Source organism: Flavobacterium sp. WV_118_3, assembly GCF_039778605.1.
Classification (GTDB): domain Bacteria; phylum Bacteroidota; class Bacteroidia; order Flavobacteriales; family Flavobacteriaceae; genus Flavobacterium.
Genome location: NZ_CP156060.1, coordinates 3709043 through 3766713, shown reverse-complemented (window position 1 = coordinate 3766713; position 57671 = coordinate 3709043). Strand labels below are relative to the sequence as shown.

The window sequence follows — 57671 nt, the reverse complement described above, 5'->3', positions numbered from 1 at the left end:
ACCCAGAAAATCCCATTGATAATCATATTCTACTCCATTCGTATTTGAAACGTTAAACGTCACAACTGTTCGCGTAGAATCGCCTTCCGGATAATCAAACTTAACAGCATTGATTGTTACCGCAGGTACTGGTAAAAGTTTAACCTTACAATTGGTTGCTTTTCCGTTTACTGTAAAACTGATTTCCTGATTCTGCAACGCCGTTTCAACCTGGCTGGGATCGAAAATATATTGTCCGTTGATCTTTCTAACACCTCCAAGAAGGCCATTGCTGGCAACAGCTTTTACTTCGCCATTTGATGGCGTTACGGTAAAGACCATCGGTTTTCCATTTTTACAAACCGTCGCAGATGGAAGGCTTAATGAAATCGGTGTTTTTGGTGTACAACAGATATAAGGCAAGACAAAATCGGCAATAACCTGTGGTTCTTCTTCCGATTTATAGACCAACACAAAAGTACTGCCGCTAAAAGCGCCGCCTCTATGTTCCAATCCTGGATTTTTGCCAACATAATCAACAAAATCAGCCTTATAAAAATCTTTATTATCCTGTAGCTGCGCGAGTGACACACTCATGACTTCAAAGCCCAGCTGCTTCGTGTTTTTTATGGTCTGAATCACGTCGACTACTTCGCGGTAATCACCACCCTGATGTCCTTCAATAAGATAGTAAGGCATCTTGTCACTATTGTAATCAAGCGGCATTTGCACGTTAAGCGCAGTCGAAAGATTCGTTTTATCATAATGTAAATTCGTATCGAAAGCTCTGTTTGTAGTTTTATCAAAATTCCAAAGGCGCAAAAGCTCATCCGAAATGTTGTAATAAAACGGGATGGCACGATCACCTAACGAACTTTTGTTCTGTGATGGTGTAATGGTAATTTCAGTACCATTATTGGTCGGATTTCGAAACGATAATGTCAATACATTAAAACGTTCGATTAACACCCTAACCCGTAGTGTCTTTTTTTCACTGTCTAAAACAGGCGAATTATAAAACTGATGTCTGGTATAATCGTATCCGTCTGTTGGAATGAATTTCCCAAGGATCACGTGATTTGGGAAAGAGCCTACATCGGGCAACGCTTTTGTAAACGAACTTGGCAATAGTTTGACAATTTCAGCATAGGTTTCCGCTAAGTCTTTAAGGACATCGTAGGCATACTGAAAATTATTATTCTGATTAGCAAGCTGATTTAGCGTATTCACAAAGTTGGATCGATCGACCAACGGGATGTTCATTTTCTCCGAAATAAAATCAATGTTTGTAAACATCCAGCTGTAATCGCTTTCCGTTGTACTATTTTTGTAGGCCTGTTTTAACAGTTCCGGGGTTTTTAATTCCGGCGTTAAAATAACGCGTTTTAATTTTTTAGCTGTTGTTACGTCCCCCGAAATCACACGTTCCGGGAAAACCTTATCCTTAGCCAGAATCCGGTCTATACTATCCTTAGTCGTGACCAACACTTTTAGGTTTCGAATTTGTTGGATTCCGTGATTATCACAATCCACGCCACGACATGGTTTTACTTCTTTCTCATAACTTTCAAGATAAAGCAGCAAATATTTGTCGCCAAAATCGCCAAGCGTAGCCAGTGGTCTAAAATTCTTTGTCGCTTCTTCGGCTGTTGCCAATTCCCAAAGCTCTACCTCCAGATCTTCAGTTTCGTCATTATAAAATGGCGGATACACGGCTTTACTATTGTCATAAACCCTCCAATGTGTAAATTCCTTATGGGAGATGGTCATGTCTTTTAGTTCGCTCATATAGGTGTCGCCACTTAAATCCTGGGTTTTGCTTTTCTTGTTTAATGTAAGCAAATCCCCATCTGTAGTGATTGCAACACCTTGCGAAAGCATCATTTTGGTAAGCAGGCCATTTTCGTAAATCGGTAGTGGCTCTAAACCACACACAATTCCTACGCCTTCCATCATAACCCGGGACAAGCGGTCCTGATCTTCAAAAAAATCCAGGAACTCGTTGAATTGTAGATCCTCTACTCGTTGCCCTTTACTAAACTTTCGGTATTGGGTTGCGATCTTATTTAATTGATAATTGTAATTCATTTTTAATAATTTAAATGGTTTAGCAGCTTTCTCAGGAAGTTATACTGCGGTTATTTTGTATTCCATTACGGTAACATAAGTCCCGCAGTATCTGTCCTGATTGTATTCAAGCGTGACGCGTTTTATAAATCCTTTAAAGATGTTATTACTTACAACTTTTGCATCCACAACCCGTATCCGCATGAGCTGCCTTTTTCTCCAACGTTCCTAAATAGTCCTTGTATTTTGCTATAAAAGCATCGGCAGATTGCGTCATAATAATCCTATCTTCTACGGTATCAAAACAAAAAAGAACTTCTTCATTATTCATTACCATGATTTGTTTTATGTCGATAACGGCATCGCTTGTGGTTAGCAAACTGTTTACGTCAATGACGATTCCGTCTTTTTCATATTGTTCGATCAGTCTCATATTATTTCTTTATTTCTCCTGTACAAGGGTTAATAGTCAGGAAGTTATTTTTCGGACAACCGTTATAAATTACCGCTCCATCTAATTTCAATGTAGTCCACGCTACACCGCTGTGACAAGAACTGTCTGCACAAACCAATGAGAATGAAATGAATCCGTCGTTAGGTTGGTTTGCTGCAACAATAGCTTGTGCTTCTGCTGCTGAAATACTGTAAGTCCATTTACGAGATCTTCCAGAAGTTTCTCCATCACCATAAGACTGTCCAGGCTGAAGCGCTGCACTACCATTATTTAAGTTCACAATGTTACTTCCGTTCGCCGCATTACCAAGTTGGATCGAGTTCGCTAATAATTTGAAACGAGCCGAGTTACAAGCGTGTCCACCCGGACAAGGTCCTTTGGTGTCATGATATTGAATTGTAACTTCTAAACCGGATAAACATTTCACGGTGGTTTGTCCTGTAATTACAATCGGTTTAAGATCATATTTTTTAGAACAACTGTTAGGGTTCGAAATGGTAATCGTTGGTCTGAAAGTCTCTTCCTGACCGGCAACAAGTTTGTATGTATTCCTGATTTTACCGTCTGATGGAACAGCACCCGACGATTTTTTACCATCACCAAAATCCATCACATAGGTCAAATTGGTAAGTGTTCCGGTAACAGTAAAGGTCACCTCTGCGTCCGGATGATCCGGAACTTCTCCATGAATTGGTTCCGAAGCGGTTACTGTTACATTTGGCAATGCATGTACAATCATTTTTGCTTCCACTGGATCGTCGTTAACGGTAAAGCTGATTGTTTTACCTAAATCGGCTGCCGCCACAAGGCTTGGATCGAAGAAATTCTGCCCCGCGGTTTTGGTAACAACTTTCACTTCCCGACCGGCGATATTCGCTTTGATGTCGCCATCCAAAGGAATAATCGTAAATGGAACTTTTGCATCATTCTGACATAATTTAGCAGAAGGCAATGCCATAAATACCGGATCTTTTTTCGAACAACACAAATACGGTAAAGCGAAATCGGCCAAAACGGTATTATGCTCTTCTGATCTGTAAATCAAGTATAAAGTACCTCCAAACGGTACACCGCCACCATGCTCTAATCCTGATTTCAGATCCAGGAAATCACCTAAAAATTCGGTATCTACCTTTTCTTCTTTGGCCGTTTGTGTTACAATTGAAATCCCGGAATCGGCAACCGCTTTAAAATCGATTGTATTTAATAATTTCAACTGATTATCCAAACCGGAAATCGTTCGTAAGGTTTGCTGTGCATTGACCTGATTACTAATATCGCTGGAAATCGAAACCAATTGTGCTCTCAGATCCTTGATGGATATGGTTGTTAACTCTGGGCCAACTGGTAAAACAGGGGTATCAGGCACAGTCGATCCATCACTTGGTGATGCAGCCGAAGCAATACTTGATGCATCAGCCGAAGTAGCAGTAGCATTATCTAAGCCATTCATCCGAGCGGTTACTGCGCCAGTGGTTGCCGCAGTGGCAACAGTAGCTGTTGCGGCAGTAGCCGTTGTAACCGTTGCATTGAGCGATCTGCTAGTGCTTTTTTCCAATGATAATCCGGAAACTTTAAATGCCAATCCATATTTATCCCTAAGGGCATTAATATTTTGCATGGCAATGGTATAGGGCATCCCTACAAAACCTTCGACTCTGTAAAAATCGTTGTGATCCATATTGTACAGCAACGGATTACGAATAAAATCGTCGGTTGCCAGATTGGTTTTATGGTAGCTAAGGTTATAGGTTTCTTTATAATTTTTTGTTTTTTCAAAATTCCATTTTTTTAACAAATCCAGATTCACATTATAATAAAACGGAATGGCTTTTTCACTTAGCGCAAGCCCGGTGTTAGACGGCGTAATAACGATTGGGCCTTTAAACGATTGGAAATTTTTAAGTTTTTGCGTAAAACGGTTCGCCAACGAAATCAGTTTTTCTTTGTTCTCATCTTCATTGGTTGTGATTGGCGCATTATAAAAACTATGACGGTAAATCGTATGATCTCCAATATTTAACGGCGCTCCAACCAGTCCTAACATAAGGTGCTTTTGAAATGCGTTGATATCCGGACAACATTCGGATTTAAGATGCAATACCAATCCTTTGATTTCATTGTATGTATCCACTAAATCTTTTAGCAAATCATAACGGTACTGATAATCGTATGGAGTCGTATTTAATACCTGATCCAGTTTTCCTCTTAAGTCTAATCCACCAAAATCCATGGTGATATCAAACATCTCCGCAATATCATTAAAACTAGAATCCAGGTCGGAAATAAGCGTACCACTCTGAATGGCATTCTGAAATTTTGTACGTAAAGCCAATTCTGTTGTTACACTTCTATCCAGAATTACCCTTGGCACTTCAATATTTTTTAACTGGTTGTAAAGTAACTCGTAGTTATTATACTGTTGATAAATACTGTCATATGCATTACTGTTAAGGGAATAGAAATCCATGTCGCTTCTGTTTGCCAAAAGCACTTTAAGATCCGATACCTGTTCGGCTCCATTATTGTCGCAATCCACATCCTGACAAGGCGATTCCTCATTAGAATAGCTTTCCAGGTATAGAATTACAACTTTATTTCGCACTTCCTGTTGCAATCCCGATACAGGATGAAAGGCAGTAGCAGTAGCGCCATTTCCTACCAAAGTATTATAGTCTTCCTCGGTAAACAATTCCAATAACGGCATTTGTGTATTTCCACTATAGAAATGCTTATATTTATAGGTATCCAAATAGGGTCTGTAGTAGGCATATTTTTTTTCGGCCTCGTCTATTTTAACCTCTTTCGATCTTGATCCGGGAATATTTTGACGCAATGTAATCAGATCCCCATCAGTGGTAATACCCACACCTTGCGAAATCGTAATATATCGGAATGCCTGTTGTACCTGTTGTTGATGGTCCGGGTTTACCACTGAGATTCGTCCAGCAGTATCCGCCAATAAGCCCGTTTCAAAGCCGCAACCAATTCCAACACCACTTAGTCTGGTTCTTGATAAACGATCCTGATCTTCAAAATAATCAATAAACTCATTCAATTGCCCCTCGGTTAACGCCTGATTGACGTTGAACTTTCTATACTGGGTCGTGATACTATCTAATTTAGTGTTCATTCTTTTTCTGTTTTATATGTTTGATTGTCCTAGTATGATTTTTCCATCCAGACTGTCGTTATCGTCCACGGCACAGTCTAACAGCCTTCCCGGCTTATAGATATTATTTAAGCTGGTTAGCGCATTCAATAATGCTGTAGTACTGCCTCCCAAACTGCTAATATTATTTCGTGCTTTATCGAGAAGGAATTTTTTATAGGTCTTTTCGAAATTCGCCAGATCATTCATAGCTGTTTCGATCTCACCCTGTCTGTCGCCAACCCAACAAATTTTTGCTAAAACATGCGCCGGAAGTTCCTGTCGGATAACCGTTTCGGCATAGCGTCTAAAATCATAATCTGAAAAACGATACGCATATCCGGAAAGTATTATACTGACACGGTAGGAATACGGATCAAAAATATCGTCCTCACAACCGTCTTCACAGGTGGTCATAAAGGCATTCGGATCGGCAGCACCAGAGCCACCATCGCCATCATACATCACTACAAAAGTGTCTTCAATAGCCATACAACCAATACCACCCATCAAATCATAATTCTTAACCGTTGGTTTTAACGTCATGTGATCCACCAGGAAAATCCCTTCTTCGGTAAAGCGATGTTTGAAATAATCCACCAGATTACGGATTCCTGTTTTTAAGGTATCCTGCGACGTGTACGGGTTTGTTCTTTTATGACATGCGATCACTACCGGCTCCAGAGAATCGTCTACAACTTCCAGATAAAAATTATCCATTTCCGATTTGCGAACGAAGATGTTTCCAATACGTTCACCGCCATTAAAAGTCACATTCAGCTTGTTTTCAAGATCTTCCTGATCAATCTGAATGATTTGATAAACCGCTTCGTTTAACGTACTTGTAGCGCCATACTCAATCTTAAAGCTTTTTACACCACTTAGAATAATGGTATTATCAGTAGTATCCCTAACTCTCCATTTAAAGCCCGGAACACCGTTTTCTGTAACTTCCATAATTTGCACTGGCGAATGGGACACATTTCTGTGTTTATAGTCTTTCATCCCCAACAATCGCGCAATTCTTTTTTGTACTCCGGAAACGTTACTGGTATTCCATATATCCTCATCGGCGGTTAGGGTATAATTATGCCCCAATCCTCTATCGGCACTCAATGTACTGTACTCGCTCAGGAAAACTTCTTTGTTTCGCAATACAATTTCATCTGTAGACACTCCGTAAAGTGTTTTCATCAGGAAGGTATAATCGCTAAATGTTTCTGCAAATCGGGCAATCAGGTGATCCAGAAGTTCGTTTCTTCGTTCTACACTATTGTCCAGTTCTTCATATAAAGCATCGGTAAGTACATCATCATTGTTGGTTACATAATTCTTAACCAGACTTTCAAAACCATTGATTCCTTTAAGCGCCTGAGTAAAATAGGTTCTTTTCAGTTTACCATTTACACTCAATATTTCTTTTACTTTTTCAAGATGTTTGAAATAACTGGCCAGTACTTTATCAAAAAACAACAAATACCCTTGTAACTGCTTGGCAAGTGCTTCTCTTTCCACACTTGGATTTCCAATAATTCCGGAGGTTCCTACACCATAGGTATCCGGGAATTCGTTTAAAATAGACGCATAATTCCCCAGGTCATAGGCCGTTCCCTTAGGGATTTCCAATGTTTTGTTTAATCGTGCATCTTCGCGAAGTGCTTCCTGTTCCTGACGGAACTTTTCCAGGTATTCGTCTACTTTTTTACGGTTGATATTTAGTGGAAGCGATCCTTTGGAATAGCTAAAAGAACTTAGGTCACACAATACCGGTTTTCTTCCTTCTGCAATACAGATTACCCATTCGTCACTTTGTTGTAAAGTGCCGTCACATCCGGCGATAGAAATTTCTTTAATTTCCTGAACGCCTTCAACTTTCATAATCACATTGATGATATCGGACAGCCGTACTTCTTTTCTTAGCTGACTGTTTTTAAGTTCTTCTGTATCAATAAAACCATTATCCAAAAGCGGTCCGTCAAAAATCTGATCGGTCGTATAGCCTTTGTCAAGCATCTGTTTTAAGGAATAGAAGTGTACTTCCGGTGACAGGTAATTGTTGATGCTTCGCAATACTTTAGCGTGTACCAGTTCTTCATCGGCTTTGTTTGTAACGCCAATTCGGGCACAAACCGCAATACTTTGCGTTTCAATTTCCTTGATATCAACTAAATCCTCACAAAGGTTTCTATTGGCATGATAGCGCTCCAGAATTTTGATTCGGGTATTCGATCTGTCGCATATATCGGTTGTTTCTTCTCCATCAAGGTCTTCTCCATATTCCACATAAAGATCATAAAGCCCTTTTACCGGAAAGCTTTTTATTTTGGCTGCACCTACTAAATCGTCCGGATTTAACGCCAGTTTTGTTGAATCACAATCGGCATAAATCAATTCAGTCCGAGGACGCCACCAACAATTTTTTACAGCGCGGCTGCTTCCTGATTTTAAACCAACATCGATAAACAATTTTCTGTAATCCAGCTCATTTAAAGGTCTTGAAGGCAGAATTTCGGCCGCCTCAATAAATTGGCTATCAATACCTTGACCCGCTTCATTCGAAGACAAAATATCTTCCATATTAAGATTCATACGCATCCCTAAATCGGTAATGGCATAACTTAACACCTCCAAAGTAGTGATCCCGGGATCATGAGAATTATAATCGGTCCAAAGTTTACTTCCCAGTTCTTCTATGTATTGAATACCTGTCTTTCGTAGGAACTGAAAATCTAACTGGTCTTCCGTTTCAACTTTTTTAGGTATACTAATATGACTATTTTCTGACATAATTATCTATTTTTATCTATTTGTTTTGTTTAAATACATACCTGTTTAGCAATAGCCACTTCATGTTGTTTTGCGGATACTAATATGGATTTCGGATCTACTTCAATTAAATATTTTGTCTGTATTTCACCATTAACCGTTACCTGTATACTGTCGATATAGTCAACATAATAAAGTTGCTCCAAATAATTAATCAACTGATTTACATTAAGTTTCATATTAAACGAAACAACATCAGAATCTCCAAACGCCCAAGGCGATATAAATTTTTTAATATCTTCGTCCAATTGTTTGCTATAGAAAGCTTCATCAAATTCATTATGGAATCTTGCTTCAATTTTCACAGTGGCTTCCTGATAATTTGGATTGATAACATGCGTCTGCACATGCATTGAATTTAATCCGTTAACATAGTTTTGAATTTTATTCAAGCTGGCCCGACTTACTCGTGGCTGGTAGCTATCGAATGCATTTTTATTTTTTGTATTCGGAATCACAACCAGGGTCACATGACCAGGAGCCATAAATGATTTTTCGGAGGTATGGTTCAAACATTTCACCATAAAAACATCTGGAAATTCCTGCAAAACAAGTTGCTCATAATCCCATTGTGTAATCGCTCTGTTTTTGTGACGTAATCGTTCACTAACACGTCTGTAAAAAGCCGCGTCGCTTTCTTTATATTTTCCGTCGAAAGAATTATAAGGCTGACTCACCGATTTGATCTGCGGTACTCTTGTAATTAGTTTTGCAATCGTACCGGCTTCCAATCCGTGATCCAGGTGTGTCAAATCGTTATCCTGATTCTGAAAAGTAGCCAGAACCGCTTGTGTATAAATTCCCTGAATTTTACATACGGCGTCATAGCTTCGTTTTGTTTTCGCTCGGATCCATATTCCTTTTTTCTCAAATAAGGTTGTGTTTATATCAATATCCTTCGGAATCTTAAATTTCACAATTCCAGATTCCAGGAATCGTTTCGTCTCGTTAGTCAGGATATCATTTCTAAGGGTTCTCCATGTATTCTTAGAAAGAATATCCCATTGAATATTTTCATTCTCTTCGAAGGTATCGGCCAAGGTGTTTTCACTTCCTTCCAAAGCCTGGATTAACAGCGATACCGTTTCACTTGGTTTGGCATCTAAGCAAATGAATAATTCGCCTCCAACTTCGTGAACCGGCACAATACTAGGTGCAGCCATTTCTTTTTCGAACTGACCAAATGCATCTTCATAAAACAAGGTTACTTCTTTGTTTTTTGCCGATTTCACACTGTTTACCAGAATGTTTGGCTTTACAGCAACGCTATCCAGGTTTAATGATTTTACATTCTTTGCCAGAACACTTCGGTTCGTGGCAACGGTGTCGAGTATGTTTAATGCTTTTACATTCTTTACCAAAGTAGTTCGGCCCGTATAAGCGCTTTCTGAAGCCGAATAGTTCAACTCGACATTTTCGGTTACCGGGATATATGGTTCATTCGGGATCAGAATATTAGTCTCACCGCTGGTTAATGCCAGTGTATATAATTTTGGATACACATCCTGTAACGCCGATTGTTTTAAGGTTAATCGGATCGATTCAGAAGTACCCGCAACTGAACCTGAGTTTTGGATCGTAAAATTCGTTTGATACCCGGTTTCCGTTTTTTGGTACAAATGGATGTCTGTTCCTTTTATAGCCCATCCTTCTTTTTCTAGAAGAAATACATTCGCTTTAAAATGATCATCTTGAACCACAACGGAACTCTTCGTTTTAGCAGCGCTAAACGAATTTTTCGAAACCACAACATTGGGCTTAATCGTATAGCCCTGATAAAGATCTCTTATCGATTCCGGCGTATTTTTCCAATTGATTGTAATCGATGCTTTATCCCATTTTTTAGCAAACATCTCCGGATACTTAATGTAAAAATTAGATCCTGTTACCGGTTGTCCGGTAAATGGGAAATAATCTTTTTCCGGATTTAGCGCACTACTGTCGTTTTCAACCAAAATGGATTTCACTCCTTTTACATCAACGGCAATAACTACGTTTTCGATTTCTTTTTCAGCCAGTGCCTCATAAAGGTCATAATACCTGTTTCCTTCGATCATAAATCGCGCAATGGCAAAATCGGTCAGGAATGTTCCGCCCAGCACTTCTTTATTATAGCCCACCACGGCCGGAAAATTTTTCGTTAGCGTAAAGGTTAACACTAAACTTTTAGCGTCGTTTACAGTACATCTTATTGCACTACCGGATACCCATTCTTTTTCACCACTATAAAACAATTTGATATTGTTTTCAATTTCATCAAGTCGTAAAGCTGCTAATTTTGAGGTTCCGTTGTCTCGAAAGCTAATCGTAACGGTTACGGTACGTTCTCCTTCTTTTAAATTTAGCAATGAGGAAGCGATTGAAAAACCCAGTTTGGCATTTTCAAGTTCTTTAAAGTCCGATTTATCCGGTTTGGATTCGTTCGAATTGTATCCAAAAGGCCACCAATAATTACTGGTTTCCGGTAGTTTTTCGGCGATTCCGTCTAAAGTATTAACCGCACGGGCTATTTTTAGTTCTTTTTTTGTTTTATCGTTTAAAAAGCTTTTAAGTTCTACCACTTTTGCCTGACTGGCAATAAGTTCTTTTTCGGTCTTAAAAACACGTTTTTTACCTGTTGCATCTTTTTTAGCATCGAGCAAGGTCCCTTCCGGCACTCTTTCCTGGATTGCTTTTTTGGCTAATTCGAAAATCACATAAACTTTATCCGCTTTAGCATCTTGTTTTTCGATCTGAAGAATTTCATTGTAATAGAAATCCAAATGTCTTTTGGTAAGATTATTAAGTGCCTTTTTCGAAAAATCCATCAACTTAATAAAGCAGATAAATAACGTCATGTGAGGCGTAAGACTTCCATCTTTCTCAAATTGAGCGACAAGTTCTGTAACCTCTTTTTTCAGGCTTTTGTAAGCAACACTTTCCCTACGCGGAATGGAATAATCATCGGCACCTAAAAAAAAGCCTTCCCAGGTTCCGTTAGGTGTTGTTGCATCATTTTTATCAAAATAATTTACATGAGTGGCAAAATTGTTAGCAAAGAGTAGCCAATCAAACAAATCGAAATCGTGCAATTCAAGATTACTGGGATCAAGTTCTGTTAAAAAGCGTTGCATTTGTGATTTTCCGTCACGATAATGCGAAAATGTATCTATTTTTTTCATTTGTTTATATTTAATTTTCTATGGTCAGATGCACTACTTGATGTAAACTATTCTGGCAAAATCGAATGGGGTTACAGTCATTACAAGTCGTTTAGATTGCGGTAGCTTCTCCTTTATAGAAAGGAAAAACAACATTGCTTCTCGTATTGGTATTTCTCACTTCATAATCGATATGTATCAACACCTGTCCTTCCAGTTCTTCTGTAGTATCAATTTCAATACTGATAATATTGATTCGGGGTTCATGGTACAAAATGGCGCGTTCAATAATCCCTTTCATTTGTGTGATTAGTGTTAGTTCCAGGGGCTTAAAAAGCATTTCCTGTAAATCACAACCATAGTTTGGAAACATGACCCGTTCTCCTGGTCGCGTAGACAAAAGGATTAGTAAACTGTTATTGATATCTTCAACATCAGTAGTCATGGTCACGCCTCCTTCTGCTTTATTAAACTCAGGCGGAAAACTCCAACCTATTCCTAAAAAATCTGTATTTATTTTCATACTGTTCTTTATATATTTTTTTATTGTACTCGTTTATCGGTAATATGATGCCTTAGTTTACTTGGGTGTGGTTATAGCTATTTCAGTTTTTAGGCCAGGCCGAATATGGGTAGCCATTACTGCGTTTAAATATCATAATACAGCACTATCCACCAATTAATACGGTGGGCATACCGGCCGATATGACACCTCCATGTGCAGTGGTATCGCCTTGTCGTGCTGCCGGTTTCCCGCCTATTAAAACGGTCGATGATCCGGCCGCTATGGTATCGGGTGGACCACTACAGATTGCTTTGTCGCCTACTCTTGCTGCGGGCATTCCGCCAATTAATACTGTCGGTTCACCGGCCGGCAATATAGGTCCACCTACATGAGGTACATTTCCAGTGACCATCGGGCAGGTATGCATATCTGTGATTCGTGCTGCTGGTTTCATATATTGTTATTTATAATTTTTTCAGATCGTAAGGCCCCGCTTCCTTTGCATTCTTTTTTCGTCCTTGCGATCCTTATCGTTTTTTAGTTGATTTTTACCTGCGATCCTTTGATTACGGTTACCGCTCCTGAGGATACTTCCGAACCGGAACTTCCTTCGGCTTTAAACTGTGCACTGGCTTTCAGTTTTACATTGGTTCCTTCGATACTTACATCTCCGGAGGCTTTAATTTTAATATCTCCTGCACTTTCCATCGTAATACCATCACTTTTAAAAGTGAGTACGTTCGAATGTTCATCTTCAATTTTTATAATGTCGGCATCTTCATCTAAAATCACTTTCTTACCAGCCGGTGTCTCGAGTGTATAGGAAATTTTGTCATCATTGAAAATCATTTTCATTTCACTTCGGGTCACAAATCCTTTTTCATGATTGTCATCGGTTGCTGTTATCGGTGCTGGTTTGGCACTACTGTGCAACATTCCCAGAACTACGGCATCGTTTGGATCGTCGTTTATAAAACCGATAATAACCTCATCTTCAATTTCCGGTCTGAAAAAGGAACCTCTGTTTTCTCCGGCATCAAGTGTTGCTACACGACACCAGATTCCTTCTTCTTCATTGTTAATAATTGGTATTTGTACCAGAATTCGATCTTCTCCATCCGGATCCGATTCCAATTGTGTTACTACGCCAACATGCAAACCGCTAATGGCTGGCATAATTCCGGATCCCGGCATTTCGCTCACATCATAGGTTTCTGAAAACCATGTTGGAGTTAATCCAAATTGTGCTGTTGCCAACCAGTTTCCTTCTGTAACTTCATGGCGTACACCTGTGACATAAATGGTACCGTTGAATCGTTTTCCTAAACCTTCTAATTTTAATAAGACCCCTGGCTTTACTTTCGGAATCCCTTGAAATGTTACCGTTCCGCGTGATTTTGCCAATTGCTGAAAAGTCGCTTTGGCATCGCTCCAGTCTTGTAGTTCTTCCTGAGTGATCTTACCTCCGTGTCGCAATTGCAGGTCTTCGATTCCGAAAACATCAGCCAGATCACTTGGCGAAAGATCACCATTGAGTGTAATTCCAGGATCCTGCGCTTCTGCTTCTACGATCTCCTGATCGGTATAACTCCATGAGGAAGCGGTGATTGTACTAAACTGATCTCTGGCATCGATTTCGCCGTCAAATTCATGAACAGAAGAACCAAAGGCTACGGTTTCTACTGCTTCGCCACTCACTTTTGGTTTGGCTACTTTAATGGTACCGTCGTCCACAAAACAAAGCTTTCCATTAGCCTGTGCACGGGTTACCATAAAATCCCAGTCGGAAGCACGGTATTGTACCAATTCCTTATGCGTTTTTGCAGTCGTTTCGACATCTGCGGTTGCGCCACTATTTCCGATCAGTTCTTCAATAATATCGCTGTCTTTACTTTCGTAGAAATACTTGCTTTTTCGCCCCAAAGTCATCTTCACTGCTTTGTCTTTACACTCCACAATCAGGAACGTCGATCCGTTTTTAACTTTTAAGTTATGTTTGACCACAACCCCTTTAAAAATGGTCTCCTCTTTGGAATGGTATCCAACCGTAATTTCAATTTCCTTTCCCGGGATCAATAGATTTTCACCACTTAGTTTAAAGTCCTGATCCGGAGCACTTCCATCTAAAATAACAATGCGGGCATGTGGAATCCTGTTCACTTCTTTTTCTACCACAATACTTTTTACGCCGTATTGAACGGGCAGTTCTGTGCCTCCTGACATCACTTTAAAGGTTACCAGGTCGGGAGTTTTTGCTGTTTGTATGTAGCCGCTATTATTCATCTTATTATATTTTTGCTATAGGTGGAAAGAATAATTCTTGTCCAGGAATTAATTGTCTGAAATTGATGATACCGTTTACTTTGGCAACTTCCAGATAGTATTTCGAGTCTCCATAAATTCTTTCGGTCATCAAAGGCAATGTATCACCGTCTACTACCGTTCGTTTATGGGTAAGATCGGGCGAGCTCATTTTATCTGTTTTTGCTGCGAGTTCCGGGCTAATAGATTCTGTGAATTTTGCTTTTCCGATGGCTCGTAACGGTCTTCCTTCATTATTGAATAATTTATATTCGATGGTAAACTCCGACAGAAATCCTAAAAATTCAAAATCACCCCAGTTGATGATCACATTATAGGGTTTATGAATTCGTCCTTCCAGTTGTCCTGTAGCCTTATAAAAATCTTTTATTTGTTTTGCCACAGCGGCTGCTGCGAATGCCGATCCCTGTCCGGCTTTTTGCGCCGCACTGCTAAGTGCTTTATTGAGGGCATTTGATTCGGACACACCTGTTCCATCAAAAAGAAAATCTAATTGTAAATCCGACGGAACCGAATTGGCGTATTTCAGATCCGCTTTCGAACTACCCATTGCCTGATCTTTTGCAAAATTTGATTTATAGGTCATGGAAAAACCTGCAGGATTGATAAAAGCTTTAAAAGCGCCCATTAAGATTCGGGTTTCATAGTTAGAATCTTTATAGGTTCCAATAGTTAATTTTTGAATTGATCCTCCCATTATCTTTCTTTTTTACGTTGTTCAATAGTTACTATTTGTTCTACGCTTTCGCTGATTGCCCGCATGATTCCTTCCATATCTGCCGAATCGGCAGTTGTACCGGATGCATTTTCGTCCACATTTATCTTAATATGGAGTTCTTTTATTTCTATTGGCATTTCGTTTGCTTTTAATGGATTAGTAAACGCTTTAAACACTGACAATAAGCACTTTAAAGCGCTATTTATTAAAAAACCAAACACATAAAGCGTCCATTCAGGTTGATTTTAACAATCAAACTGTCGCCTTTTTTTCAAAAAAGATTTAGTTAAGATTTTACCTTTAACTAATACACTTTATGTGTTTAGTTTTGCTATTCAAATGACAAGCTTAGGCCGCTTGCTTAAGGTATTGTGTAATATCTGTATTTGAGTTCTATCGTTTCAATAGCCAGTTTACTTTCTTCGGCGTTAAATTCGGACACATCCCATTTTACCGGATAGGCCCCCACAACATTCCAAGACATAGATGGTGCTGTTGAATCCGTTCCACCTGAAAGTGTAATGACTAAATCTCTGGGTGCGAACTCGAATCGTTCCATGGCAGCTCTACACCATTCAATCAATCCGGAGTCTTCTACAAGCCCACGCTTTAAAACTAAATTAGGATATTTTGGACGCAGTGGAAGTTGATGAACAAATCGGTTCTCGCCTCCTTCTGCATACTCTTCAGTTCCAATTTCTGTAGATAATCCAGATACAGATTGAAATCTGGAGTCAATACCCTCTGATGCTACTCCGCTAACTGTAAACGAAAAGCTTGTTGGAGGATATACGCCTGCCATGACTAGTTATTTTCAATAGTTAATCCTTCGTGAGCAATCTCCAATGTTTCGATAGCAACTTCACTGGCGTCCGCTTTCAAGTCACTAGCCTGTAATTTAACCGGGAATGCGTTTTTCACTTTCCAGGTAATAGCTGGTGCACCGGTTTCATCTAAAAGTGAAATCGTAACCGAACGACGTTCTACTGTATTCAAGTTGATCGTGTTCAACCAAGTAAAGTACTCATTATCTCCTTTGAAAGAACCACGTTTTAACGTGATGTTCGAGAATTTTCTAAGTCCCGGCATTTTGATTTTACTGAAATCCGGACTCGCTCCGTGTCTGTATTCCGTAACGTCAGTTTCAATCTGCATTCCGGTCACTTCTGTGAAACCTAATTTCGTTCCACCCCAATCAACTTCGAAGGAAAACTTTGCTAATGGATATTCATTCATAATTTTTTGTATTTAAATTGTTATCTAATTTTTATGCTTCTTGTAATTTGTGTGAAAAGCGTAACACGATAAATTCTGCAGGGCGAACTGCTGCCATACCGATTTCAACGATCATTCTACCTTCTAAAATATCCTGAGCCGACATTGTTTCGTTTAAACCAACGCTCACATAGTAGGCTTGTTCCGGAGTTGATCCCGCTAAGGCACCACTCATCCATTGTTGGTTAAGGAAATTTTCGATCATTGCTTTTACACGTGTCCATGTTTTCGCATCGTTAGCATCAAATACAAAACGTTCTGTTGCGTTTTTAACTGATTCTTCCACCATGTTAAAGAAACGACGAACTGATACATATCTCCATTCGTTGCTGTTTCCGTCTAATGTTCTGGCACCCCAAACTAAAGTACCTTTACCGTTAAAAGTACGGATCGCATTGATTGATTTTCCGTATTTAGAGTCAACGTTTAAGCTTTCCTGTTGTTTATGTGAAATTTTTTCAACCGGAGCAATTACATAGTTAAGACCAATGTTTGCCGGTGCTTTCCACACTCCAGAAGTGCTGTCCACTTTTGCATAAACTCCAGCGATTGCTGAAGATGGTGCTAAAACAACACGTTGTGCAGCAATTGCCTTTTTCGCCTGGTTGTATAAAGCCGAGTTATTTCCTTTTAATTCACTAAGAAGTTCCGGTGCATCCGCTACAGCTTGTGTTGTTCCATTTGGAAGAGTCTTTTTATAGGTCGAAATTGCAACTTCTTCATCTTTATAGTTGTAGCTCAAAACCGTTTCTAATTTTGGGTGGTAAGCTGCTCCGTATTTTAAACCGGTTGCTTCAACTTTAGTTCTGAAAATTTCAAGATCCCCAATTACATCCATAATCACAAAACGGTCACCCATTTTTTCTGCCTGATTTAAGGAATTTACGTATAAAGTACAAGCGTCGATTTGTCCTAAAGCTTCAGCATCCGGGAATACGATTAATGTTGGCTCGTCTTCTTTTTCCAATAGATCTAGTCCATCTACCAACTCGTCAAAATCCACTGCATTTACTGTAGTTCCTGTTTTATAATGATTTACAGCAACGATATAACAAGGACCACCGCCATTTGCAAAATACATTTGCAATGCGTAGTACATTTTAAATTTACTTAAATTGGCTGCCGTTACCGTTGCTGTAGCTACTTCATCAAGTACGTCTAATGTGATTGCTGTTTTTTCAAATTCTGCACCTCCAAAAAGTGTTTCATACTCCATTAAGGAAGCAATTCTTGTTGGGTCATTTTTTGGTCCTTTTTCAGTATATCCAACAAAAGCCGGAATAGCTGTTTCTACTTGCGCCACTGATGGTGGGAATTTTACAATTTCCTCTACGTAAACCCCTGGTGTTTTGTAATTCATGTGTTTTAATTTAAAAGTTATTTATTAATTGTTTTCGATTGTTAATCCTTCGTGAGCGATCTCTAAGGTTTCGATAGCCACTTCACTTGCATCTGCTTTTAAGTCGCTGGCCTGTAATTTAACCGGGAATGCGTTTTTCACTTTCCAGGTAATTGCCGGTGCTCCGGTTTCGTCTAAAAGTGAAATCGTAACCGAACGACGCTCTACCGTATTCAGGTTGATCGTGTTTAACCACGTAAAGTACTCGTTGTCTCCTTTGAAAGAACCACGTTTTAACGTGATGTTGGAGAACTTTCTAAGTCCCGGCATTTTGATTTTACTGAAGTCCGGGCTGGCTCCGTGTCTGTATTCCGTAACGTCAGTTTCAATCTGCATTCCGGTAACCTCCGTGAAACCTAATTTTGTTCCACCCCAATCAACTTCGAAGGAAAACTTCGCTAATGGATATTCATTCATAATTTGCTGTATTTAATTGTTTATCTAATTTTTATGCTTCTAGTAATTTGTGTGAAAAGTTCAACACAATAAATTCTGCAGGGCGAACTGCTGCCATACCGATTTCGATATTCATTCTTCCTTCCAAAACGTCCTGATCAGTTGTTGTTTCTTTACCAACGATAACGTAGTAGGCTTGTTTCGGAGTTGATCCCGCTAAGGCACCATTCATCCATAACTGGTTCAGGTAATTTTCGATCATGGCTTTCGCTTTTACCCAGGTATTGGCGTCATTGGTTTCGAAAACGAATCGCTGCATTGCATTTTGAACTGATTTTTCAACCATATCAAAAAGACGACGCACCGAGATATATTTCCATTCTGTGTCTTCTGAATCGAAAGTTCTGGCACCCCAAACCAGGTTTCCTTTACCGGTGAACGTGCGGATTGCATTAATCGATTTTCCGTTTGTATCTACGTTTAAGCTTTCCTGTTCTTTGTTTGAAATTTTTTGGGTTGGTGCGATTACATAGTTAAGTCCTAAATTCGCCGGTGATTTCCACACCCCTTGTGTACCATCAACTTTAGCATATACTCCAGCCATTGTAGCCGACGGCGGTAATACCACCTTTAATTCGCCGATTACTTTTTTAATCTGATTGTATAAAACGGAATTTGTAGTTTTTAACGCTTCCAGTTTTAATCCGTGCGCATCTCCTTTTTTATCCTGAGCGAGATCTACCGCATTTTTTAAAGTGGTAATATATCCCGTAATATCAGCGACATCACGATCTTCGTCTTCATTCTGAAGATCTTGTAAATACGATTGAACATCCACTAACGAAATTTTACCATCGGCCGTAACATTCACTTCTTCTACGATAGCAATAACACTCTTCGCAATATCGATAAGCATTTTTGTATCAGCAGGTTCCTCTTCTGTTGCACCGGCCAATTCTGCCGTAGCAAGAAGACTTAACGCGTTCAAATCGGCCACAGAAGCTGCGAAAAAACCACCGGTAGCATTGGCTGGCTGCAATCCGGCATGATCGATTGCTAGGTCTTCATTGAAACGATAATTTAATACGGTTTTCAAATGCGGGAAATACGCTGCAGCATGCATGGTTCGTCCGATTCTGTTTCGAAGAAATTCAACGGTATTAAAACCAGTGTCCTCATCTTCACTTTTTGATTCCCCAAGGAAAGTATCCATGATCAGGAATTTGTTTTTTAAGTCGTCGGCCTGTGCGATGGCATCCTGGTAAAGTGCATAAAATTCTTCCTGATCGGTTAATGATGTTGCATCTGGGAAAACAACAATTGTCGACTCTTCCTGCAAAGCAGAAGCTTCCAGACCTAACTTCAGATCACTTTTGTTTATTACATCGCCAATATAGTCACCTACAGAAACAACATAACACGGACCGCCACCATTTGCAAAATACATTTGCATGGAATAGTACATTAGGAACTTTACATTCGGTTTTACCAGGGTCAAGCCTTCATCTACAGTATCTTGTAATTTGATACTTTCTTTGTTAGCTTTTCCAAAATACGTTTCATAGTCCATTAAAGAGCTGATCTTCGTAGGCACCATTTTCAACGGTTTGTTTTCTTTGTCAAGCGCTATTTCGGTATAGCCGATAAATGACGGTACTGCCGTTTCTACCTGAGCTACAGAAGGTGGAAATTTTGGGATTTCCTCTATAAAAACGCCCGGAGTTTTAAATTCTGACATGTTTTAAAAATTTAGGTTAATAATAATTTTCTTAGATTTTTTTTTCTCTTCTTAGGATATCGATATCCTCGATTATTTCCGGATAGGTTTCTCCAGCTTTTTGGATTTTCACAATGCTTATTTTGTATAAAGCAGACGGAATTACTTTACCTCCAAGCAATCCCCACACATAACTCAACTGATCGAAAGGAAGTGGGTGTAGTTGTAGTTTAATACTGAATCCCTGTGCTTCATTAACAAAGGTTTTCTCGGTATTAAAGGTTTGAATCACTTTAGAAATATTCCGAAGTGCGATTTCATAGTTATCACGGTTTGCCGCAACCATCACATACAGGTTTAGATAAGCTGTCGGATTCTTTTTCTTATAACCTCTAGGTACCGTAGAACCTTCAGGATAAATAGGCTCATACCTTGATGTATTTTTTAATGCCGATTCTTCCTCTGCGCTCAACAATGAAATGACCACCTTATTGCTAATCGCTGTCGCATCATTATCTTCTTTTGCTATACTATCAATCACCACATCTACCGGCTCCTGAACCGGGTACTCCGGATCCGGAAGATTTAGTTCATGATCAAGCTTGTCGCTTAATGCTTTTAATACTTTATAAATCATAATTTTCTATTGTTGATTATCACGATGCAAACATACAATCACAGCTTCCGAAAAAACGAATATTTTGCCCCCGTAAAACTGTCTTTGCAGTAAGTCGTTTTTATGGCCAATTGTAGCGATCGACAAAAAATAAATTATAATCAACTGATATACTGCTACTTAAAAACACCACTATTTCCTAAAATCGTATACTCTTTTAAGTCCGCAATCCCGCATAAACTCAGGTATTTAAGAGGCAATTCGCACCATAAAAAATAAAAAAACCTCTTATAGTCATGTTTACAAACCAAAAACAAGGACAATATTAACAATGCAACTACAGCAAGCCGTTAATAAAATCAAGTAACGAACCATTTTAAACACACCTCATCGCACTTACATCAGAAAAAACAGTCGGATACCAGTTCCTTTTAGCAGAAAAAAGAACCTCAAAACCGATCCCGCATCCCCATATACGGCAAAGGATTGCGTCATATTTCATCCCTTTTTTCAAATTGCGATCTACTGCAAAGACAGAATCCAGACGACTAATAACTAGCCTGATGCGATCACTTCTAATAATTTTGGCGGTATAATTTTAATACTAAACCCGATGAATTTTAAAAATCTTTTCCAAAAACGCAATGAGATTGCAGATGGTCATTTTAATGAGTTTCGTTCTAAAATCGGATTCACAAATGAAAGCGACGAATACATTTTTGCAAAAAGGGAAACCATCTGTAATGCCTGCCCTTTAAAAAACGGTAACAGCTGCGATACGCAACGATGGATTGAGCCATTGACATTAGAAGTTTCAAAAATGCCAAGAGAAGGCTATATAAGAGGTTGTGGTTGCAGGCTAAGTGCCAAGCAAAAGTCAAAATATAGTAGTTGCCCGGCTGGTTTTTGGGGCGGAGAATTCGAATAATTTAGAAGTAGCTGATTTATAAAATAATTGCACAGTGGAACACACCCATATTATACATAAAGTTATCATTGAGGTTTCGGTTAACAACAGGAAAAAGGCGTATGCGATCAAAGATGATATCAGTAGCTTTTTAGCTATGGATGTTTTTCCTAAACTTGAAAAACATCTTAACACTGTACAGGCCAAAATACCGGCTCACACTTTACAGATTGCACAGTTGGTTGTCGACGTCAATCATTGTGAATCATCATCAAATACGATATTAAACGGCACATTAAAAAATGACGTTATAACAGCGTTCCGAAAGGAACTTGCCGAAATAATAAAAAACGGATCGGGTCAGCATCTGAATCCGTATCTAAGTCAGCGACGACATCTAAACCTAAATCAGTATTATAACCCAAAACACAGCCAAGATCAACAGTACAACCAAAGGCAACATGAAAACAATGGACAAAATCAGGTTGCAGGACAAAATCAAGATTACGAACCAAGTTGGAATGATGAACAACGTCTGAATAACGGACAAAACCGTAACCACAACCACAACCAAAATCACAGGCAAAACCCGAACCCGAACCCGAACTATGATCAGGGTCAGCCTAATGGACAAAGTCAAAGTCGCGGGCAAAATCAGAACCAAAACCAGGGTCATCGCCAAAAGTCGCGTAATGACCAAAATCCGAATTATGGTCAAAATCCGCGCTACGGACAAAATCATAACGAAAATCCGAATTATGGTTCTGATCCTGGCTACGACTCAAATTATGATCGGAATCCGAATTATGGGACTACCGAAAATCCCGGAATCCATTTTCTGGGAGAAACCGAAAAATTGCTACAGACCTTTATTCATTTTATAGAAACAGGTACTATGCCCTGGTGGGATACCAATGAAACATCGGCTGCTATTTTTGAATCCATTCCGTTTAGAAAAATCATTTCCGAAAAAGCTTTTGTAGCCAAAATTGTGTTCCGCATCCAAAAACCAAAAGTACAGGAACGCATTATCAATCAGTTCACCGATGCCCAGATCGCACAAATCTGTTTGGCCGTGATACAATCTAAAGGTTTAAAAATCGCACTTAAAAGTGCTATTATAAAACAACTTTCCGGATCGTCTTTTGCCGATCGAAAAGTGCTATGGTCTTTAATTTTACAAACCATATCCACACTCGTATCGAACAACCTTACGAACTCAGAAACAACTATAATTCAACAGATTATCAAAACAATACCGCTCTTAAAAGCCGCAAAAAATCCGGAAACCGAAGAACAGATCTGGGAGGAAATAAAAGCTATTTTTCCTTTTATCGAACAGCGTGTTCCCTATAGTACATTCCGCGAGACAAAAAACGAGACAGAAAACGAGACAAAAAACAAAACAAACGGCAAGACACCCGAAAAGACGCCCGAAAAGACGCCCGAAAAGACATCCAAAAGCAACCAGAAGCATCCGGATAAAGAGGAATTCCAAAAAACAGCACAAAATAAAATCACTCCTGAGTTATTCCAAACAACGCAGCAGAAAACTCCGATAACCGATGAGGTATCAAATGACCTTCAGGTGCAAAATGCAGGACTTGTGCTTATTCATCCTTTTATTGCCAATCTTTTTAAACATTGCAATCTGATGGATCCCAAAACCAATACGCTTACCGATCCGGAAACCGGCATTCATCTGTTGCATTATATTGCTACCGGAAAAACCAACCAACCCGAAAGTGCGATGCTTTTCGAAAAATATTTGTGTAATTTTCCACTACATCAAAGTATTAACCGGCATGTCAAACTTACGCGGAAACAGAAAACCGAAGCAGCAAAAGTAATCGGAGCCGTACAACAAAACTGGAGTGCTATGAAAACGGCATCGGTAGGATTGTTACAACACGAATTTTTTCAGCGCCCCGGAAAATTAACCGTAGACAGTCAGACACTTATAGTCGAACGCAAAACACAGGATATTTTAATGGACAAACTATCCTGGGGAATCAGTATGATACGACTCCCCTGGCAAACCCAGTTCACCTATGTCAATTGGTAATTGTTTATTGTAGAACCCGACGACCCACAAAGGTTTCAAACGGTATTCCGACCTTTGTGGGCATCATTTCGCTACTTTCTCCAAAGCAACACTTATGATTCAGGTATAAATTGGTAAAATGCCTTATAGAGTTTCGAAGGATTAAAAAACGAAATTATACCCTGATCATCAATTTCCAAAAACTGATAGTCCGAACGCTGTTCCAGTGGTTTCGGATAGATATACCACGTTCTGCCGCCATCGAAGGAAAAATAGGTAAAGCCATTGCTGTTATCCAACAGGTAAATCTGATCCTCTTTTTCGAGAACAACCACCCCGGAATTCCACGGATGATCGGCAACCTGGTTTTGTAAGCGCAAGCTTCCCGAATTATTTTTAAACCTCAGTTCTTTTTTATTGATCAGAAGAAAATTATGATATCCTATAAAAATATCTTCGTCCCTCTTTACAGAACCGGAGAACGGAGAACGGGGATCTTGTATTTCTTCGACTTTAAACTCCCAACTGTTCTGATTTCTAAAAAGGACAACCTGAAAGTGCGGTCTTTCGGAATCTCCGCTAAAATTATAATTCCAGGTTCCCAACACCATGGCGTCATTCACCGCAAACCAACTGTGATTATGGCCTTCCAGATAATTAATAGCCTCATAGAAATCATTTGTTATTTGTATTGAATCCACTACTTTTTCATTTTTCAAAAGGTAATAGGTTACCCGTTTAATGGTATACTTTCTTGTTTTATGTTGCACTTCTTTTCGTCCGTAACCAACCGCAAAATCGGAATCCAGAAATTCAATATGTTCCAGATCGTATTTCGCAAAAGTTTGGGTCATTTCAAGGCTTTCCTTCCATGTTTGTCCTTCGTCATCCGATTGGTACACGTGTCGTGTGGGTGGAATATAGCCTTTTTCCGCCGTCTGTTGCTTATCCATACGCCACACTTCCTGGTAAACAATTCCATTGAATGGATTTTTATACAAATAGCCGCTGCTAAACAAGTGTATGTCGTTTACCGGAAACCAATGCCGAATGGAATTCTCCCGTTTGTCATAAAGTGAAAACACATATTTCCAATTACTTTCATTGAGCGAATCTTTGCTATAGCGTATCCGGCCGAAAAAAACATCCTTATCGCTTGTCGGATTAAGTGCATCATCCCAATAAGGTTCTTTAAAAGGTAAAGCCGGATTGTGAAATTTCGTCGGTTCAATCCGTTTATTAAGCAAAAAATAACCCCGTTTAAAATTTTGCACTACATAATCGTCGGCGCGCTTCGTTAGCTGATCGCGGATTCTATAGTCCGCTTTCCGTAATGCCAGCGAATCGTACAATACTTTAGGAATACGAAAATGACGTTGATCAAGATTCGCAAATGCCACTTTTCCTGTAGGCTCTGGTTTGTTGTCCCATACCGTTTTCGCCCAATTCGGAAAATAATAGCGTCCGCCAATAAACTGTAAGGTATAATCGGAAGCCGGTTTTGACTTTTCGTTGGCATTCTGACCGTAAATCTGCAATCGTTCTGAAATTCCGCTTCCTATTCCAGTCGTTTGGTTGAGGTACATTGTATCCTTTTGGTGGATGATTTTAATTTCCAGAGGAACATAACTGTTGTACTTTCCCTGTGGTATCCGAAGTGAAAAGTCATTAATCCGGATATAATTATCAAATCCCTCCCGTTGATAGGGTTTAACCGGCTCCAGTGAATCGTTTGGAATAGCTGGCGACCGATACGACACACTGTCGATGACGATACGATAGGCCTTATTTTTCACAAAGGAAATTTCATTGCCTTCGCAATCTAAAATCGTATAATAATAGCGTGTTGTAAAGTCCCGCCATCCCGGTTGTGCTTTGGCAATCGTAGATAGTATAAAAAAAGTGAAAAACAAAAAGTAGCGGTGTAACATAATGAATCTTTTTATTGTACCGCGACTAAATTAAGCCCTCCCTCTTTTCTTTTTTTTGAGACTTGGTCAATCATTCGTTTGGCTTGGTGTATGGGATCTGTTTTCCAACAGGAGTCTTAAAAAAAATACAAACTGTATTGTTTTTTTCAACATTTATCACGCGTCATAAATAAAACGCGTCATCCCTTGAAAAAACAGGTATTCACAATTATATTAATCAAAATCTACTGAAAAGACTAAAAAAAACAACACTTTTGATTTTTTGTAACAAAACATATGTAAAAAACAATATTTTGTTATTTTTAACATTAGTGTAATTTTTTAATCAAATTTACTTTACATTTAAAAAATATTAATACCAAAATTCACAATAAATTAAATTATGAAAAAAATTACACTACTAATTTTTATGTCATTATTGAGTTTTGTGGGTTTCTCCCAAGTATTTCCTGAAGGATTTGAAGGCACCGCTTTCCCTCCAACAGGCCCTGGAGGAACCTGGGTAATATCTCATAACGGCATAGGAATGGGCCCCGCCAACGGAAATCTGTGGATTCGAACCCCTTTGAATTCTACAACCTCACCACCACACACCGGGAACTATGCAGCTATGGTCGAACGGGTCAACATCGGTAACGGCAATACCGAAGAAGACTGGCTGATTTCACCATTAGTTACTGCCCCCGCCAATGGACAATTACGTTTTTACGCCCAACATGGTCGCGCCGGCGATCAGGGATCCAAACTACAGATCCGGGTTTCTACAACTTCTCAAACGAACCTATCTACATTTACAACACAAATTATCGAACTATCGGAAACGGCTATATCGCCGACACCGGGTACTTATGTAGAACAAGTAGTAAACTTCAACAACCTGGTTCCGGCCAACCAGCAGATATACATTGCCTTTGTAAGAGTGCACACCCAAAACGGTGCCTCTGCAGATGGGGATCGTTTTCTGATTGACGATATCAATCTGGTACAACAATGTTTGGACCCTGCAAATGGTGTTGCCGGCACAATAACGACCAATTCGGCACAGCTTTCGTGGGATAACCCAAGTGGCTCTACCCAATGGGAAATCGAATTAATCCCTTCTGCAGATCCTTTAACAGGCGTAGGACAGGTGATTAACTCGAATCCTTATACCGCTACTACCACTTCAACAGGTACACCTATAGCACCTGGAACAGTTTACCAATATCGTGTACGCTCTATCTGTACCGGCGGTATTCCAAGTAACTGGGCCGGACCGTTCTATTTTACGACTGTATCCTTAGGACAAACTTGTGCGGCACCAATAATGATCAACTCTTTACCGTATTCTACTACTGACGACACGTCGAATTACGGTAATCATATTTCAGGAGACCAGGGCGCTTCGGGTTGTAGCGCAACCGGCAACTACCTGACCGGTAACGATGTTGTTTATGCTTATACGGCAACATTCACCGGTATGATCGATATCTCTATGACACCAACAGCTACCTATTCGGGTATTTTCGTGTATGATAACTGTGCCAATATTGGAACCAGCTGTTTGGCCGGTGTGGGGAACTCCACCTCCAATATCCGGAATATACCCAACTTCCCGGTAACCACAGGTACGACCTACTATTTCCTAATCTCTACAAATGCATCTCCACAAACAACCGCGTATACGTTGGTAATCCAACAGGTAACCTGTCCGCCGCCAACGGCATTAGCGGTAGGCACCTTAAACATGACCTCAGCCGATTTAACCTGGGGTAACCCAAGCGGTGCTACCGAATGGCAGGTTGTAGTACAGACACCAGGATCGGGCGTTCCAGCCGGAGCCGGAACAACCGTAACGGCTTTACCGTTTAACGCGACTACAACATTTGCCGGTGCTGCTTTAACAGCCGGATCCAATTACGAATATTATGTGCGGGCAAAATGTCCGGATGGTTCGTATAGCCAATGGTCGGGACCAAAACTATTCCAATTACCGTTATGTAACAACGCCTGTAACTTCTCATTTGTAATGACCGACAGTTATGGCGACGGATGGAATGGTAATACGATCGATATCCGCCAAAACGGTGTTATTATTGCGACATTAACCGGACCGACTGCAACAGACGGAACCAATCCGATTACCGTACAGGTACCTTTGTGTTCCGGAATTCCTTATGAGGTCTACTGGAATCCGGACGGAAGTTACCCTACTGAAGTAGGTCTAACCGTAATTACACCTTTTGGCGTAACGGCCTATACCAAACCTCCGGGAACAGGATCTCAGGATTCATTATTATTTACCGGTCCAACCGACTGTGTACCGCCAACGTGTCCGCAGCCTACAGCATTAACGGCTTCAGGAGCTACTGCCAACTCGATTCAGGCTGCATGGACAGAAGCCGGAACCGCTACAACATGGGAAGTAATCGCCCTTCCGGCAGGTTCTCCTTCTCCAAACACAACGCCTCCAACATCCGGTATTATAACCGTAACAACCAATCCTAACCATGTGATTAGTTCGTTATCATCGGATACCAACTATGATATTTATGTAAGAGCTGTTTGTAGCCCTACCGATTCCAGTTACTGGACCGGACCTGCAACACATAGAACATTACCGGATTATTGTGCCGGAGATCATTTTTATGATAGCGGTGGCGCAACTGGTAACTACAGCAACAACTCCAATATTACCACTACAATCTGCCCTTCAAATCCAGGCGATATTGTAACCATTGAATTTAACGAATTTAATATTGAAAACTCATACGACTTCCTTACAGTTTATGATGGCAGTAGTGCAACCGGAACACCAATAGGTACTTTTACAGGAAACTTAAACGGCAACCTTCCGGGACCGTTCGAATCTTCGGTTCCAGGTGGCTGTATTACTTTTGTATTCGAGTCAGATGGAATTGTAACTGCTCCGGGTTGGGATGCAACCGTAACCTGCGGACCGCCACCAACCTGTCCGCGACCTACGGCTGTAACCATTAGCAACATCACCCAAACTGGCGCCATGATCGACTGGACCGAAGTGGGTACTGCTACACAATGGGAAATCGTAATTATTCCGTCCGGAGATCCGGCACCGGGGGCGAATCCTCCAGGTATAATTACAACTTCGATAAAACCATATACCATTCCGGAAGGCACCTTAACGCCATCAACATCATATGACGTATTTGTCCGAGCTATTTGTAGTCCGACAGATAAGAGTAACTGGTCTTTCCGTAAAAAATTCACAACCAAACCGGTAAACGACGAATGTAGCGCTGCTACTCAGGCACCGGTAAACGACACGCAATTGTGTACCCTAACAACTCCGGGTACAGTAGTTGGTGCCACAGCTTCCTCCGAACCAAATGCCTGTGGCGGAACGGCCGATGATGATGTATGGTATCAATTTACCGCTACCAACGTTCGTCATTCCATCAAGCTTTTAAATTTAAACGGAAGCACAACCGACTTATTCCATGCGGTTTATTCCGGTACTTGTGGTAACTTAACACAATTGTATTGTAGCGATCCGGAAACGAGTATTGCAGAAAACTTAGTGGTAGGTCAGACCTATTATATCCGTGTGTACACCTATACTTCTACACCGGGTCAAACCAGTACTTTTGACTTATGTGTTGCGACACCACCACCGCCAATCGCAACCAACAATACACAGTATACTGTTCCGCAACTGGTACAGGATGTATTGATCGGTTCTACCTGTGCGCAGATCAGCAACATTACCTGGTCTACAGGAACAAACTTCGGAAACCCGAATGGTATCGCTTACTTTACCCGTAACGGATCCAACTTCCCATTAGAAAGCGGAATCGTACTATCGACAGGAGATGCTTTAAAAGCTAAAGGTCCAAATACCTCCAACCTAAGCGATGGTACCAATTCATGGCCGGGCGATACACAATTATTCAATTACATCCAGAATCTTGGATTTGATCCGGATTTAACTATTTATCGTAATGCGACTGTTCTGGAATTTGATTTCGTTCCGATTACCAACCAGTTAAGTTTCGACTTCCTGTTTGCGTCAGAAGAATATGGAACATATCAATGTGATTTCTCCGATGCCTTTGCCTTTTTCCTAACCGATTCCAACGGAACAACTACGAACCTGGCTTTAGTACCGGGAACAAGCGATCCGATTTCGGTAACGCGAATTAGAGACAATGCTTATAATTCGGGCTGTCCGTCTATAAACGCACAATATTTTGATGTTTATAACGGCGAACCGAATGAAGAAGATGCTTCGATCAACTTTAACGGTCAGACGAAAGTAATGACAGCACAATCTGCTGTAACGCCAAATACGACCTATCATATCAAATTGGTTATTGCCGATAGAAATGATACCCAATTCGACTCTGCCGTATTCTTAAAAGCAGGAAGTTTTAACATTGGCACGGTTGATCTTGGAGACGATTTACTAATTGCAGACGGAACGGCGGTTTGTTATGGTGATAGCTATACTATTGACACCGGATTAAACCCTGCTGATTTCACATTCACATGGTCGACAGCTGGAGGTACTCCGATTCCGGGTGCTACCGGACCATCATTAACCGTGACGCAAACAGGCGATTATACCGTTAGTGCTCTATACAACGGAACTACCTGTTCACAGTCGGATACGCTTTCTGTAGAATTTTATGATCAAATTGTAGCCAATACGCCGTCGAACATGACTGTATGTGATGCTTCCGGATTTGCAACATTCGATCTTACGACAAACAACAGTGCAATCTTAGGAAACCTGGCAACAGCGGATTATACGATTACCTTCCATAATTCGCAGGCAGATGCCGACGGAGATCTTAACCCTATTGGAACACCGACGGCCTATACCAACGTAATCCAATATCAGGAGACAATTTATGTACGCGTCGAAAACAATACGACCGGATGTCATACGACTGTAACCTTTAACCTGATTGTTCAGGACTTGACACCTCAGTTTACGATTACTCCGGATCTGACCATTTGTACCAATCAAACCGGGCAAATTGTTGTGACACCAACGAATTACAATCCAGCTGATGTGATTTATTCATGGACACATGGTACGAATCCGTTAACGGATACAACCGGAACTATTACCGTGACACAATCCGGTGCTTATACCGTTACGATCAACCACAACGGATGTACCGCAACAGCCACCGTAAATGTTACCGTAAATCCGGGCGTACAACCAAGCTTTAACCAGATTGCGTCATTCTGCGAAGGCAGTACGGCACCAAGCTTACCGGCTACCTCTATTGAAGGCGTTACCGGAACCTGGTCGCCAGCTACGGTGAGCAATACGGCAACCGGTACCTATACCTTTACCCCAACAACAGGTCAGTGTGGCAGCCCGGTAACGATGACCATCACGGTTATTCCATCGCCGGTACCTTCATTTACTGCAATTGCGCCAATATGCTCGGGCAGTACAGCACCGGTATTACCAACGACGTCAAACGATGGTTACACTGGAACCTGGTCGCCAGCTACTGTAAGCAATACCGCAACAGGAACCTATACCTTTACACCGGATGCCGGACAATGCGCTAAAACGACTACATTAACCGTAACCGTACAGGAGCCGTTCGCGTTTACTATTTTTGGAGACTGTGTTGCCAATCAATTTGTGTTGACCGTACAAACATCGGATAGCAATCTTGATCTAAGCAATGCCCATTTCCAATGGACGAATAACAATGGAACGACAGTAGGAAACGACAGTCCGACATTTAACGTATCGGAATACTTTAGTTCGAATACACCGAATCTTCCGGCTATATTCAAAGTAAAAGTAACCAGTAGTGCCGGATGTTCTTTAGAACTACCATATACCGTAGAACAAGTATACTGTCAGATCCAGAAAGGTATTTCACCGAATAACGACGGACTAAACGATACTTTTGATTTAACCGGATTTAATGTAGAAAAACTAGGTATCTTCAACCGCTATGGCGCTGAGGTTTACACTTTCGGCGCAGGTTATACCAACCAATGGTTTGGTCAATCTAAAGGTGGTAGTGAGTTACCAGACGGTACGTATTTCTATGTGATCGAGTTAAAAGGAGGGGATACTAAAACCGGATGGGTTTATATCAGCAGAGAGAAATAAGCAGTAACATTATATAAAGACCTGCCTGAGTGATCGGGCAGGGACTTTATCTACAAACAGTATACCAATGAAGAAAATATATTTGACCGCCTTTTTAGCCCTGATCGGATTAAAAGAGGCCTCAGCACAACAAGACCCACATTATACACAATACATGTATAATATGAATGTCATTAACCCGGCGTATGCCGGTTCGAAGGAGACGTTATCCTTTGGTTTGTTATACCGCAAGCAGTGGGTTGATCTTGAAGGGGCTCCGTCTACGGCTACCTTTTCGGGTCACAGTCCGGTAGGTAAGAATGTAGGATTGGGACTTTCGGTAATTTCGGACAAGATCGGTCCTGTGAAAGAGAATAATGTGTACGCTGACTTCTCCTACACCTTAAACCTTGGTGGTGAACACAAACTGGCTTTGGGATTAAAAGCGGGAGCGACTTTCCATAAAGTTGGACTATTATCGGATGTAAGTCCGTATGTTCCGGATGCGAACGACCCTGCTTTTGCCGAGAACACCAGCCGAACGTTTTTTAACGCGGGAGCGGGATTGTTCTACTATACCAATAAGTACTATTTGGCAGCTTCGGTACCTAACATGTTAAAGTCGACGTATTTGGATTATAACGGCCGTAAATTCGGAAGTGATACCCAACACTATTTTGTAACGGGGGGATATGTATTCGATTTAAGCGAGAATGCAAAATTCAAACCGTTCTTTATGGTGAAGTCGGCCTTCGATGCGCCAACTTCGTTTGATGTGTCGACCAACTTCCTTTTTTATGACAAATTCGAAATCGGAGCTACTTACCGATTGGACGATTCCTTTGGAGCCATGGTTAACTATGCCATTACGCCAAGCCTTCGTATCGGATATGCCTACGACCATATCGTATCCGATTTAAAAGTAACCACACCTTCTTCGCACGAAGTCATCTTGTTATTCGATGTTAACTTCTCTAAGAAAGTGTCCCGATCTCCGAGATATTTCTAATATAAAAGCGACCTAAGACATGAAGAATTTATATATCACTTTAAGTTTTGTGATCGCTAGTTCGACACTATCGGCACAAAACAAAGACACCCAAAGCGCCGACAAACTCTACAACAGATTTGAGTATGTCGATGCTGCCAATGCTTACCTGAAGCTGGTAGACAAAGGCAAAGCGGACGGATACGTTTACAAGCAACTGGCCGACAGTTACTACAACGTATTCAATGCTGCCGAAGCCTCCAAATGGTACGCTAAGGCGATCAGCGAAAAGCACGACGATGCCGAGACCTATTACCGTTATGCCCAGATGTTAAAAGCACAGGGGAAATATGACGAGGCGAACAAGCAAATGCAGAAGTTTGCCAGTATGGCTCCGAATGATCAGCGTGCGATCGCATTCAAGCAAAACCCGAATTATCTGCCAAAACTAAACGAAAAGGCGAAATCCTTTGATATCAAAAACATGGATATCAACAGTGATAAATCGGATTTTGGAGCGGTTTTAACCAATGATAACACCCTTTATTTTGCCTCAGCGCGAAACACTTCGCGTAAAACCTACGGATGGAACGAACAACCGTTTTTGGATTTGTACAGTGCTACGTATAATTCCGATGGAACTTTTAGTCAGCCGACACCGGTAGAGAGTATCAACTCGAAATACCACGACGGACCGGCTACGATCAGTGCCGACGGTAATACGATGTATTTTGCCAGTGAGAGTTTTAAAGAAGGTATGTTTGAAAAAGACAAAGCTCAGAAATTGAAATTCGGACAGGTAAACTTGTTTAAAGCCACTAAAAACGGAAATCAATGGAGTAACATTACTTCATTACCGTTTAACAGTAAAGACTATTCCACCAGTAATCCAAGTTTGAGCAAAGATGGTAAAACACTTTACTTCTCTTCCAATATGCCGGGATCGGTAGGTGGTGTGGATATCTGGAAAGTAGCGATCAATTCGGATGGAACTTACGGCACACCGGAGAACCTTGGTAAGAAGATCAACACCGAAGGAAATGAGAGTTTCCCGTTTATCACGGATGACAACAAATTGTATTTCTCATCAGACGCCCGTCAGGGGTTTGGAGGAATGGATGTGTATGTGATCGACTTAAACAAAGGAACGGATGCTACTAACGTAGGAAAACCGGTAAACTCGGAGAAAGACGATTTCGCGTTTAGTTTTAATACGACTAAAAACATCGGATTTGTATCGAGTAACCGTGCCGGAGTCGATAACATCTATATGGCGATTCCGGTTTGTGGTGTGGAAGTGGTTTCTTTGGTTAGAGATGCAAAAACAGGCGCTAAATTATCCGGTGCCCGTGTAGCGATCTTAGACGAGAAGAACAATATCATTTCAACTAAAACCACTGAGGCAGACGGTACGGTATCGTACGCTGTAGAATGTGATAAAGCCTATACCATTCAGGTAGCGAAAGACGGTTATGAAAGCAACAACTTCCCGGTTAGCAAAACCAAAGGAGGTATCGTGAACATCAACGCCGACTTACAGCCAATCGAACAGATCGTAAAAGAAACAGAGGTTGTATTAAACGACATCTATTTCGAATTCGACAAGAGCAATATTACCCAACAAGGCGCTTTTGAGTTAGACAAGTTGGTTCAGGCGATGACTGCCTATCCAAACATGGTGATCATGGTTAAATCCCATACCGACAGCAGAGGTAGCGATAAATACAACATGAATTTATCCGACCGTCGTGCGAAGTCCACGGTTCAGTATATCTTATCTAAAGGAATTGCTAAGGACAGAATCTCTGGTAAAGGTTATGGAGAAAGCGAGCCTAAGATTAACTGCGGTGCTAACTGTACCGAAGAAGAATATGCACAAAACAGACGATCAGAATTCCTGATTGTTAAAAAGTAATATTATTAACACCTGACAGGTTTTTAGAAACCTGTCAGGTGTTACATACAGTAAAGGCGACCAATTGGTCGCCTTTTTTATTGCCTTATAAGCTCGTTAGTTATTGAGTAACAAATCCATTTAAAGACAAATCAAGACATATTGAGTCTTGATTTTTACCTCAGGCTATTTCTTTTTAACTTAAAACACCTGTTAACTTCAAAACCTTTCAGGTATTAAAAGTATTCCCTAATAAACGATAAATCATTTTTTAATGACATTCTATGAAGGCAAAACTAATAGCAATCGTTCTTCTTTTACAGTTTTTCTCCTGCGATGTAGAACCTTTAAAAGAATCCTTTCCGGATCAGTCTTCTGATAGCAAATCAACGATGCCAATTTATAATTCAAACAATATAAATTTAAACCCTATCTATGATTATCAGGGGAATTTTATGGGAACGGATAATCAGGGATTTGAAGGAGAAGTCCTTTTCATGGATAAAAACATTTTCAGAATATTAGGGGGCTATAATAATGGAACAGATAATTCGAAAAAAGGAGGAATTCCCCATCAGGTAGCACTACACTACGGGCTAAAGTTACATGAACTGGCAAAAGACGGGATTTCTCAATCTGAAAGCGATATGATAAATAATGCTATAACACACATTGTCGGGCAAACAAAATCTCCGGGATTTCGTTTAGATGATTTACACAATGGTCAAACCTCAACGAATTATAGTTGGCTTGATAACGCTAATCCTGCAAATAGCGTATTTACATCTTCAAACGAAGGAGAAAGACTTGGCTTTAACAAAGATGAAATTCCGGTAAGCGTTAATGGCAACAAAATGACCTTTAACTTAATAAGCACAATGTGGACTTCTAAAGGACAATTTACGGTTAACAATATTCAAAACGCATCGATACATGAAGGACAAGGTCATATCGTAAATCATGTTCCCGGCACAGGAAAAGAACACGCCAAAGCCTATGAAATGCAAATGAGCCATTCTACCTGGTCGGGTACCACCAAAGAATGGAAAGCCAAAGTTACAGAAGGATATTTACAACAATTAAGAGATTAAAAAAATGAAACGCGTATTGATCATAATAGTAAGTCTGGTTGTTCTTTCCTGTACGGATAAAAAAGATATTCCTATTCCTGAAAACGCTATAACCGCGAAATGTGAAAAAATTATTATATCCGATTCGTTTGATTTTCCTATCCCCGCCATAAATTTTATTATATCCTTTAAAAACAATAGTAATCAAGAGATCAAATTATTCAATAACACTTTACGTAAATCGGACGCGTACTTCCAAGCCGGTGTTTTATTAAAAAGTTCAGAAACGGTAACTCCAATCGGTGCTTTTGGAATTTCAAATTATTTACGTTTAAAACCTTATTCAAAAACTGCTTATATCTTTTCGTATAGCAAACAACACCCTGGTAAGTGGTTAATCGCTAATAGAACAGGAAGAAAAGCGTTACTGGATTTTACAAACAAAGTCACATTAAACTATCATTATGAGGAAAAAATAAATGAGTATTTAGCAAAGACCAAAAATAAAAATGACCGCGAAAACTCAATGAGAACAAAAGACCTTAATTATTCGTTTCAAGCCGGAAAAGATTTCACAATACTCAAGGACAATCCGTTAATTGAATTTGATAATATCTTAAATATTGACACTTTGATGAAAACCTGTAGGCAGTATGAACAAAAGTGATACTCATAAAGAAACACAAATAAAGTATTGGCTGTTTATAGTTGTCTTTTGCTTGGCATCAACCTATTTGAATCATGCATTAGTAAAACCTTTTTGGGGAACAAGTCCTAAAAACAACACTTTTGTTACCAGTTTAGAAGCTTTAACAACAATATTTTTCCTTCCTATATGCCTTTCCCTATTCAATTTTTTGATGGCAAAAAGATACGCTTTAAACTACCGGTTCTTTATACTCAATACAGTTTTAGTATTGTTTTGTATTTGGTTATCGGCTTATTTTCATTTTGAGAATTGGGCGAATTATACCGGTCTAAAATCCAATCCGGATGAAGCTACCATTGAAGTTGACGGGTTTACTAAATTAGCGGGATATTGTATTAGTTTAATTTGTATGTCGATAGCTTTTGCATCCCTAAAACATCAAAACACCTGACAGATTTCGAAAACCTGTCAGGTGTGTTTTATTTATGTTTAAGTAACTCCTTTAGTTCCGCCATCATTTCTTCCTTTTCTTTTAGCATCCGTTCGTATAACGCAATTTTATCATCATACAATTCGACTATTTTATCTATTGGATTAAATGTTGGTTGATGATTTAAAAAAGCAGGATAATGGCAATTATCAAAAGAGGCCGTATTCGAAATAATGTTCATAGCTTGTTCTTCATCAAAGTTTTCAATGGCCTGAACCGGTATTTTTAATATTGCTGCTACCTGTGTCAGTATATTGGTTTCAATAGTTTCTCTTTGTTCCAGTAAAGACACTTTTTTCTGGTTCCAGTCGTCCCCAAGTTCATAAGCAAAGGCCTCCTGTTTAATGCCAAGCATTTCGCGGAAACGTTTAATATTTCTCCCTTGATGTACCTTTTTGTCTGGTGTCTCGAACTGTGACATAATTACTATTTTTTAATGAATAACGGGTATAAATATAATTAAAATTATGCTTCTAAATTATCCCAAAAAAGGACAATATAGTTTTTACATCTTTTATAGTTTTTACACCTGACCCGTTTCAAAAACGGGTCAGGTGTAGTGTAAATAAAAAAAGGCTATCCAATTGGTGTCCCGTCCTGAAATAAGTTGACACCAAATCGACTTTATTATGAAAGACAAAGAAAGCAAGGCTATTAAGCGTAGTCAAAAGGATTACAACATGGCTTTTAAATTAGCTGTAATTACCCGAGTTGAACAAGGTGAAATGACTTATAGGCAGGCTCAATCTGTTTATGGAATCCAGGGAAGAAGTACTGTTTTGGTTTGGCTTCGAAAATATGGTAACTTAGACTGGAGTAAACCAAATCTGTTATTTATGTCTAAATCTAAAGAAACCCCGGCTCAAATTATTAAACGATTAGAGAAAGAACTGGCCGATGAGAAACTTCGAAATACGATTCTCAATACGATGATCGACATTTCTGATAGTCAGTACGGAACTCAGATCCGAAAAAAGTTTTCTCCCAAACCATCTTCCGACTCCGGGAAGGAGCAGGAATAAGTTTGTCCAAAAGTTGCCGATTGTTTGGGATGAGTAGACAAGCTATATATCAGGAACAAAAAAGAATCTTCCATCGGGAATCTGCCTTACTCAAAGTAAAGCATCTGGTTCTTTCTTTGCGATTGGAAATGCCACGTATAGGAACACGTAAACTATATTATCTACTTTCGAAGCAATTTGATCAACAGGGTGTAAAGATAGGTCGTGATGCTTTATTTGATTATCTAAGAAGGGAGAAGTTACTTGTTAAACCAATGAAGAGTTACACTAAAACTACCTATTCTAAACATTGGCTACACAAGTACGAAAATCTTTTGAAAGAATGTGAAATTAACCGTCCCGAACAGGTATACGTTAGTGATATTACTTATATCAAATCACATCAGAAAACGCATTATCTATCTTTAGTTACTGATGCTTATAGTAGAAAAATAATGGGATACAAACTCAGTGATGATATGAGTTCTGAAAATGTGGTACAGGCATTAAAAATGGCTGTACTGAATAGGAAATCAACATTACCACTGATACATCACTCCGATAGAGGATTACAATATTGTTCTAAAATTTATCAGAAAGTATTAGCTAAAAACGGTATTACGCCCTCTATGACCGACGGATATGATTGTTATCAGAATGCGTTAGCTGAGAGAATAAACGGAATTTTAAAAAACGAATTTTTGATTTATAAATGTAAAGACGGACAAACATTAGAAAAACTCATAAAAACAGCAATACAAACCTATAATAATAAAAGACCACATTTGAGTCTGAAAATGAAAACACCTAACTTTATACATCAAAAAAACCAGCCAGAAAACCTGACTGGTTAATATATTTTTATTCTAAAATCTGTCAACCTATTTTAGGACGACTCATGATACTGCTTTTAATCGTTGTAACAGATTTTTATCTAACGAATGTTCGGCATATTTTTTGTCAATTACCAGTTCTTTTTCATCCGAACCCGGTAGTTCGTACATCGCATCGGTTAAGATCGCTTCGCATAACGAACGCAGTCCTCTGGCACCTAATTTATACATCAACGCTTTCTCTACAATAAAATCCAACGCATCGTCAGTGATCGAAAATTCAACCTCATCCATTGCGAATAGTTTTTTGTATTGTTTTACCAAGGCATTTTTAGGTTCCGTTAGAATAGCGCGTAAAGTTTCGCGATCCAAAGGATCCATATGCGTTAGCACCGGTAAACGTCCGATAATCTCCGGGATCAGTCCGAAATCTTTAATGTCTTTCGGGATGATGTATTGTAACAGGTTGCTTTTATCCACCTGATCGGCATTTTTAGACGCTGTATACCCTACCGCCTGATGGTTTAAACGTTTGGAAATGATTCGCTCAATACCGTCGAAAGCACCACCTGCGATAAAAAGGATATTTTGGGTATTCACCTCCACAAACTTCTGATCCGGGTGTTTACGTCCTCCTTTAGGCGGCACATTTACCACCGTTCCTTCCAATAGCTTTAACAACGCCTGTTGCACGCCTTCTCCGGAAACATCTCTGGTGATGGATGGGTTATCGCTTTTACGGGCAATTTTATCAATCTCGTCGATAAATACAATGCCGCGTTCGGCTTTTGCCACATCATAATCGGCAGCCTGTAAAAGACGGGTTAGAATACTTTCCACATCTTCCCCAACATATCCGGCTTCGGTCAATACCGTAGCATCTACGATTGCCAATGGTACATTTAGCATCTTGGCAATGGTTTTGGCCACTAATGTCTTACCCGTACCGGTTTGTCCCACCATGATGATGTTACTTTTTTCAATTTCCACTTCATCGTCCAATTGCTTTTGCAATAAACGTTTATAGTGGTTATATACGGCAACGGACAATACTTTTTTGGTTTGCTCCTGTCCGATCACATACTGATCCAGGAACGCACGTATTTCCTTAGGCTTGCTCAACACCAAATCGGCCAGCAACCCGGAATTCTCACTCTGCTTTAATTCTTCTAAAACAATCCCGTGTGCCTGTTCAATACATCTGTCGCAAATGTGCGCATTGATTCCGGCAATCAGCAGGTTTGTTTCTGGCTTTTTTCTTCCACAAAAAGAACACTCTAATACTTCTTTAGCCATTTTTATTTTCTTAAAAAGTGAAGATGCCGCGAAGCATCTTCGAAAAAATTATTGTCTGATTAATACTTCATCGATCATTCCGTATGCTTTGGCCTCGTGTGCGATCATCCAGTAATCACGGTCACTGTCATGGTGTACTTTATCCATAGGCTGTTTGGAGTGTTTCGAAATGATTTCGTATAACTCGTTTTTCAGTTTTAAGATCTCACGGGTTGTGATTTCGATATCGGACGCCTGACCTTGCGCTCCTCCAAGCGGTTGGTGAATCATCACACGGGAATGTGGTAGCGCCGAACGTTTTCCATCGGCTCCGGCACATAATAACACCGCACCCATAGAAGCGGCAATTCCGGTACAAATGGTAGCTACATCCGGTTTAACCAGCTGCATGGTATCGTAAATTCCCAATCCGGCATAAACGCCTCCACCCGGTGAATTGATATAGATACTGATGTCTTTAGTCGCATCTACACTTTCCAGGAACAACAATTGCGCCTGGATAATGTTGGCTACATAATCGTCAATACCTGTTCCCAGGAAGATAATTCTATCCATCATTAATCGGGAGAAAACATCCATAGAAGCCACGTTCATTTGACGTTCTTCTATGATATATGGTGTCATACTACTTACGATTTTATCGTAATACATGCTATTGATACCGTGATGTCTGGTAGCATATTTTTCAAATTCTTTTCCGTAATTCATAGTAATTTTTTTGTTTAAAATTAAAAAGAGCGTCAGACAAGTTAGTCTGACGCTCAAATATACTTATTTTTTAGTACAAATTATTCTCCGTACATTTCTTTAATAAAGTCTTGGTAAGAAACTTCTTTAGTTTTTGCAGAAACCTTTTCTTTGAAAACATTTAGCATCTTTTCGTTCATTACCTGCTCCGAAAGACGTTTTACTTCTTCCTGGTTTGACAATACACGTGCAACGATATTTTCTACCTCAGCATCAGACGGATCCATTTGTCCGAACTGTGCCATTTGCTTTTTGATCAAGTCAGCAGTAAATGCTTTTAGATCTTCGAAAGTGATTTGCAAGTTGTTTTCAACGATTACTTTGCTTTCGATTAATTGGTAACGCAATCCTTTTTCCGATTTCGCATACTCTTCGTTAGCTTGTTCTTCGGTTAATGGATTCTCACCTACCGTCTGGATCCATTTTTTAAGGAATTCCGCTGGTAATTCGAATTTTGTGTTTTCGATTAAGAACTCAGTAACATCGTTTAAGAATTTCTGATCCGCTTGTGTAGCAAATTGCTTGTCCGCATCTTCTTTGATTTTCTCTTTTAATTGCTCCACAGAAGTTACTACTCCTTCACCGAACAATTTATCCAATAATTCCTGGTTGATTTCCGCTTTTTCAGTGGTGTTTACTTCTTCGATTGTAAAGTTTACTTCGATATCCAAACCGTGAACGTCATCGTGACCCACTTTTAGATAATCCATTAATTTGTGATCGTCATCAAACAAACCTTTAGTGCTAACAGTTACTACGTCACCTACTTTTTTACCGATGAATTTTTTGATCGTTTTTTTATCTTTAAAGATATCCAACGTAATGTTTGTGGTATTGTTGATTCCTTTTTCCTCGTTTGAGAAAGTACCTCTTAAATCGTCACCTTCTTCTACTTTCTCTTTAGAGATCAATTTCCCGTATTGTTTTTGGATACGCTCCACTTGTTCGTCCAACATAGCGTCGTCTACAACGATGTTGAATTTCGTGATATCGTTTTTAGCCGTTAAATCAACTGAAAATTCAGGAGCAAGACCTAATTCGAATTCGAATTTATAATTATCGGTATCCCAATCGAAATCTTCCGTAACTTTTGGAAGCGGATTCCCAAGGATATCTAATTTTTCTTCAACTAAATAGTTGTTTAATGAATCTTGCAACAATTTATTTACTTCATCAAGAAGAACCGCTTTACCATATTGCTTTTCAATTAAACTCATGGGTACAGCACCTTTTCTGAATCCAGGGATACTAGCATTTTTGCGATAATCTGCTAAAACTTTTTGAACCTGACCCGCATAGTCTTCTTTTGTAACTTCAACTGTTACAATCGCATTTAATGCATCAACATTGTTTCTTGTAATATTCATTATTTTATTTTTTACATACTAAAATTGGGTTGCAAAATTATGTATTTTTTACAACCCAACCAAGTTTTTAACTTATTGTATCTCAATAAGCTAAAAAATATCTTTTAAAATCGCGTTTTCTACTTTAGTCTTTCACAAAAAGATTCAGTAACCACTGACAAACGGAAAGGACAACACTAAAAAGTAAGGCACTTACAAACGATTTGACTTCGAAGCCATCGATCAGATAATCACAGATTAAAATCATTACCGCGTTGATCACCAACAGGAACAATCCCAGCGTTATCACCGTTACCGGCAGCGTAAAAAACACCAGTATCGGTTTTAAAAACGTATTGAGTAAGGCCAGAACCACCGCAACGATAAGTGCCGTTTTGATGCTATCTACCGAAACACCCGGTAAAAATTTAGCCAACACCACCACAAGGATGGTTGTAAGAAGGAGTCTAACAAGTAAATTCATATTATTTTGTTTCGTTTCGAAGTATAAAAATATAAAAAAGCACTGAATAATCAGTGCTTTTTATAATGTAATACCTTACGGTGTTTTAATTTTCAATCAAAACAGTCGCTCCCGGATAGGTTCCGGCGCTTACCAATGGTAATTTTGCATGGTAGTAATTATTGATCACTTTGATCACTTCATTCGCGATAACGGCATATCCTCTGGCGTTCGGGTGTACCCCGTCTAAAGAGAACAATACAGTATTAATACCAGCCGTACTAAAATAGTTCGCCGTATAAATCTGACCGTCTTCTACTCGCAATCCACTTACCAATTGGTTCATGATTGCATTCATATCGGCAACAGCCAGGTTTTTAGCAGCAGCTTTTGCGCGGATGATATTGTTAAAATCGGCAGTTGCTGCCGCAATCGCATCTTTTTCAGACGGAATCAAAATGTGTTTATCTTCTAGCGGATAGGTAACTCCATATTTATTCAATGGATATGGGATTCCAGCCGGAGCTGTTCCGATAGCTGTTCTGGTAGTCAACAACACCAAGTCGTTATTGGTTGTTTGTCTCGCTTGTCCGAAGATCTGTCCGTATTGCGCTGCCAATGTTGGACCTAATGTTGGTGTAAATGCTGCCGTTAACTGCGCCGAAAGATTCGTTAAGGTCTCATCTTTAATCAACAATGGATTCTGACCTGTTGCCGAAAGCAAGTTGATACGATCACCTGCACCAAAAGCCGTTAAAGCCTGTTTAAGTGGACCATACAACTGAGAATTTAACTGCTGAAGTGTTGCCTGACCTGTTGGGTCAAGTTGCGGATCCGCTAATAAAGCAACTGTAATCGGGTTGTACGGAACCGTTGTAAAGAACGGAATCGCCGTTACCGAAGGAATCGTAGCCACAACACCTTTAGCACCATTTGATGTCAACTGATCAATAATTGCTCCATAAGCCATCGAAAACACGGCAGACGGTGTAATATCAGCCGACCCGGTTCCGGAAGTAGAACCTGATCCACCATTGGTTGCATAACCTAATACGTCGTTATTCCCAATCCAGTTAGTAAAGAACGTCGGATTTTTCGTCATCGCATCCCCAATTACGGTAGAATTTGGTGTTACGGCATGACGCACGAAGTATGGGTTTGCCGTTCCGGTTGCCAAATTGGCGATATTTCCATATCCCTGTAAGGTTAAATGGAACGTTTTTGCTCCCGGTACTCCCATATTGTTATAAGCCGTAGCTTGTAATGTAGATGGACTTACATTAATTGTTGAGGTTCCTGCAATATTTTGAGGTCCACCAACTGAAGCATTAATAATCAATCGTGTTGGAAACGCATTTGCCTGTGCACTTGGAAAAGGCTGTCCATTGATCAACAAACCTCCCAGATTACCGGTATCTTCGGCATAAGAAGGCTGTGTAAATTCACCACCACCTACAACTGCAAACTGGTGTGCCAAGATGTTCGGGAAGGAATACTGTTGTCCCACGCGAGACACCGTACCATCCATATAACCCGAAGTTAATGAGTTTCCGATGGCTACATACGAACTAAAATCAGCGTCTCCTGCCGAGTAACTCGCATTGCTCACCTCGTTTTCAAATTCCGGCTCACAGGATGCTAGTCCCAATGCAGCCAAAACAGCAAAGTATATAAATTTATTTTTCATGTTAAATTCCGATAAAAAGATTAGACGATTAAGGATTAGAAGCTATAGGTTACCCCTAAACCTGGTGAAAACACTGATGATTTATACGTTCCACCAAAACTAACATTTTGGTTCGCTCCTTCAGTATAGTGATCATAACTGTTATTCACTTCGTCGAAATGCAGGTACAGGAAGGACACATCAACTCCAAAACGTTTTCCGATCTGGTACGTTAAACCACCGGTATATCCCATAGAACTGTTTCTTGGTGTTTCCGGAGCGAAATAACCATCCTGAACCGGACTTTCGTCATGATACCATCCGGCACGGAAAGTAAATTTCTCATTCGCTTTATATTGTGCTCCTACTCTGTAGGTAGTGGCATCTTTATAATTTCTCGGATTGTTAGACGTTGGCGCACCATTTGCGAATTCAACCACCAAAGCTTTATAGGCACTCCACATCGCTCGGTTGATATCAAATGCTACCAAAAACTTATCGGTAATCTGGTACGACAAACCTGCTGTTAACTCCGCCGGCAAAGGCAAGTCGGCATTAAATTTCGTATTGGTTAGCGTTTGCTGTAAGAAAGCCGGAACATCGTGGAAAGTAGCATCTCCGTCACGGGCTTCCATAACGATTTTAGAACGGTAGTTTACCCCTAAACGCATTTTATTGGTTGGGTTAAACATAAAACCTACGTTATATCCCCATCCGGAAATTCCTTTTGCATCCAAGGTTACATCCGGACGATTTCCGTTGGCATCGGTGATATTATCACCACGGAACAGGTTTCTGTTGAATTCAACCGAACCGTTCACATAGATAGGTCCACCACCCACACTGAAATATTCGTTTACTTTTAAGGAGATTGTTGGCTGAACATAAAACGATTTCAAATCAATTTTATTCACTAAATGAGCGCCCTGCCAATCCTGGTTCCAGGCTACTTCACTACCATATGGTGTATACACCGCGATTCCGGCAGAAAGCCAGTCGGTTATTCTGTAGGAAGCATAAATATTGAAAGGCGTTCCGGTATTACTGGTAGAAGCATTCCAATTGTACATTTCATTCTGGAATTTTGTTTTTGCTGTAAGGATATTAGCACCAACAGAGATATTAAATCGATCTTTCAAGTAGGACATTCCTGCCGGATTAAAGAACAATACCTCTGCACTATTTACAACAGCAACTCCTGTATGTCCCATTGCCAATTGCTTCTGCCCTTGAAGACTCACACGATACCCGCCTGCAAAAGCACTCGAAGAAGCCAGAGCTAACAATGTTAAAGATAGCAGTTTTCTCATAAGTTAAAAATGTGTTAGTTTTATTTGTTTACGTTCAAATATTGATTATATCAAATTTATAACAAAATATGGATTTTACAATTTTTTTAAGAAAAATATTATGCACTCATAATAATTATTCTTTTATATTAACAACCTTATAATTTTATCCTTTTAAGAATAAAATTACTGCTGTAAAAAAATCGCCTGGATTTTCGGCATGCAACCAGTGACCTGCGTTTTTAATCGTTTCAATTTTAGAAAACGGAAAATGATGTTCGATCAATTCGGCATCTTCACTTTTGATGTAACCCGAATTTTCACCTTTTAAAAAGAGTACGGGCTTATCAAAATGACCTTCATACGGCAATGACTCCCCTATCACTTCCTGATTTCTTACAAAAACATCCAGATTAAATCGGAATGCCAATTGTCCGGGTTCCTTCCAGTACAGGTTTTTCAGCAAAAACTGTCGCGTGCCGAAATCCGGAATATAAGTTTCAACAATAGCCTCCACTTCACTTCTACCCGGTTTTTGAGAAAAGTTGACCGCACTCAAACCTTTCAATATATCCTGATGATGCGGCGCATATTGTTTCGGACCGATGTCGGCCACAATAAGCTTATCCACCAGTTCCGGATAGGTAACAGCGACTAACATTGCTACCTTACCGCCCATGGAATGCCCTAAAAGATCAATATGCGTCAGATTGTGTTGCTGACAATACTCAAAGACATCATCGGCCATCAATTGATAACTGAATGCATCCGAGTGAAAACTTTTCCCGTGGTTTCGCATGTCCAGCGCATGTACTTCATACCCTTCGGCAGCAAACTGAGTTCCCAATGTCTTCCAGTTGTCCGACATACCCAAAAAACCATGAATAATAAGCAATGGTTTTCCGGCTCCTTCAATTCTTGAATACAAACTCATTATTTCATCCGTTGTAAATACATATTCACTACATTCTCCAGTCCAAGGTAAATCGATTCCGAAATCAGCGCATGTCCGATCGAAACCTCCAACAATCCCGGTATATTTTCTTTAAAGAATTTGATGTTATCCAAACTCAGATCGTGCCCGGCATTAATCCCCAGATCCAGTTCGTTAGCCAAAGCCGCCGCCGCCGCATATGGTTCGATTCCGTTATAATTTCCCAAACCGTATTCATGTGCAAACGCTTCGGTATACAATTCAATCCGGTCGGTTCCGGTTTCTTTGGCGCCGGCCACCATTTCCAATACCGGATCGACAAAAATGGAGGTTCGGATTCCGTTACGTTTAAACTCCGCAATCACCTCTTTTAAAAAATCTTTATTCCTGATGGTGTCCCATCCGGCATTTGAAGTCAGTGCATCATCCGCATCCGGCACTAATGTTACCTGAGTGGGTTTGGTTTCCAAAACCAGATCCATAAATTTCTTTACCGGATTTCCTTCAATATTATATTCGGTATGCACAACCGCAACCAAATCTCTTGCATCCTGATAACGGATATGTCTTTCATCTGGTCGGGGATGAACGGTAATTCCCTGCCCTCCAAACTTCTGAATATCTATGGCCACCTGTAACAGGTTAGGCACATTCCCTCCTCGTGAGTTGCGCAACGTCGCTATTTTATTAATATTTACCGAAAGTTTTGTCATAATCAATCTATTTTCCCACAAAAATACAAAGTATAATTAAGCGGTAATCTCCTATTTTTTGATTATTTTGCATTCGATTATAAGACCCACTTACCATGACTGAAATTTCCGACTACATCATTAAGGAGATTAATCCGCTTTGCACCGACGAGAGTATCGAAACGGCACAAGACCTTTTTCTGGAATTTCCGTATAGTCATTTTCCGATAGTCGAAAATGGCATCTATATCGGATGTATCGGTGCGCACGATGTGGAATTACTGGATCACGATATGAAAATCGGTGATTTCCGGTATACCTTCGAACGTTTTTTTGCCCGAAAAGACACGATGTGGCTGGATGTTCTGGAAGTTTTTGCCAAAAACGAAACCAATCTGGTTCCGGTACTGGACAACGACAACAACTATCTGGGTTATTACGAAATGGACGACATCATCCGTTTTTTTCACGAAACCCCATTTTTACGGGAAGAAGGTGGCATCCTTATTGTCGAAAAAGGCGCAGAAGAATACAGCATGAGCGAAATCAGTCAGATCGTCGAAACCAACAATGCCCGGATATTAGGGATGTTTATTTCGAAAGCCGAAATGGACCGCGTTCAGATTACGGTCAAAATAAGCCTTGGCGGTTTAAACGAAATCATTCAAACCTTCCGCCGGTATAATTATGAGATCGTCTCCGAACATCAGGAAGACGCCTATCTGAACAACCTGAAGGATCGATCCGACTATCTGGACAAATATTTAAACATTTAAAAGACACGTATGAAAATAGCAATTTACGGTTATTACTACCAGAAAAACACCGAAGAGATTATCCATAAAGTATTCGATGTTTTTAAAAACTATGAAACAGAGGTGGTATTTGAAGCCGACTTTCATACGACACTATTGGAAAAAGGAATTATCGACAAATCGTATTCGACATTTTCCAATCATACCCAACTCGACAGTTCGGTTGCGTTTTTTATCAGCATTGGAGGCGACGGTACGATGTTGCGTGCGGCGACCTATGTTAAAAACAAAAACATCCCGATTGTTGGAATCAATGCCGGGCGATTGGGTTTTTTAGCCAATGTACAACAAGACGCCATCGAACATTTGCTACCGCTATTATTCGAAGGCAAGTATAAAATTTCGCAACGCTCCTTATTAAGCCTGGAGTGTTACCCGGACGAATGCAATATTTACGATCTGAATTTTGCATTGAACGAAATCACTGTTTCCCGAAAAGACACCACTTCGATGATTACCATTGAAACCTGTCTGAATGGCGAATACCTGACTTCCTACTGGGCGGACGGACTGATTATTTCCACACCAACCGGATCGACCGGCTATTCCTTAAGCTGTGGCGGTCCCGTGATCACTCCGGAAGTGAAATGTATTATCATCACGCCTATAGCGCCACACAACCTGAATGTTCGCCCGTTGATTATTTCCGACGATACCGAAATCAAACTTAAGGTTTCCGGAAGAGAGCCTCAGTTTCTGGTATCGCTGGATTCCGGAACCAAGGCAATCGACAATGAAACCGAGATCCATATTAAAAAAGCACCGTTTACCATCAACATGGTTGAATTTCCGGAGGAAGGCTTCCTAAAAACACTTCGCAACAAATTACTTTGGGGAGAAGACAAAAGAAATTAAACGATTTTTTAAAAATGAAGTCATACTAGAAACGGCAATATCCCGTTTTATTGTTCTATGCCAGATCGCCTCAGTCAAAAAAAAGCTGAAAAAGCGAGCAATTAAATGGTTTAGAAATCAATATTATTATATTTGCACACTATTTTAGAAAAATGAGTCGAATTCTTATTGCATTTTTACTGATATTCACCTACACAAATTCGCACGCTCAGATTAACGAGCTGGGTATTTTTTTAGGCGGAAGCAACTATGTAGGAGATGTGGGGCCAACGAGTTACATTGCGCCGAAAGACTTTAGTTTTGGTATTTTATACAAATGGAACCGAAGCAAAAGACATTCCTACAGGATTTCCTATACACAGGGAAAAATAAGCGCAAGTGATGCCGACTCGAAGGTTTCCGGAAGAAAGGACCGGGGTTACAGCTTTGAAAATTCTGTAAAAGAATTATCTTTAGCACTCGAATTCAACTTTTTTGATTTCGATTTACATGATTCCGGACCGATAACTACTCCTTATATTACCACGGGAGTGAGTTTATTCCGCTATGACGAATTGTATGTATTGAACGGCACCACGCGTACAGACGATTCCCGAAATGCTTTTGGTATTCCGATTATTGCGGGAATCAAAACAAGGCTGACGGATAGTTTTATCCTGGGATTTGAAGTAGGCGCCCGTTATACCTTTACAGACAATTTGGACGGAAGTAATCCCAAAAACGACCAGTTTAAACGATTACAATTCGGAAATCTAAACAGTAACGACTGGTATGTTTTTTCGGGAATAACCTTAACGTATACGTTTGGGCAAAACCCATGTTTTTGTGCAGAATAAATAAATGGATTTAGAAAATACAATTAATAAAGAGAACCTTCCCAGACACCTGGCCATCATTATGGATGGTAATGGTCGTTGGGCAAAACAGAAAGGGATGCTCCGTGCGTTTGGCCATGAAAACGGAACCAAATCGGTACGGACAACTGTAGAATGTTGTGCCAAACTCGGGATTTCATTTCTTACCCTTTACGCTTTTTCGACCGAAAACTGGAACCGCCCAAAGGTTGAGGTGGAAACCCTGATGAAACTTTTGGTCAAATCCCTGAAAAGCGAACTTCCGACTTTACAGAAAAACAGCATCCGTCTAAATTGTATCGGTTCGATACAGCATTTACCGGATTCGGTTCGAAAAGAACTGATGGAAGTTATTGAAAAGACACAAACCAACTCCCGAATGACGTTAACACTGGCACTGAGCTACGGTTCCCGTGAAGAAATCATTTCAGCTGTAAAAAACATCAGCGATAAAGTTAAAAATAATATAATTTCATCAGCCCATATTGATGAATCAATTATAAATCAGCATCTTTACACGCATAATTTACCCGACGTCGACCTGGTTATCAGAACAAGCGGCGAACACCGTATCAGCAACTTTTTATTATGGCAAATTGCTTATGCAGAGTTCTACTTTACTGACGTACTATGGCCTGATTTTAGAGAAAAAGATTTATATGAGGCAATCATCAGCTATCAAAAAAGAGAACGTAGATTTGGAAAAACCAGCGAACAAATTAAATAATTTACAAATGCTTCAAAAAGGAATACAACTACTTTTTGCTATTATAATTTTAGGAAACATTTCCAAATTAAATGCTCAGGAACAACCGCATACCGGACCTGAAACGGGTCGACAATACATATTAGCAGATGTAGATGTTACGGGAAAAATAAGTTATAACCAGCAAACGGTTGTAACCTTTTCCGGTTTGGAAAAAGGACAAATGATTAGTGTTCCCGGAGAGGAAATCAGTAATGCCATCAAAAAACTTTGGAAGCTTGGACTTTTCAACGACATCAACGTTTATTTCAATAAAATCCAGGGCGATAGTATTTTCCTGGAATTAAATATCCATGAATTACCGAAATTACAGGATGTAAAATTCACCGGTGTTAAAAAAGGAAAGAGCGAAGAGTTTATCAAAGACAACGACCTTAAAAAAGGAAAGGTTGTCAATGAAAATTTAATTACCACAACGCGTAATTACATTGAAAACAAATATAAAAAAGACGGTTTTTTCAACACGAAAGTAACCATCAATACCATTGCTACCGATTCGACCGAACACAATGTGAATATGGTTATCCTGGTTGACAAAGGCAAGAAGGTAAAAGTTTCAGACATCGAAATTACCGGAAACCAAATGATGTCGGCTTCCAAAATCAAAAAAGCGATGAGCAACACCAAAGTGCGTAATCCTTTTAACCCGATGCGTCTTTTCAAGACTTCAAAATACATCAAAGACAAATACAAGGAAGACTTGGTTTCCATTGTTGAAAAATATAAAGAAAAAGGGTACCGCGATGCCCGTATCACCTCCGATACGGTTACCTATAACAAACAAGACAATACCGTAGCGATCAAATTAAACGTTGAAGAAGGAAAACGTTACTATTTTGGCGACATCCGTTTCCTTGGAAATACGGTTTATACCGATCGTGAATTACGACGACTTCTGGGTATTAACCGAGGTGATGTTTATAACGGAAAAGTATTACAGGAGCGTATTGCCAACAAAAAAAGTCCGGATGCGGAAGATATCACCAACCTATATCAGAACAACGGTTATCTGTTTTCGAACATTAACCCGGTTGAGGTCCGTACGGCCAACGACACTATCGATTTCGAGATCCGAATTGTAGAAGGTCCGATTGCCTACTTCAACAATGTAACGGTTAAAGGAAATGACAAAACGAACGATTATGTAATTTATCGTGAATTACGTACCCGTCCGGGACAGAAATGGAACAAACAGGACGTAATCCGTACCATTCGTGACCTGGGAGCGTTACAGTTTTTCGATGCGGAAGCCATCCGTCCGGAAGTAAAAAATGCCGATCCTTCTTCAGGAAGTGTAGACGTAGAATGGAGCGTAGTAGAAAAAGGATCCAGCCAGGTAGAGTTACAAGGTGGTTACGGTGGTGGTGGATTCATCGGAACGTTAGGATTATCGTTTAACAACTTCTCGATCAAAAACATTTTTAACAAAAGTGCTTACCGCCCGTTACCAATGGGAGACGGACAAAAAATGTCGTTACGTCTTCAGGGAAGTAGCTATTTCCAAACCTATAGTATTTCCTTCCAGGAACCATGGTTAGGTGGTAAAAAACCGGTAAGTTTCTCGACATCGATTTCACACAGTAAACAATTCTTATACAACTACCAGACCCGGGATGTAACACGAAACCAAAGTTTCAACATTACAACATTATCGGTAGGATTAGCGAAACGTCTTACAATCCCGGATGATTATTTCCAATTATCCCACGTAGTGAGTTTCCAGTATTACGATTTGAACAACTACAACACCGGGTTATTTACCTTTGGTAACGGTTCGTCTAAAAACCTTACCTATACGATTGGTCTAACCCGTAACAGTAAAGGTTTTAATCCAATTTTCCCAACTTATGGTTCAGAATTTAGTATTTCTGGAAAATTTACCTTACCTTACTCGTTATTTAACGGGGTGGATTACGGTGATTTAGGAAATCAGGAAGCCTATAAATTGAAAAATAACGGTGCCGGATATCTGAATTCAAACAATATTTTTGTACCATCCGGATCGTATATCGATTCCAATGGAAATCCGGTAACGGATTTCCACAATGCGGCAGCCGATCAATCCTTAGTGGATCAAAAGAAATTTAACTGGCTGGAATATTACAAAGTTAAATTCAAAGCCGATTGGTATACAACCATTTATAATAAATTAGTATTGCGTTCGTTAGGAGAGTTTGGATTCTTAGGAGCCTACAACCAGTCCAGAGGATTAGTACCGTTTGAGCGCTTCTATTTAGGCGGTGACGGATTAGCGAACTTCTCTATGGATGGTCGGGAGGTGATTCAGTTACGAGGATATCCGAATCAATCGTTAACACCAATCATCCAGGAAGGATCTCAAAAAGGACAACAATCCGGAGGAACCATTTACAACAAGTTCTCATTAGAGTTGCGTTACCCGATTACCATGAATCCATCGGCATCGATCTACGGATTGACATTCTTAGAAGCAGGAGCCTCATTCGATTCATTCAAATCCTACAATCCATTTGATCTGAAACGTTCAGCCGGATTTGGATTACGGGTATTTATGCCAGCCTTTGGATTACTGGGAATTGATTTTGGATACGGATTCGACGCCTTACCAGGACAAACTCAGAAAAATGGATGGGAGACGCACTTTATCATTGGACAACAGTTTTAATAAAGTTTGGCACGATAGTTGAAAAATAATATTTAATTCTATGAGAAAATATTTTTTATTGGCACTTGTAACATTTGTTAGTATCGCATCGAATGCGCAAGGTAGAGGAATCCGCATAGGTTATATCGATATGGAATATATTCTGGAAAAAGCACCGGAATATGCCGAAGCGAAAAACCAGTTGGAACTAAAAGCACAAGGCTGGAAACAGGAGATCGAAGCCAAAAAAAATGAAGTCAATAAATTAAAGGAAAGCCTTAAAACAGAAAAGGTTTTACTTACTAAAGAATTAATTGCCGAAAGAGAGGAAGAAATCAAATTCCTGGAAACAGAAATGTTGGATTATCAGCAAAAACGTTTTGGTCCGCAAGGGGATCTGATGACACAGAAAACCATGTTGGTAAAACCAATCCAGGATCAGGTATTTAATGCCGTTCAGGATATTGCCGAAGCCAAAAAATACGATTTCGTATTTGACAAGTCATCCGATTTGACCATGCTTTTTGCAGCACAACGTTTTGACATTAGTGATCAGGTACTTCGCGTACTAACCCGTTCGCAGAAAAAAGAGCAGTTGAGCAAAAAACAGCAAAAAGAACTGGAAGCGCAGGAACGCAAAGAAGATATGGATAATGCTAATCCGGATCAGGTGGAACGTCAGCGAAAAATTGACGAAAGAAAGGCGGCTCGTGAAAAACTAATTGCCGATCGTAAAGCAGAACTGGAAGCCCGAAAACTGGAGCAGGAAGAAAAGAGAAAACTCCTACTTGAAGAGCGAAAAGCGAAACAAGGTGGTAACAAAACCGAAAATAAAGCGACTGATAAACCAGCCGAAAAAGCAGCAGACGGAACTGCAGTAACTGCACCGGCGTCAGATCCTAAAGCCGACCTAAAAGCGGCACAACAGGAAGCCCGTGAAAAAGCAGCACAGGAACGTCAGCAAAAAATAGAAGAGCGTAAAAAAGCCTTAGAAGAGCGCAAACAAAAAATATTGGAAGAAAGAGAAAAGGCTAAAAAAGAGCGCGAAGAAAAATTGAAAAATAAGACAACAGAAAATAAATCAGAAAATTAAATTAAATACCTAAAACAATGAAACAGTTAAAAACTTTACTTATCGCTGCTGCACTTTTCATTGGTGCTAGTCAAACTATTTCTGCACAGGCAAAAATAGCACACATCAACGTAAGTGAACTGATGACAAGCTACCCGGACATGAAAACCGCACAGGCTCAAGTAAAAAAAATTGGTGAGACATACGATGCACAATATAAAACCATGGTTAGTGAGTATCAAACCAAATTGAAAAAATACGAGGGAGAAGCAGCCACTGTAACTGAAGCGATCAACGAAACACGTTCTAAAGAAATGCAGGATATGGGTCAGCGAATCCAACAGTACAGAGAGAATGCTGGAAAAGAATTACAACAAAAAGAATTGGATCTTGTAAAACCAATCATGGAAAAAGCAAGAACGGCTATCCAAAAAGTAGCGAAAGCAAAAGGATACCAGTATGTATTAGATTCAACTGACGGAAGTGGTGTAATATTGGCCGACGGTCCGGATTTATTAGGTGACGTTAAAAAAGAATTAGGATTTAAATAATCCATTCTATTCATAAAAATAAAACTGCTCTTTTTCCAAGGGCAGTTTTTTTTTATATTTGTGTAATGAGTAGTAAAAACCCCATAGGCTTATTCGACTCCGGTGTTGGAGGCATTTCCATCTGGAAAGAGGTACATCAACTCCTCCCTCATGAAAACACCATCTATTTAGCCGATAGTAAAAACGCCCCATATGGTCAAAAGACCAAAGAAGACATTATCCGTTTAAGTTGTAAAAACGTTGACTATTTAATCGAACGCGGTTGTAAAATGGTAATCGTTGCCTGTAATACCGCAACAACGAATGCGATAAAAGAACTACGTGCCCGCTATGACATTCCTTTTATTGGTATCGAACCGGCGATTAAACCGGCTGCCAATCAGACCAAGACCGAAACCATTGGAATCCTGGCTACAAAAGGAACACTAAACAGCGAGTTATTCCACAAAACCATAGCGAACTACCAGCACCTCAATATCATTGAACAGGTGGGCTATAATCTGGTTCAGCTAATCGAAAACGGCGATCTTGAATCAGAAGAGATTAAAGAGTTGCTAAAAACCTATCTCGATCCGATGGTAGCCGCCAATATGGATTATCTGGTTTTGGGTTGCACGCACTACCCTTTTCTGATTCCACAGATTAAAGAAATCATTCCGGATCACATTAAAATTATCGACTCCGGTGAAGCCGTTGCGAAACAAACCAAAAACATACTGGAACAAAACGGACTGTTAAACACTTCACACGAAGCAACTAAACATTTATTCTACACCAATTCGAAAGCGGATGTTCTCAAAAAACTATTGGGTACTCCTTTTTCCGACAGTGTTTCCGTAATCGATTTTTAAACTGAAAATACATTGTACTAAAAAGGCCATCTTTTATCTTAAGATGGCCTTTTATATGTTACTAAATCCGCGAGTAAAAAAAGAAACAAACTTATTCTTTAAACCAACTGGAATACATTACGTAATTATTTGAAATACGCTCGATTTCCCCGGCGAAATCCGACGCGTTGATATCTTTTACCTTTTTAGCCGGAATACCGGCGTAAATCACCCCGGATTCCACTACAGTGTTCTGTGTGACCACCGAACCCGCAGCAATAATCGAATTACTCTTGATCACGCAATTATCCATTACTATCGCTCCCATTCCAATGAGTACATTATCTTCGATCGTACAACCGTGTACAATCGCATTATGTCCGATGGAAACGTTATTTCCAATTATTGTTGGATGCTTCTGATACGTACAATGAATCACCGCACCGTCCTGGATGTTTACCTTATCGCCTACTTTTATATAATGCACATCACCCCGCACGACAGCATTGAACCAAACACTACATGAGGCACCAAAGGACACATCACCGACAATAGTGGCATTTTCGGCCACATAACAATCCTCTGGGATTTGAGGATACTTTCCTCTAACTTCTTTTATAACCATAACTGTCTTCTAAAAAAATGTCCCGAATAAATCGGGACAGAATTAATAATCTCTTTATAATTAGTTAACTGCAGGACAGTGACAATCGTATGGTTCACGCTTACAGAATAAGTTGATACCAAGTGTGATTTGATGGAATCCTGAGTTATCAAATTTTACATCACCCGTTAAGTGTGAATACGTATAAGCGAACATAAAGTTCTTGTAATTCACCCCAACGATAGGAGTGATATATTGCAATTTCTGATCACTCACGCTGTTATCGGCAACGAATTGAGCACCGTCAAAACTTCTTCTATAAGACAAACCTCCCCATAATTTACCGAAGTCCATATCTTTATAAACTTTCAGGTTGATATCGAAGGTTTTCTCTTTGGTTTTATCTACATACTGTAACATTACAGATGGCTCCCATGATAATCCGCTATCACTGTTACCAAACACATAACCCACACTCCATAAATATTTTCTTAAGTTATCACTTTCAATATCGGTATAGATATCACGCTTGTTTGACACGGCATTCTTAACCGTAAAGTGCGTATAGAAATCAAGGTAGTGGTAAGACGCCCCTAAATCGATATTAAAATACGAATCTTTTTGTTTCATACCGGCAACAATTGGATCAAACTCATTTCCAAATTTGGATTCATCCAGCGTACTTTGTACCAAACCGGCACTCATACCAAATGACAACTGATTCAAATCGTTAGCACCTCTGGAAAAACGGATATGGTGCGCATAAGTAATCTTACCTCCCATTTGTGAATGATACCCGTTCTTATCATTAAAAGCAATAATACCGATACCGGATTGCTCCCCAACACTGGTATTAAAACTCAACGTTTGTAAGGCAGGTGCATCATCCTGACCAAACCATTGCTGTCTGGCTGTTAATCGGATTTTTCCACAATTTGCTGCCCCGGCCATCGACGGGTGGATCAGATAATAGTTATCCGATAAATAATCAGAATAAACTGCAATCCCTTCCTGTGCGAAAGACATCTGGGATAAAAATAATGCTAAAACTAAATAACGTTTTTTAAAAATATTCATTTGGGTTATCTTTTTAATGAGAAATGCGCTTTAAACTCTTTAATATCTCCATTCTCCGTATAGGTCACTGTGAACCAGTAATCCGTCGATGGCAGCTGTTGACCGTTCATCGTTCCGTCCCATCCGGTTGAGCGCGATGGTTTGATCTGTTTCAATAGTTTTCCGTATCGGTCAAATATATAAATTTTTGCGTTTGCATCGTTTTCTAAATCACCAATATTCCAGAAATCGTGGTAACCGTCTCCGTTTGGTGTAAAGTAATGCGGATAGTTGATCGCTGTTACAGGGATGGTTACCGTAGCACAACCTTTGTTATCGTATACCGTTACGGTATGCGATCCAGAGCTTACATTAGTAAATACAGGGCTTGTCTGGATATCGCCTTCGTCTAACTGGTATACATACTCCCCGATTCCAATCGCTTCTACTGTAATCGATTGGTTATCCGTAAAGGCATTCGATACATAAGCCGTTACTTCTGCCGGTTCCGATTGTGTGATCACAACTGATGCCGGTAATGAAGGACATCCTGTTGCAATACTGGTTGCAATTACAGAGAACGTTCCCGGGTGGTTTACTTCATACGTCGCTCCTGTTGCGCCTGCAATTGGTTGTGGTACTCCGGCTGCATCATTCTCATACCATTGGAACGTATGCGTTGTAGCATCCAATCCACTGTTGATGATATGCGTACTTAGTACTGTTCCAGTTTCTTGATCAATACACACAAA

The 57671-nt window shown here is 39.9% G+C and carries 46 protein-coding genes (2 of these 46 running past the window's edge); 17 read left to right on the top strand and 29 right to left on the bottom strand.

The features are described from left to right. From ABFU83_RS17395 to ABFU83_RS17320, 16 genes are all read right to left on the bottom strand, one after another. Positions 1-2067, bottom strand: partial view of a PKD domain-containing protein gene (locus ABFU83_RS17395; RefSeq protein WP_347067797.1) — the 5' portion only. The gene continues 1182 nt to the left of window position 1, outside the view; the window shows 2067 of its 3249 coding nt (coding positions 1-2067); its start codon is at positions 2065-2067; its stop codon lies beyond the left edge, outside the window. Positions 2068-2212: 145 nt separating this feature from the next. Further along, complete coding sequence (locus ABFU83_RS17390; RefSeq protein ID WP_347067795.1) at positions 2213-2479, bottom strand: hypothetical protein; 267 nt, start codon at positions 2477-2479, stop codon at positions 2213-2215. Position 2480: 1 nt separating this feature from the next. After that, entirely contained in the window at positions 2481-5633 is a 3153-nt protein-coding gene (locus tag ABFU83_RS17385; RefSeq protein ID WP_347067793.1) for a hypothetical protein, read from the bottom strand. Positions 5634-5645: 12 nt separating this feature from the next. Next, positions 5646-8438, bottom strand: coding sequence for a hypothetical protein (locus ABFU83_RS17380; protein ID WP_347067791.1), 2793 nt, complete (start codon positions 8436-8438; stop codon positions 5646-5648). Positions 8439-8467: 29 nt separating this feature from the next. Next, complete coding sequence (locus ABFU83_RS17375; protein ID WP_347067789.1) at positions 8468-11638, bottom strand: baseplate J/gp47 family protein; 3171 nt, start codon at positions 11636-11638, stop codon at positions 8468-8470. 91 nt (positions 11639-11729) lie between these two features. Then, entirely contained in the window at positions 11730-12140 is a 411-nt protein-coding gene (locus tag ABFU83_RS17370) for a GPW/gp25 family protein (protein ID WP_136404496.1), read from the bottom strand. Positions 12141-12285: 145 nt separating this feature from the next. Next, on the bottom strand, positions 12286-12576 hold the full coding sequence (locus ABFU83_RS17365) for a PAAR domain-containing protein (protein ID WP_136404497.1): 291 nt from the start codon (positions 12574-12576) through the stop codon (positions 12286-12288). Positions 12577-12659: 83 nt separating this feature from the next. Beyond that, on the bottom strand, positions 12660-14405 hold the full coding sequence (gene vgrG / locus ABFU83_RS17360) for a type VI secretion system tip protein VgrG (RefSeq protein WP_347067786.1): 1746 nt from the start codon (positions 14403-14405) through the stop codon (positions 12660-12662). A gap of 4 nt (positions 14406-14409) precedes the next feature. Continuing rightward, complete coding sequence (locus tag ABFU83_RS17355) at positions 14410-15141, bottom strand: LysM peptidoglycan-binding domain-containing protein (protein ID WP_347067784.1); 732 nt, start codon at positions 15139-15141, stop codon at positions 14410-14412. Continuing rightward, positions 15141-15299, bottom strand: coding sequence for a DUF5908 family protein (locus ABFU83_RS17350; RefSeq protein ID WP_168732852.1), 159 nt, complete (start codon positions 15297-15299; stop codon positions 15141-15143). Before ABFU83_RS17350 ends, ABFU83_RS17355 begins: the two co-directional genes overlap by 1 nt. 224 nt (positions 15300-15523) lie before the next feature. Beyond that, positions 15524-15964: a phage tail protein gene (locus ABFU83_RS17345; protein ID WP_347067783.1), complete on the bottom strand. Its 441-nt coding sequence runs from the start codon at positions 15962-15964 to the stop codon at positions 15524-15526. A 2-nt stretch (positions 15965-15966) separates the two neighbouring features. Then, positions 15967-16398 carry a phage tail protein gene (locus ABFU83_RS17340; RefSeq protein WP_136404501.1) on the bottom strand — a complete coding sequence of 144 codons (432 nt, stop codon included), beginning with the start codon at positions 16396-16398 and terminating at the stop codon, positions 15967-15969. Positions 16399-16429: 31 nt separating this feature from the next. After that, complete coding sequence (locus ABFU83_RS17335; RefSeq protein ID WP_347067781.1) at positions 16430-17797, bottom strand: phage tail sheath C-terminal domain-containing protein; 1368 nt, start codon at positions 17795-17797, stop codon at positions 16430-16432. A 24-nt stretch (positions 17798-17821) separates the two neighbouring features. After that, on the bottom strand, positions 17822-18253 hold the full coding sequence (locus ABFU83_RS17330) for a phage tail protein (protein ID WP_136404501.1): 432 nt from the start codon (positions 18251-18253) through the stop codon (positions 17822-17824). A gap of 31 nt (positions 18254-18284) precedes the next feature. Beyond that, complete coding sequence (locus tag ABFU83_RS17325; protein WP_347067778.1) at positions 18285-19970, bottom strand: phage tail sheath C-terminal domain-containing protein; 1686 nt, start codon at positions 19968-19970, stop codon at positions 18285-18287. Positions 19971-20001: 31 nt separating this feature from the next. Then, positions 20002-20586, bottom strand: a complete 585-nt coding sequence (locus ABFU83_RS17320) for a DUF4255 domain-containing protein (protein WP_347067776.1) — start codon at positions 20584-20586, stop codon at positions 20002-20004. 592 nt (positions 20587-21178) lie between these two features. On the opposite strand from ABFU83_RS17320, the gene ABFU83_RS17315 reads away from it, so the two are divergent. Both ABFU83_RS17315 and ABFU83_RS17310 read left to right on the top strand, forming a co-directional pair. After that, a complete protein-coding gene (locus tag ABFU83_RS17315; protein WP_347067774.1) occupies positions 21179-21493 on the top strand; it encodes a hypothetical protein in 315 nt (104 codons plus the stop codon). A gap of 34 nt (positions 21494-21527) precedes the next feature. Beyond that, positions 21528-23537, top strand: a complete 2010-nt coding sequence (locus ABFU83_RS17310) for a contractile injection system tape measure protein (protein ID WP_347067773.1) — start codon at positions 21528-21530, stop codon at positions 23535-23537. A 92-nt stretch (positions 23538-23629) separates the two neighbouring features. Here ABFU83_RS17310 and ABFU83_RS17305 read toward each other — a convergent pair whose 3' ends face one another. Next, complete coding sequence (locus tag ABFU83_RS17305; protein ID WP_347067771.1) at positions 23630-25447, bottom strand: hypothetical protein; 1818 nt, start codon at positions 25445-25447, stop codon at positions 23630-23632. 382 nt (positions 25448-25829) lie between these two features. Between ABFU83_RS17305 and ABFU83_RS17300 the strand changes: the two genes are divergently transcribed. The 6 genes from ABFU83_RS17300 (at position 25830) to ABFU83_RS17275 (ending at position 36587) form a co-directional block, all read left to right on the top strand. Next, positions 25830-31556, top strand: coding sequence for a choice-of-anchor L domain-containing protein (locus ABFU83_RS17300; protein WP_347067769.1), 5727 nt, complete (start codon positions 25830-25832; stop codon positions 31554-31556). Positions 31557-31623: 67 nt separating this feature from the next. Beyond that, positions 31624-32544 carry a type IX secretion system membrane protein PorP/SprF gene (locus ABFU83_RS17295; RefSeq protein WP_347067248.1) on the top strand — a complete coding sequence of 307 codons (921 nt, stop codon included), beginning with the start codon at positions 31624-31626 and terminating at the stop codon, positions 32542-32544. Positions 32545-32563: 19 nt separating this feature from the next. Beyond that, positions 32564-34438, top strand: coding sequence for an OmpA family protein (locus ABFU83_RS17290; RefSeq protein WP_347067767.1), 1875 nt, complete (start codon positions 32564-32566; stop codon positions 34436-34438). Positions 34439-34701: 263 nt separating this feature from the next. Further along, a complete protein-coding gene (locus ABFU83_RS17285; protein WP_347067766.1) occupies positions 34702-35508 on the top strand; it encodes a hypothetical protein in 807 nt (268 codons plus the stop codon). A gap of 4 nt (positions 35509-35512) precedes the next feature. Then, complete coding sequence (locus ABFU83_RS17280) at positions 35513-36154, top strand: hypothetical protein (protein ID WP_347067764.1); 642 nt, start codon at positions 35513-35515, stop codon at positions 36152-36154. Then, the gene (locus tag ABFU83_RS17275) at positions 36141-36587 is read left to right on the top strand and encodes a hypothetical protein (RefSeq protein ID WP_347067762.1); all 447 of its coding nucleotides are present in this window, start codon (positions 36141-36143) and stop codon (positions 36585-36587) included. The genes ABFU83_RS17280 and ABFU83_RS17275 overlap by 14 nt, the downstream gene beginning before the upstream one ends. Positions 36588-36615: 28 nt before the next feature. Here the strand turns inward: ABFU83_RS17275 and ABFU83_RS17270 are convergent, their stop codons facing one another. Further along, positions 36616-37047 (bottom strand): XRE family transcriptional regulator, encoded by a 432-nt coding sequence (locus ABFU83_RS17270; RefSeq protein WP_347067761.1) that lies wholly within the window; start codon positions 37045-37047, stop codon positions 36616-36618. A 208-nt stretch (positions 37048-37255) separates the two neighbouring features. On the opposite strand from ABFU83_RS17270, the gene ABFU83_RS17265 reads away from it, so the two are divergent. Continuing rightward, positions 37256-38481, top strand: a protein-coding gene (locus ABFU83_RS17265; RefSeq protein WP_347067162.1) for an IS3 family transposase whose coding sequence is annotated in 2 segments (ribosomal slippage) — positions 37256-37595 and positions 37595-38481 — 1227 coding nt in all. Because the reading frame shifts where the segments join, the coding sequence is not laid out codon by codon here. Positions 38482-38523: 42 nt separating this feature from the next. Here ABFU83_RS17265 and clpX read toward each other — a convergent pair. From clpX to ABFU83_RS17225, 8 genes are all read right to left on the bottom strand, one after another. Further along, on the bottom strand, positions 38524-39756 hold the full coding sequence (clpX, locus tag ABFU83_RS17260) for an ATP-dependent Clp protease ATP-binding subunit ClpX (RefSeq protein WP_347067759.1): 1233 nt from the start codon (positions 39754-39756) through the stop codon (positions 38524-38526). A gap of 48 nt (positions 39757-39804) precedes the next feature. Further along, positions 39805-40464 (bottom strand): ATP-dependent Clp endopeptidase proteolytic subunit ClpP, encoded by a 660-nt coding sequence (clpP, locus tag ABFU83_RS17255; protein WP_347067757.1) that lies wholly within the window; start codon positions 40462-40464, stop codon positions 39805-39807. Between the two features lie 80 nt (positions 40465-40544). Then, a complete protein-coding gene (gene tig, locus ABFU83_RS17250) occupies positions 40545-41870 on the bottom strand; it encodes a trigger factor (protein ID WP_347067755.1) in 1326 nt (441 codons plus the stop codon). Positions 41871-41994: 124 nt separating this feature from the next. Beyond that, complete coding sequence (locus ABFU83_RS17245; protein ID WP_347067753.1) at positions 41995-42333, bottom strand: phage holin family protein; 339 nt, start codon at positions 42331-42333, stop codon at positions 41995-41997. An 85-nt stretch (positions 42334-42418) separates the two neighbouring features. Beyond that, positions 42419-43999 carry a G-D-S-L family lipolytic protein gene (locus ABFU83_RS17240; protein WP_347067752.1) on the bottom strand — a complete coding sequence of 527 codons (1581 nt, stop codon included), beginning with the start codon at positions 43997-43999 and terminating at the stop codon, positions 42419-42421. A gap of 35 nt (positions 44000-44034) precedes the next feature. Then, a complete protein-coding gene (locus ABFU83_RS17235) occupies positions 44035-45288 on the bottom strand; it encodes an outer membrane protein transport protein (protein WP_347067750.1) in 1254 nt (417 codons plus the stop codon). A gap of 145 nt (positions 45289-45433) precedes the next feature. After that, positions 45434-46201, bottom strand: a complete 768-nt coding sequence (locus ABFU83_RS17230) for an alpha/beta fold hydrolase (RefSeq protein WP_347067748.1) — start codon at positions 46199-46201, stop codon at positions 45434-45436. Then, positions 46201-46914 (bottom strand): pyridoxine 5'-phosphate synthase, encoded by a 714-nt coding sequence (locus tag ABFU83_RS17225; protein WP_136404520.1) that lies wholly within the window; start codon positions 46912-46914, stop codon positions 46201-46203. Before ABFU83_RS17225 ends, ABFU83_RS17230 begins: the two co-directional genes overlap by 1 nt. 95 nt (positions 46915-47009) lie before the next feature. On the opposite strand from ABFU83_RS17225, the gene ABFU83_RS17220 reads away from it, so the two are divergent. The 8 genes from ABFU83_RS17220 to murI all read left to right on the top strand — a co-directional run bounded on the left by ABFU83_RS17220 (position 47010) and on the right by murI (position 55280). Next, positions 47010-47669: a CBS domain-containing protein gene (locus ABFU83_RS17220; RefSeq protein WP_347067745.1), complete on the top strand. Its 660-nt coding sequence runs from the start codon at positions 47010-47012 to the stop codon at positions 47667-47669. Positions 47670-47678: 9 nt separating this feature from the next. Then, positions 47679-48563, top strand: a complete 885-nt coding sequence (locus ABFU83_RS17215) for an NAD kinase (protein WP_347067743.1) — start codon at positions 47679-47681, stop codon at positions 48561-48563. A 152-nt stretch (positions 48564-48715) separates the two neighbouring features. Continuing rightward, positions 48716-49399 (top strand): DUF6089 family protein, encoded by a 684-nt coding sequence (locus ABFU83_RS17210; RefSeq protein ID WP_347067742.1) that lies wholly within the window; start codon positions 48716-48718, stop codon positions 49397-49399. 4 nt (positions 49400-49403) lie between these two features. After that, complete coding sequence (locus tag ABFU83_RS17205) at positions 49404-50144, top strand: isoprenyl transferase (RefSeq protein WP_347067740.1); 741 nt, start codon at positions 49404-49406, stop codon at positions 50142-50144. Next, the gene (locus ABFU83_RS17200) at positions 50077-52827 is read left to right on the top strand and encodes a POTRA domain-containing protein (RefSeq protein ID WP_347067738.1); all 2751 of its coding nucleotides are present in this window, start codon (positions 50077-50079) and stop codon (positions 52825-52827) included. The genes ABFU83_RS17205 and ABFU83_RS17200 overlap by 68 nt, the downstream gene beginning before the upstream one ends. 40 nt (positions 52828-52867) lie before the next feature. Beyond that, positions 52868-53899, top strand: a complete 1032-nt coding sequence (locus tag ABFU83_RS17195; RefSeq protein WP_347067736.1) for an OmpH family outer membrane protein — start codon at positions 52868-52870, stop codon at positions 53897-53899. A 17-nt stretch (positions 53900-53916) separates the two neighbouring features. After that, positions 53917-54429: an OmpH family outer membrane protein gene (locus tag ABFU83_RS17190; RefSeq protein WP_136404514.1), complete on the top strand. Its 513-nt coding sequence runs from the start codon at positions 53917-53919 to the stop codon at positions 54427-54429. Positions 54430-54494: 65 nt separating this feature from the next. Continuing rightward, positions 54495-55280, top strand: coding sequence for a glutamate racemase (gene murI, locus ABFU83_RS17185; protein ID WP_347067734.1), 786 nt, complete (start codon positions 54495-54497; stop codon positions 55278-55280). Between the two features lie 91 nt (positions 55281-55371). Here murI and ABFU83_RS17180 read toward each other — a convergent pair whose 3' ends face one another. The 3 genes in view from ABFU83_RS17180 to ABFU83_RS17170 are tightly spaced (at most 60 nt apart) and all read right to left on the bottom strand, a layout consistent with a single transcriptional unit that may run on beyond the window. Then, complete coding sequence (locus tag ABFU83_RS17180; protein WP_347067732.1) at positions 55372-55884, bottom strand: gamma carbonic anhydrase family protein; 513 nt, start codon at positions 55882-55884, stop codon at positions 55372-55374. Positions 55885-55944: 60 nt separating this feature from the next. Continuing rightward, positions 55945-56940: a type IX secretion system membrane protein PorP/SprF gene (locus ABFU83_RS17175; protein WP_347067730.1), complete on the bottom strand. Its 996-nt coding sequence runs from the start codon at positions 56938-56940 to the stop codon at positions 55945-55947. A 5-nt stretch (positions 56941-56945) separates the two neighbouring features. Next, a protein-coding gene (locus ABFU83_RS17170) for a choice-of-anchor L domain-containing protein (RefSeq protein WP_347067728.1) crosses the window boundary here: on the bottom strand, positions 56946-57671 show its 3' portion. The gene runs 5454 nt beyond the window's last position; 726 of the gene's 6180 nt are visible here — the last part of the coding sequence; its start codon lies off the right edge, out of view — the gene reads right to left on this strand; its stop codon occupies positions 56946-56948.

Bases quoted from the DNA above. Each gene is read 5' to 3' on its own strand.
- ABFU83_RS17390 (WP_347067795.1), bottom strand. From the start codon at position 2,479: ATGAGACTGATCGAACAATATGAAAAAGACGGAATCGTCATTGACGTA.
- ABFU83_RS17350 (WP_168732852.1), bottom strand. From the start codon at position 15,299: ATGCCAATAGAAATAAAAGAACTCCATATTAAGATAAATGTGGACGAA.
- ABFU83_RS17235 (WP_347067750.1), bottom strand. From the start codon at position 45,288: ATGAGAAAACTGCTATCTTTAACATTGTTAGCTCTGGCTTCTTCGAGT.
- ABFU83_RS17325 (WP_347067778.1), bottom strand. From the start codon at position 19,970: ATGTCAGAATTTAAAACTCCGGGCGTTTTTATAGAGGAAATCCCAAAA.
- ABFU83_RS17355 (WP_347067784.1), bottom strand. From the start codon at position 15,141: ATGGGAGGATCAATTCAAAAATTAACTATTGGAACCTATAAAGATTCT.
- ABFU83_RS17230 (WP_347067748.1), bottom strand. From the start codon at position 46,201: ATGAGTTTGTATTCAAGAATTGAAGGAGCCGGAAAACCATTGCTTATT.
- ABFU83_RS17175 (WP_347067730.1), bottom strand. From the start codon at position 56,940: ATGAATATTTTTAAAAAACGTTATTTAGTTTTAGCATTATTTTTATCC.
- ABFU83_RS17345 (WP_347067783.1), bottom strand. From the start codon at position 15,964: ATGGCAGGCGTATATCCTCCAACAAGCTTTTCGTTTACAGTTAGCGGA.
- ABFU83_RS17180 (WP_347067732.1), bottom strand. From the start codon at position 55,884: ATGGTTATAAAAGAAGTTAGAGGAAAGTATCCTCAAATCCCAGAGGAT.
- clpP (WP_347067757.1), bottom strand. From the start codon at position 40,464: ATGAATTACGGAAAAGAATTTGAAAAATATGCTACCAGACATCACGGT.
- ABFU83_RS17300 (WP_347067769.1), top strand. From the start codon at position 25,830: ATGAAAAAAATTACACTACTAATTTTTATGTCATTATTGAGTTTTGTG.
- ABFU83_RS17225 (WP_136404520.1), bottom strand. From the start codon at position 46,914: ATGACAAAACTTTCGGTAAATATTAATAAAATAGCGACGTTGCGCAAC.
- ABFU83_RS17370 (WP_136404496.1), bottom strand. From the start codon at position 12,140: ATGAAAATAAATACAGATTTTTTAGGAATAGGTTGGAGTTTTCCGCCT.
- ABFU83_RS17295 (WP_347067248.1), top strand. From the start codon at position 31,624: ATGAAGAAAATATATTTGACCGCCTTTTTAGCCCTGATCGGATTAAAA.
- ABFU83_RS17330 (WP_136404501.1), bottom strand. From the start codon at position 18,253: ATGAATGAATATCCATTAGCGAAGTTTTCCTTCGAAGTTGATTGGGGT.
- ABFU83_RS17365 (WP_136404497.1), bottom strand. From the start codon at position 12,576: ATGAAACCAGCAGCACGAATCACAGATATGCATACCTGCCCGATGGTC.
- vgrG (WP_347067786.1), bottom strand. From the start codon at position 14,405: ATGAATAATAGCGGCTACATACAAACAGCAAAAACTCCCGACCTGGTA.
- ABFU83_RS17200 (WP_347067738.1), top strand. From the start codon at position 50,077: ATGAGGCAATCATCAGCTATCAAAAAAGAGAACGTAGATTTGGAAAAA.
- ABFU83_RS17215 (WP_347067743.1), top strand. From the start codon at position 47,679: ATGAAAATAGCAATTTACGGTTATTACTACCAGAAAAACACCGAAGAG.
- ABFU83_RS17305 (WP_347067771.1), bottom strand. From the start codon at position 25,447: ATGTTACACCGCTACTTTTTGTTTTTCACTTTTTTTATACTATCTACG.
- ABFU83_RS17290 (WP_347067767.1), top strand. From the start codon at position 32,564: ATGAAGAATTTATATATCACTTTAAGTTTTGTGATCGCTAGTTCGACA.
- ABFU83_RS17285 (WP_347067766.1), top strand. From the start codon at position 34,702: ATGAAGGCAAAACTAATAGCAATCGTTCTTCTTTTACAGTTTTTCTCC.
- ABFU83_RS17280 (WP_347067764.1), top strand. From the start codon at position 35,513: ATGAAACGCGTATTGATCATAATAGTAAGTCTGGTTGTTCTTTCCTGT.
- ABFU83_RS17270 (WP_347067761.1), bottom strand. From the start codon at position 37,047: ATGTCACAGTTCGAGACACCAGACAAAAAGGTACATCAAGGGAGAAAT.
- ABFU83_RS17335 (WP_347067781.1), bottom strand. From the start codon at position 17,797: ATGAATTACAAAACACCAGGGGTTTACGTAGAGGAAATTGTAAAATTC.
- tig (WP_347067755.1), bottom strand. From the start codon at position 41,870: ATGAATATTACAAGAAACAATGTTGATGCATTAAATGCGATTGTAACA.
- ABFU83_RS17375 (WP_347067789.1), bottom strand. From the start codon at position 11,638: ATGAAAAAAATAGATACATTTTCGCATTATCGTGACGGAAAATCACAA.
- ABFU83_RS17220 (WP_347067745.1), top strand. From the start codon at position 47,010: ATGACTGAAATTTCCGACTACATCATTAAGGAGATTAATCCGCTTTGC.
- ABFU83_RS17320 (WP_347067776.1), bottom strand. From the start codon at position 20,586: ATGATTTATAAAGTATTAAAAGCATTAAGCGACAAGCTTGATCATGAA.
- ABFU83_RS17205 (WP_347067740.1), top strand. From the start codon at position 49,404: ATGGATTTAGAAAATACAATTAATAAAGAGAACCTTCCCAGACACCTG.
- ABFU83_RS17275 (WP_347067762.1), top strand. From the start codon at position 36,141: ATGAACAAAAGTGATACTCATAAAGAAACACAAATAAAGTATTGGCTG.
- ABFU83_RS17315 (WP_347067774.1), top strand. From the start codon at position 21,179: ATGAATTTTAAAAATCTTTTCCAAAAACGCAATGAGATTGCAGATGGT.
- ABFU83_RS17245 (WP_347067753.1), bottom strand. From the start codon at position 42,333: ATGAATTTACTTGTTAGACTCCTTCTTACAACCATCCTTGTGGTGGTG.
- murI (WP_347067734.1), top strand. From the start codon at position 54,495: ATGAGTAGTAAAAACCCCATAGGCTTATTCGACTCCGGTGTTGGAGGC.
- ABFU83_RS17190 (WP_136404514.1), top strand. From the start codon at position 53,917: ATGAAACAGTTAAAAACTTTACTTATCGCTGCTGCACTTTTCATTGGT.
- clpX (WP_347067759.1), bottom strand. From the start codon at position 39,756: ATGGCTAAAGAAGTATTAGAGTGTTCTTTTTGTGGAAGAAAAAAGCCA.
- ABFU83_RS17340 (WP_136404501.1), bottom strand. From the start codon at position 16,398: ATGAATGAATATCCATTAGCAAAGTTTTCCTTCGAAGTTGATTGGGGT.
- ABFU83_RS17385 (WP_347067793.1), bottom strand. From the start codon at position 5,633: ATGAACACTAAATTAGATAGTATCACGACCCAGTATAGAAAGTTCAAC.
- ABFU83_RS17195 (WP_347067736.1), top strand. From the start codon at position 52,868: ATGAGAAAATATTTTTTATTGGCACTTGTAACATTTGTTAGTATCGCA.
- ABFU83_RS17210 (WP_347067742.1), top strand. From the start codon at position 48,716: ATGAGTCGAATTCTTATTGCATTTTTACTGATATTCACCTACACAAAT.
- ABFU83_RS17380 (WP_347067791.1), bottom strand. From the start codon at position 8,438: ATGTCAGAAAATAGTCATATTAGTATACCTAAAAAAGTTGAAACGGAA.
- ABFU83_RS17240 (WP_347067752.1), bottom strand. From the start codon at position 43,999: ATGAAAAATAAATTTATATACTTTGCTGTTTTGGCTGCATTGGGACTA.